General features: G+C 60.3%; 61 protein-coding genes and 2 pseudogenes (1 of these 63 only partly in view). 39 read left to right on the top strand and 24 right to left on the bottom strand.

Going from position 1 to position 56,473, the window contains the following annotated elements:
* Positions 1-142: the final stretch of a heavy metal translocating P-type ATPase gene (locus LZG00_20715; GenBank protein ID MCF3596413.1), read on the top strand. It extends 2,369 nt beyond the left edge of the window; only the last 142 of its 2,511 coding nucleotides appear in the window; its start codon lies beyond the left edge, outside the window; it ends in the stop codon at positions 140-142.
* Positions 143-154: 12 nt separating this feature from the next.
* Positions 155-553 carry a Cu(I)-responsive transcriptional regulator gene (cueR, locus tag LZG00_20710; GenBank protein MCF3596412.1) on the top strand — a complete coding sequence of 133 codons (399 nt, stop codon included), beginning with the start codon at positions 155-157 and terminating at the stop codon, positions 551-553.
* Between the two features lie 21 nt (positions 554-574).
* Here the strand turns inward: cueR and LZG00_20705 are convergent, their stop codons facing one another.
* Both LZG00_20705 and LZG00_20700 read right to left on the bottom strand, forming a co-directional pair.
* Complete coding sequence (locus LZG00_20705; protein MCF3596411.1) at positions 575-1,339, bottom strand: glutaredoxin; 765 nt, start codon at positions 1,337-1,339, stop codon at positions 575-577.
* 12 nt (positions 1,340-1,351) lie between these two features.
* A complete protein-coding gene (locus tag LZG00_20700; GenBank protein MCF3596410.1) occupies positions 1,352-2,188 on the bottom strand; it encodes a DUF305 domain-containing protein in 837 nt (278 codons plus the stop codon).
* Between the two features lie 380 nt (positions 2,189-2,568).
* On the opposite strand from LZG00_20700, the pseudogene LZG00_20695 reads away from it, so the two are divergent.
* The 4 genes and pseudogenes from LZG00_20695 to LZG00_20680 all read left to right on the top strand — a co-directional run bounded on the left by LZG00_20695 (position 2,569) and on the right by LZG00_20680 (position 5,671).
* A pseudogene (locus LZG00_20695) lies at positions 2,569-2,865 on the top strand (L,D-transpeptidase).
* A 209-nt stretch (positions 2,866-3,074) separates the two neighbouring features.
* Positions 3,075-4,337, top strand: a complete 1,263-nt coding sequence (locus tag LZG00_20690) for a multicopper oxidase family protein (protein ID MCF3596409.1) — start codon at positions 3,075-3,077, stop codon at positions 4,335-4,337.
* A 140-nt stretch (positions 4,338-4,477) separates the two neighbouring features.
* Complete coding sequence (locus tag LZG00_20685) at positions 4,478-4,963, top strand: disulfide bond formation protein B (GenBank protein ID MCF3596408.1); 486 nt, start codon at positions 4,478-4,480, stop codon at positions 4,961-4,963.
* Between the two features lie 42 nt (positions 4,964-5,005).
* Positions 5,006-5,671: a L,D-transpeptidase gene (locus LZG00_20680; protein ID MCF3596407.1), complete on the top strand. Its 666-nt coding sequence runs from the start codon at positions 5,006-5,008 to the stop codon at positions 5,669-5,671.
* Positions 5,672-5,747: 76 nt separating this feature from the next.
* Here LZG00_20680 and LZG00_20675 read toward each other — a convergent pair whose 3' ends face one another.
* A complete protein-coding gene (locus LZG00_20675) occupies positions 5,748-6,305 on the bottom strand; it encodes a hypothetical protein (GenBank protein MCF3596406.1) in 558 nt (185 codons plus the stop codon).
* A gap of 397 nt (positions 6,306-6,702) precedes the next feature.
* Here LZG00_20675 and LZG00_20670 point away from each other — a divergent pair, with 397 nt between their 5' ends.
* The 5 genes from LZG00_20670 (at position 6,703) to LZG00_20650 (ending at position 12,674) form a co-directional block, all read left to right on the top strand.
* Entirely contained in the window at positions 6,703-7,311 is a 609-nt protein-coding gene (locus LZG00_20670; protein ID MCF3596405.1) for a calcium-binding protein, read from the top strand.
* A gap of 140 nt (positions 7,312-7,451) precedes the next feature.
* A complete protein-coding gene (locus LZG00_20665; protein MCF3596404.1) occupies positions 7,452-7,838 on the top strand; it encodes a DUF302 domain-containing protein in 387 nt (128 codons plus the stop codon).
* A gap of 105 nt (positions 7,839-7,943) precedes the next feature.
* Positions 7,944-8,864 carry a prolipoprotein diacylglyceryl transferase gene (gene lgt, locus LZG00_20660; GenBank protein MCF3596403.1) on the top strand — a complete coding sequence of 307 codons (921 nt, stop codon included), beginning with the start codon at positions 7,944-7,946 and terminating at the stop codon, positions 8,862-8,864.
* Positions 8,865-9,239: 375 nt separating this feature from the next.
* A complete protein-coding gene (locus LZG00_20655; protein MCF3596402.1) occupies positions 9,240-11,288 on the top strand; it encodes a copper-translocating P-type ATPase in 2,049 nt (682 codons plus the stop codon).
* 48 nt (positions 11,289-11,336) lie between these two features.
* Positions 11,337-12,674 (top strand): APC family permease, encoded by a 1,338-nt coding sequence (locus LZG00_20650; protein MCF3596401.1) that lies wholly within the window; start codon positions 11,337-11,339, stop codon positions 12,672-12,674.
* A 7-nt stretch (positions 12,675-12,681) separates the two neighbouring features.
* Here the strand turns inward: LZG00_20650 and LZG00_20645 are convergent, their stop codons facing one another.
* The gene (locus LZG00_20645; GenBank protein MCF3596400.1) at positions 12,682-13,326 is read right to left on the bottom strand and encodes a hypothetical protein; all 645 of its coding nucleotides are present in this window, start codon (positions 13,324-13,326) and stop codon (positions 12,682-12,684) included.
* A 109-nt stretch (positions 13,327-13,435) separates the two neighbouring features.
* Between LZG00_20645 and LZG00_20640 the strand changes: the two are divergent.
* The 3 genes and pseudogenes from LZG00_20640 (at position 13,436) to LZG00_20630 (ending at position 15,124) form a co-directional block, all read left to right on the top strand.
* Positions 13,436-13,555: pseudogene (locus tag LZG00_20640) on the top strand (IS5/IS1182 family transposase).
* A complete protein-coding gene (locus LZG00_20635; GenBank protein MCF3596399.1) occupies positions 13,543-14,265 on the top strand; it encodes a cytochrome C biogenesis protein CcdA in 723 nt (240 codons plus the stop codon). Before LZG00_20640 ends, LZG00_20635 begins: the two are co-directional and overlap by 13 nt.
* Positions 14,266-14,458: 193 nt before the next feature.
* On the top strand, positions 14,459-15,124 hold the full coding sequence (locus LZG00_20630) for a L,D-transpeptidase (protein ID MCF3596398.1): 666 nt from the start codon (positions 14,459-14,461) through the stop codon (positions 15,122-15,124).
* A 47-nt stretch (positions 15,125-15,171) separates the two neighbouring features.
* On the opposite strand, the gene LZG00_20625 is transcribed toward LZG00_20630, so the two are convergent.
* Positions 15,172-15,444, bottom strand: coding sequence for a hypothetical protein (locus tag LZG00_20625; protein ID MCF3596397.1), 273 nt, complete (start codon positions 15,442-15,444; stop codon positions 15,172-15,174).
* A 192-nt stretch (positions 15,445-15,636) separates the two neighbouring features.
* Between LZG00_20625 and LZG00_20620 the strand changes: the two genes are divergently transcribed.
* Entirely contained in the window at positions 15,637-17,991 is a 2,355-nt protein-coding gene (locus LZG00_20620; protein ID MCF3596396.1) for a cation-translocating P-type ATPase, read from the top strand.
* Here LZG00_20620 and LZG00_20615 read toward each other — a convergent pair.
* Complete coding sequence (locus LZG00_20615) at positions 17,985-18,260, bottom strand: hypothetical protein (GenBank protein MCF3596395.1); 276 nt, start codon at positions 18,258-18,260, stop codon at positions 17,985-17,987. The genes LZG00_20620 and LZG00_20615 overlap by 7 nt on opposite strands.
* Before the next feature lie 97 nt (positions 18,261-18,357).
* Between LZG00_20615 and mntR the strand changes: the two genes are divergently transcribed.
* Positions 18,358-18,816: a manganese-binding transcriptional regulator MntR gene (gene mntR, locus LZG00_20610; protein ID MCF3596394.1), complete on the top strand. Its 459-nt coding sequence runs from the start codon at positions 18,358-18,360 to the stop codon at positions 18,814-18,816.
* A 261-nt stretch (positions 18,817-19,077) separates the two neighbouring features.
* On the opposite strand, the gene lnt is transcribed toward mntR, so the two are convergent.
* Genes lnt through LZG00_20560 form a run of 10 tightly spaced genes read right to left on the bottom strand, consistent with a single transcriptional unit; the run spans position 19,078 to position 26,530 of the window.
* Complete coding sequence (gene lnt / locus LZG00_20605) at positions 19,078-20,649, bottom strand: apolipoprotein N-acyltransferase (GenBank protein ID MCF3596393.1); 1,572 nt, start codon at positions 20,647-20,649, stop codon at positions 19,078-19,080.
* Positions 20,646-21,119, bottom strand: coding sequence for a signal peptidase II (gene lspA / locus LZG00_20600; protein ID MCF3596392.1), 474 nt, complete (start codon positions 21,117-21,119; stop codon positions 20,646-20,648). Before lspA ends, lnt begins: the two co-directional genes overlap by 4 nt.
* Before the next feature lie 4 nt (positions 21,120-21,123).
* Complete coding sequence (locus tag LZG00_20595; protein ID MCF3596391.1) at positions 21,124-21,906, bottom strand: ZIP family metal transporter; 783 nt, start codon at positions 21,904-21,906, stop codon at positions 21,124-21,126.
* A 22-nt stretch (positions 21,907-21,928) separates the two neighbouring features.
* Positions 21,929-22,387 (bottom strand): DUF411 domain-containing protein, encoded by a 459-nt coding sequence (locus LZG00_20590; GenBank protein MCF3596390.1) that lies wholly within the window; start codon positions 22,385-22,387, stop codon positions 21,929-21,931.
* Between the two features lie 3 nt (positions 22,388-22,390).
* Positions 22,391-23,764 carry a M23 family metallopeptidase gene (locus LZG00_20585; GenBank protein MCF3596389.1) on the bottom strand — a complete coding sequence of 458 codons (1,374 nt, stop codon included), beginning with the start codon at positions 23,762-23,764 and terminating at the stop codon, positions 22,391-22,393.
* A complete protein-coding gene (locus LZG00_20580; protein ID MCF3596388.1) occupies positions 23,761-24,387 on the bottom strand; it encodes an SCO family protein in 627 nt (208 codons plus the stop codon). Before LZG00_20580 ends, LZG00_20585 begins: the two co-directional genes overlap by 4 nt.
* A complete protein-coding gene (locus LZG00_20575; protein ID MCF3596387.1) occupies positions 24,387-24,854 on the bottom strand; it encodes a copper chaperone PCu(A)C in 468 nt (155 codons plus the stop codon). Before LZG00_20575 ends, LZG00_20580 begins: the two co-directional genes overlap by 1 nt.
* Positions 24,855-24,879: 25 nt before the next feature.
* Positions 24,880-25,539 (bottom strand): thioredoxin domain-containing protein, encoded by a 660-nt coding sequence (locus LZG00_20570; protein MCF3596386.1) that lies wholly within the window; start codon positions 25,537-25,539, stop codon positions 24,880-24,882.
* A complete protein-coding gene (locus LZG00_20565; GenBank protein MCF3596385.1) occupies positions 25,536-25,958 on the bottom strand; it encodes a disulfide bond formation protein B in 423 nt (140 codons plus the stop codon). The genes LZG00_20570 and LZG00_20565 overlap by 4 nt, the downstream gene beginning before the upstream one ends.
* A 5-nt stretch (positions 25,959-25,963) precedes the next feature.
* Positions 25,964-26,530: an SCO family protein gene (locus LZG00_20560; protein MCF3596384.1), complete on the bottom strand. Its 567-nt coding sequence runs from the start codon at positions 26,528-26,530 to the stop codon at positions 25,964-25,966.
* A gap of 213 nt (positions 26,531-26,743) precedes the next feature.
* Between LZG00_20560 and LZG00_20555 the strand changes: the two genes are divergently transcribed.
* The 6 genes from LZG00_20555 (at position 26,744) to LZG00_20530 (ending at position 30,795) form a co-directional block, all read left to right on the top strand.
* On the top strand, positions 26,744-27,172 hold the full coding sequence (locus LZG00_20555; GenBank protein ID MCF3596383.1) for a helix-turn-helix domain-containing protein: 429 nt from the start codon (positions 26,744-26,746) through the stop codon (positions 27,170-27,172).
* Between the two features lie 82 nt (positions 27,173-27,254).
* Positions 27,255-27,875, top strand: a complete 621-nt coding sequence (locus tag LZG00_20550) for a cation transporter (protein MCF3596382.1) — start codon at positions 27,255-27,257, stop codon at positions 27,873-27,875.
* Positions 27,876-27,944: 69 nt separating this feature from the next.
* Positions 27,945-28,508 carry a transglutaminase-like domain-containing protein gene (locus LZG00_20545; protein MCF3596381.1) on the top strand — a complete coding sequence of 188 codons (564 nt, stop codon included), beginning with the start codon at positions 27,945-27,947 and terminating at the stop codon, positions 28,506-28,508.
* Positions 28,498-29,463 (top strand): cation diffusion facilitator family transporter, encoded by a 966-nt coding sequence (locus LZG00_20540; protein MCF3596380.1) that lies wholly within the window; start codon positions 28,498-28,500, stop codon positions 29,461-29,463. The genes LZG00_20545 and LZG00_20540 overlap by 11 nt, the downstream gene beginning before the upstream one ends.
* Positions 29,435-29,746, top strand: coding sequence for an STAS/SEC14 domain-containing protein (locus LZG00_20535; protein ID MCF3596379.1), 312 nt, complete (start codon positions 29,435-29,437; stop codon positions 29,744-29,746). Before LZG00_20540 ends, LZG00_20535 begins: the two co-directional genes overlap by 29 nt.
* Positions 29,747-30,099: 353 nt before the next feature.
* Complete coding sequence (locus LZG00_20530) at positions 30,100-30,795, top strand: hypothetical protein (GenBank protein MCF3596378.1); 696 nt, start codon at positions 30,100-30,102, stop codon at positions 30,793-30,795.
* A 517-nt stretch (positions 30,796-31,312) separates the two neighbouring features.
* Here LZG00_20530 and LZG00_20525 read toward each other — a convergent pair.
* Positions 31,313-31,570 (bottom strand): helix-turn-helix transcriptional regulator, encoded by a 258-nt coding sequence (locus tag LZG00_20525; protein MCF3596377.1) that lies wholly within the window; start codon positions 31,568-31,570, stop codon positions 31,313-31,315.
* 124 nt (positions 31,571-31,694) lie between these two features.
* The gene (locus tag LZG00_20520) at positions 31,695-31,946 is read right to left on the bottom strand and encodes a hypothetical protein (protein MCF3596376.1); all 252 of its coding nucleotides are present in this window, start codon (positions 31,944-31,946) and stop codon (positions 31,695-31,697) included.
* A 211-nt stretch (positions 31,947-32,157) separates the two neighbouring features.
* Here LZG00_20520 and LZG00_20515 point away from each other — a divergent pair, with 211 nt between their 5' ends.
* From LZG00_20515 to LZG00_20435, 17 genes are all read left to right on the top strand, one after another.
* A complete protein-coding gene (locus LZG00_20515; protein ID MCF3596375.1) occupies positions 32,158-32,526 on the top strand; it encodes a hypothetical protein in 369 nt (122 codons plus the stop codon).
* 43 nt (positions 32,527-32,569) lie between these two features.
* Positions 32,570-33,184 carry a lytic transglycosylase domain-containing protein gene (locus LZG00_20510; protein ID MCF3596374.1) on the top strand — a complete coding sequence of 205 codons (615 nt, stop codon included), beginning with the start codon at positions 32,570-32,572 and terminating at the stop codon, positions 33,182-33,184.
* Positions 33,181-33,474 carry a TrbC/VirB2 family protein gene (locus tag LZG00_20505; protein MCF3596373.1) on the top strand — a complete coding sequence of 98 codons (294 nt, stop codon included), beginning with the start codon at positions 33,181-33,183 and terminating at the stop codon, positions 33,472-33,474. Before LZG00_20510 ends, LZG00_20505 begins: the two co-directional genes overlap by 4 nt.
* Positions 33,467-33,745 carry a VirB3 family type IV secretion system protein gene (locus tag LZG00_20500; protein MCF3596372.1) on the top strand — a complete coding sequence of 93 codons (279 nt, stop codon included), beginning with the start codon at positions 33,467-33,469 and terminating at the stop codon, positions 33,743-33,745. The genes LZG00_20505 and LZG00_20500 overlap by 8 nt, the downstream gene beginning before the upstream one ends.
* Positions 33,735-36,110 carry a type IV secretion system DNA-binding domain-containing protein gene (locus LZG00_20495; protein ID MCF3596371.1) on the top strand — a complete coding sequence of 792 codons (2,376 nt, stop codon included), beginning with the start codon at positions 33,735-33,737 and terminating at the stop codon, positions 36,108-36,110. The genes LZG00_20500 and LZG00_20495 overlap by 11 nt, the downstream gene beginning before the upstream one ends.
* A complete protein-coding gene (locus tag LZG00_20490; GenBank protein MCF3596370.1) occupies positions 36,107-36,274 on the top strand; it encodes a hypothetical protein in 168 nt (55 codons plus the stop codon). Before LZG00_20495 ends, LZG00_20490 begins: the two co-directional genes overlap by 4 nt.
* A complete protein-coding gene (locus tag LZG00_20485) occupies positions 36,264-37,418 on the top strand; it encodes a lytic transglycosylase domain-containing protein (protein ID MCF3596369.1) in 1,155 nt (384 codons plus the stop codon). Before LZG00_20490 ends, LZG00_20485 begins: the two co-directional genes overlap by 11 nt.
* Complete coding sequence (locus LZG00_20480; protein ID MCF3596368.1) at positions 37,418-38,227, top strand: type IV secretion system protein; 810 nt, start codon at positions 37,418-37,420, stop codon at positions 38,225-38,227. The genes LZG00_20485 and LZG00_20480 overlap by 1 nt, the downstream gene beginning before the upstream one ends.
* 15 nt (positions 38,228-38,242) lie before the next feature.
* A complete protein-coding gene (locus LZG00_20475) occupies positions 38,243-38,896 on the top strand; it encodes a type IV secretion system protein (protein MCF3596367.1) in 654 nt (217 codons plus the stop codon).
* A 28-nt stretch (positions 38,897-38,924) separates the two neighbouring features.
* A complete protein-coding gene (locus LZG00_20470) occupies positions 38,925-39,593 on the top strand; it encodes a TrbG/VirB9 family P-type conjugative transfer protein (protein MCF3596366.1) in 669 nt (222 codons plus the stop codon).
* Positions 39,590-40,969, top strand: a complete 1,380-nt coding sequence (locus LZG00_20465; protein MCF3596365.1) for a conjugal transfer protein — start codon at positions 39,590-39,592, stop codon at positions 40,967-40,969. Before LZG00_20470 ends, LZG00_20465 begins: the two co-directional genes overlap by 4 nt.
* A gap of 4 nt (positions 40,970-40,973) precedes the next feature.
* Positions 40,974-41,960, top strand: a complete 987-nt coding sequence (tadA, locus tag LZG00_20460) for a Flp pilus assembly complex ATPase component TadA (protein ID MCF3596364.1) — start codon at positions 40,974-40,976, stop codon at positions 41,958-41,960.
* A complete protein-coding gene (locus LZG00_20455) occupies positions 41,957-42,145 on the top strand; it encodes a hypothetical protein (protein ID MCF3596363.1) in 189 nt (62 codons plus the stop codon). The genes tadA and LZG00_20455 overlap by 4 nt, the downstream gene beginning before the upstream one ends.
* A 407-nt stretch (positions 42,146-42,552) precedes the next feature.
* Positions 42,553-43,632 (top strand): type IV secretion system protein, encoded by a 1,080-nt coding sequence (locus LZG00_20450; GenBank protein ID MCF3596362.1) that lies wholly within the window; start codon positions 42,553-42,555, stop codon positions 43,630-43,632.
* Positions 43,633-43,854: 222 nt separating this feature from the next.
* On the top strand, positions 43,855-45,027 hold the full coding sequence (locus LZG00_20445) for a metallohydrolase (GenBank protein MCF3596361.1): 1,173 nt from the start codon (positions 43,855-43,857) through the stop codon (positions 45,025-45,027).
* A gap of 9 nt (positions 45,028-45,036) precedes the next feature.
* Positions 45,037-47,355 (top strand): ThiF family adenylyltransferase, encoded by a 2,319-nt coding sequence (locus tag LZG00_20440; protein ID MCF3596360.1) that lies wholly within the window; start codon positions 45,037-45,039, stop codon positions 47,353-47,355.
* Positions 47,356-47,378: 23 nt separating this feature from the next.
* The gene (locus LZG00_20435) at positions 47,379-48,095 is read left to right on the top strand and encodes a hypothetical protein (protein MCF3596359.1); all 717 of its coding nucleotides are present in this window, start codon (positions 47,379-47,381) and stop codon (positions 48,093-48,095) included.
* 61 nt (positions 48,096-48,156) lie between these two features.
* Here LZG00_20435 and LZG00_20430 read toward each other — a convergent pair whose 3' ends face one another.
* From LZG00_20430 to LZG00_20405, 6 genes are all read right to left on the bottom strand, one after another.
* On the bottom strand, positions 48,157-50,160 hold the full coding sequence (locus LZG00_20430) for a type IV secretory system conjugative DNA transfer family protein (protein MCF3596358.1): 2,004 nt from the start codon (positions 50,158-50,160) through the stop codon (positions 48,157-48,159).
* 8 nt (positions 50,161-50,168) lie between these two features.
* A complete protein-coding gene (locus tag LZG00_20425; GenBank protein ID MCF3596357.1) occupies positions 50,169-52,502 on the bottom strand; it encodes a relaxase/mobilization nuclease domain-containing protein in 2,334 nt (777 codons plus the stop codon).
* Positions 52,489-53,082, bottom strand: a complete 594-nt coding sequence (locus LZG00_20420) for a transposase (GenBank protein MCF3596356.1) — start codon at positions 53,080-53,082, stop codon at positions 52,489-52,491. Before LZG00_20420 ends, LZG00_20425 begins: the two co-directional genes overlap by 14 nt.
* Before the next feature lie 519 nt (positions 53,083-53,601).
* A complete protein-coding gene (locus LZG00_20415; GenBank protein ID MCF3596355.1) occupies positions 53,602-53,808 on the bottom strand; it encodes a hypothetical protein in 207 nt (68 codons plus the stop codon).
* Positions 53,809-54,346: 538 nt separating this feature from the next.
* Positions 54,347-55,372, bottom strand: a complete 1,026-nt coding sequence (locus LZG00_20410) for a hypothetical protein (protein MCF3596354.1) — start codon at positions 55,370-55,372, stop codon at positions 54,347-54,349.
* 122 nt (positions 55,373-55,494) lie between these two features.
* The gene (locus LZG00_20405) at positions 55,495-56,424 is read right to left on the bottom strand and encodes a DUF2493 domain-containing protein (GenBank protein ID MCF3596353.1); all 930 of its coding nucleotides are present in this window, start codon (positions 56,422-56,424) and stop codon (positions 55,495-55,497) included.
* Between the last annotated feature and the right edge of the window lie 49 nt (positions 56,425-56,473).

Here is a 56,473-nt window from a genome sequence, read left to right as displayed (position 1 = left end):
CCTTGCGGCGGGTGCGATGGCGTTGTCCTCGGTGTTTGTCCTGACCAATGCCCTGCGGCTGCGGCGCATCGCGCCTGCGATGGACGAGCAGCGCGCAATCCCGGCAGAGATGGCAGCCGCCACTCCTGCTCCAGCAGAATAACGGAGGTCCGACATGAACATCGGAGACGTTGCCCGACAATCGGGTGTGCCCGCCAAGACGATCCGCTACTACGAGGACATCGGTCTGATCCGCCCGAACCGTAGCGAGAACGGCTATCGCGCGTTCACCGAGAACCACGTTCACAAGCTGGCGTTTCTCGGTCGCGCACGGGCCTTGGGGTTCACCATCGAAGATTGCAGGACGCTCCTGTCGCTCTACGAGGATGAAAACCGCGAAAGCATGCAAGTGAAGGCGGTTGCGGAAGACCATCTGCGCCAGATCGAGGAAAAGATCGCGAAACTGCAATCCATGCGCGCGACGCTCGCCGAACTGGTGGAAAAATGTGCCGGGGATCACCGGCCCGACTGCCCCATCATCGAGGATCTGTCGCCGGAGCGGTTGGCCAAGTGACAGGCAAGAAGGGGCTGTACCTCAGAACCAGATCGCGCGGACCGGCATCCAGATACCCATGAAGATCATCATCAGGTTTTCCGTCAGCGAAATGAACCCCAGCGGGACGGAACTGTCACCGCCGACGCAGGCGCATTTCAGCTCTCTCTTGTCGATATAAACAGCCTTGAACACGCTGACAGCGCCTACCGTGCCGATAAACAAGGCAACCGGAGCCGAGAGCCACAGCAGCGCGCCGGCAGTCATCAGGATACCTGCCAACGCTTCGCCGAACGGGTAGACCTTGCCGTATCGCACCCATTTGCGCGCCAGCAGATCGTAGTTGAGGAACATCGTCGAAAACCCTTCGACATCCTGCAATTTCTGGATCGCGAGAATGGTCATGGACAGCGAAATGAACCATTCGAACCCCCGCAAGGTAAGGACCGACCCGTACTGGTGCCAAGACAGGCCCAATGCCAACAGCGCGGCGACAGAAAAGATCGCGATGACCGGCTGGTAGGTCGTGTCGCTTTGCTCTTCCTCGGGTGGGTCAATGTCGAAAAACACCCTGAGATCATCGTAACCGCCGATCCGTTCGTCCCCGATGAAAGTCTGCGGCGTCGTCTCGACCCCGTGCTTCTCCATGAAAGCATCGGTGTCTTCACGGGTGTCAAGCGGATGGTCTTCCACCTCGAAGCCTTGCCGCTCCAGCAGGTCTTTCGATTTCAGACCGTAGGGGCAGACATGGCCCGGCATGACCATGCGATAAAGCTGCGCGGATTTGCTGTCTGTGTCGCGGGGCATGTCCTTTCCTCCTTATCCGCTGCACGTAAGTTGACCACGGAACCCGGCTTCGTAGTCGGTTCCCGCGCTGACGATCAGATCGGTCAGGTCACCGTTCGTCTCTGCGATCTCGGCCGACAGCGGGCCTTCAGAAAATGCATTTTCGCCCTGCGCATTCAGGCGCACCAGATCACCGCTGATCTTCATTGCGGCTGCAGACCCTTCGCCGGTTTCACCAGTCACCAGTACAGCCGGACTGTCCGAGGTGTAAGCAAAGCGGCAATTTCCGCCATTCGGGAACACCGCAGCGATTTCGTCTTCCGTCAGAAACTCAGGATCGACCTTCGACACGACCTCCGTTTGAAGCGCCTGTTGCGCATCCACAACCTGCGCCGGCGTTTCGCTTCGCGTGGCCGATGCTTCGCCGTTTGCTCCAATGTCAGCAATAAGGTAGCGCATTTCGGCGATTTCCTTGTCCTGCGCATAGATAATGTCGTCTGCGAGCCCCCGGACGCGCGGGTCGGTGATCTCGGCACGAGTCGACGTCATGATGGCGATCGAGTGGTGCGGGATCATGGCGCGCATGTAGGACCTGTCCTGCACCGTGAATTGCCCGCGAACCAGCCAGAGGCTCGCCGCGAAAAGGACTATTGCGCCAACGAAAATCGCGATGTTGGCTTTGGTGTTCTGATACATGGACAACATGTACGCCAACATGATCACGGCCATGGTCGCCCCCATCAGGATGGCCATGTAAAGGCGTGTCTCCGAAAAGAAGATATGGCCCCAAAGATAGGTGTTCAGGTACATCAGAACGAACATGACCACGGTCGATGTTCCGATCATCATAAAGAATCGTGAGTAGTGCATTTCCAGTCACCTCCTTGCAGTTCTCTGTAAAACAACAACATTCCAGCGCTGGAGAGTTCCAAAAGCACGAATTTTCGTAGTTTCAAGGCAACAAAGGCGCGTCGTTTGCCCCGGTTCACGGCTTCTTTTCTTTGCCCCTGACGCGCACTGAATTTTCATGGGTCCGAGGAGATCGCGCCATGCAGAATTTCACGAGACGAGAATTGATTTGTGCCGGAGCGATGGGTTGCTTTCTGCCCACAACTGCCTGGGCCCACAAAGTCAAATTGCCCGAACGGTTTGAACCACAATTGGTAAACACCCGTCGTGGTGACTGGGTTAAAGGCGATGTCCACGTCGTTCCCGACGATTTTTTCCTTTATTTCATGCTCGAGGACGGGATGGCGATCCGCTACGGGGTCGGGGTAGGGCGCAAAGGTTTGTACGAACCCGGAGAGTTCACGGTAGCGCGCAAGGCCAAATGGCCATGGTGGCGGCCAACGAACGCCATGATCCGGCGCGAGCCACGCAAATACGCAAAGTACAAGGATGGACTGAAAGGCGGGCCAAACAACCCGCTCGGGGCCCGCGCGCTCTATCTCTACGATGCCGAGGGACGCGATACCTATCTTCGCATTCATGGAACGAACGCCCCGGAGACAATTGGGTCTGCCGTGTCGAATGGATGCGCGCGGTTGACGAATGAACATGTGAAGGATCTGTACGAACGCGTTGAAATCGGCGCCCGCGTCTTCCTGTATCCCAAAGTGACAACGGCGTGAGGAGTGTTCTGTCGCCTTGAAGTTCCTCTTCCGGAAATGGCACAAGTGCGGCAGTTGGCGAAAGCCAGTCTATCATTCATGAGGTGACGGAATTGTCTTTGAGCCGGAGGTCTTTCCTTGGCGGGATGACCGTTGCGCTGGCTGGTACCCGCTTGCCAGCAGCGACACACGAGTTGATCCTCGCGCCCCAATCGATCAAGGCGCACCTTGCTGGGTACGACGTGTCGATGTTGGGCTTCAACGGTGGTCTGCCGGGCCCAGAAGTCAGAATGCGACAAGGACAAACCGCCCGCATCACCCTCGATAACCGATTGGAGGAGGGCGCTCTCGTTCACTGGCATGGGTTGCGGGTTCCAAATCGGATGGATGGTGTCAACGTCCTCACTCAGGATGTGGTCATTCCGGGCGACTCGTATCGTTATCAATTCGGCGTCCCGGATGCCGGCACGTATTGGTATCACTCGCATTACCTGTCTTACGATCAGGTCAGCCGCGGTCTTTTCGGCGCCTTCATCGTCGAGGAGCAAAATGCGCCGGCTGTCGACCATGACATCGTTGTTCAGTTCTTCGATGTCTTGTTGGATCAGTCCGGACAGTACGACGAAGGGTTCAACCCGGCTCATTTCGCGACCGAGGGCCGTATCGGCAATACGGTCACGGCGCTTGTTTCCAATGGAACCAGCAAGAATGTGAGACAAGGCGACCGCCTGCGCTTGCGCCTGATAAATCCCTCTATCGACAGGGTTTACCGTGTCGGGCTGGACGGTCTGGCAGGCAAGATCGTTGCACTGGATGGTATGCCCCTGGCGCAGCCACAGACACTCGAACCCATCCTCCTAGCTCCGGGGCAAAGATGCGATGTGATTGGTGATGCGACCGGGCCTATTAGATTTGACGACAGCTTTGGAGAGCGGACGTTGAGCCTTGGCGAAATCGCTGTTTCCGGCTCTCGTGAGCCTGCGAAAGCGCCCATCACCGCGTTGCCCGCCAACCGAATGCCCGCCCCGCAAGACCCCGGCCAAACCGCGGAGCTGGTGCTTCAGGGAGGTGCGGGAAGCGCGTCCCACAACGGCACAGGGACGTGGGCGCTCAATGACGTATCGGGCCTGCCTCGAACCCCTTTCCTATCTGTCGCGCAGGGGACGACCGCGCGCATTTCGATCCGCAACGAAACCGGATTTCCACACGTCATGCATCTGCATGGCCACCATTTCTGGGAACTCGATGCGGCGGGTGAAGCCGGTCCATACCGGGACTCGACCTATCTGGATACCGGCGAGACGCGGGATATTCTCGTCGTCCTGGACAATCCGGGATCCTGGATGCTTCATTGCCACATGTTGAGCCATCAAGCCGACGGTATGGCAACGTGGATCAGAGTCGGCTGAGGGTCGCGACGGATACATACCGTTACAAATCTCTGAATGATAACAGCCCTTCTGCCGTTTACGTAACCTGACAAGCGAGAAACAGGTCCATCGATTGCCAACGGGAGCGTTCATTGACCCTGACACCAAAATCTCTCGGCATGACTGCGGCGGCAGGATCAGCCGCCTTGCTGTTAGGGGCCTTCGTTTTCCAGGCTCTTGGCTACGCGCCGTGCGCAATGTGCATCTGGCAACGCTACCCACACGCAATCGCCATTGGAACGGGCGCTATGTTGCTCTTTGCTCTGCCGATTTTGCCAATCCTGATAATCGGTGCCCTGTCGGCACTCAGCACATCCGCGTTGGGAGTGTTTCATACCGGTGTCGAGCGCGGCTGGTGGGAGGGACCGACTTCTTGCACGGGATCCGGCCTCGATGTCTCCCAAATGTCGGTATCGGAATTGCTGCCCTCTGCCAGTTCAAATGCGTCCACTCTTGTTCTGTGCGATGAGGTTGTCTGGGAATTTCTGACGTTGTCCATGGCGAGTTGGAACGCGATCCTGAGCGGTGTCCTTGCTTGCCTCTGGTTGGTCGCGATCGCAAGACATCAAAAGGTTCGGTGGCATGGGGTCGCGGACGTTTCTTGAATCGTCCCGCATTCATCGTAAACAAACATAGGGCTTCGTTTCATGGTTACAAGACGACACTTTCTTGCACTCTCCGGTTCGCTGTTTTCAGCGTCTCTGAGTTCACCCGCGTTCGCAAAGACCTGGCCGACAACAGCCGAAAAAGCAGCTTGGGATGCGCAGGTCACGCCCGCCAACTATGACCCGGCAACAACCAACCCATGGGGGCTGCATCCCAGGCTGCTGCCGCAACGCGTGTTGGCGAATGAAGGTTTGCGCCCGGGTGACATTCACGTCGATGCGATCGCGCGCTATCTGTACCATATCGAGGAGGGTGGCACCGCGATGCGATACGGGGTGGCGATTGCCAAGGGCGATCTCTATGAACCCGGCACCTATACGATCCGCCGAAAGGTCGAATGGCCGCACTGGACGCCAACGCAGTCGATGATCGAACGCGATCCGGAGGCTTACGAGCGGTTTGCCGACGGTATGGAGCCCGGCTCCAACAATGCCTTGGGCAGCAGGGCTTTGTATCTATTCGTCGGAGATCGGGATACGTACCTTCGAATTCACGGAACGCCGAGCCCTCGCAGCATTGGCGGCCGGGCCAGTTCGGGATGCGTGCGCATGGTGATGGCCCACATCAATGATCTCTATCCGAATGTCGCTGTCGGATCGACGGCGTTTCTTTACTCGGCCGAAGACAGCGTTACCGCTCGAAGCTAACCTATTGCATCTTTGGCTCACACGCCGAGGACTGCGTCGTGCAGGGACATCTTCCAATGAATTGTTGGACGAACACTCACGGCTGTGTCGCAAGTGAACTTTCGAACTGTGCGATCGCTACGGATTTGTCGTCCTCATCGTTCTCGAACAGCTTTGTGGTTCGCACGCCCGGCAACTTGCCAAAATCCGCCATCAGGCGCTTTGGAAAAAATGTGCGTCCGATGGATTCAAATCCTGGTAATTGTCTGAGTACCGCGGAGGTACTGGCACTACAAAAACCGGAAGCGGCTGGGCCGCTGGCAATTGCAAGCCGCAAGGCCTGCTCCGCGACTTCGGGGGACACATCGATCTCTTGTATGACGACGTGGTAGGTCTCCCGTGCATGAGCCCGTGCGTAAAAATCGGCCACTTGTGGAGTAATGCCATAAAGCACATCTCCCCGTTCCGGTACCGCGCTCAGCCGGACCGTTCCTGCCGGATCGAAGATAACGCGCTGCGACCCATTGATCATGACGCTGCTATGCGCACCCGCCCCGGATCTGTTGCTGATCATGGTGTACAGCGTCAGCGCGGCCGGTCCGTCGTGACGGTAGGATGCACTACTGATGACTTCGGCTGAAGCATCAGGGCGCATGTCGTTTCCTGCACCGCACCCCGCCAAAATCACCACGGTTAGAACTGAGAAAATGCGATTGGAAAAGCGCACCTTGCAGCCTCCTGCCATGAGTTGAATGATTGAATTTTCGGGATATTCAGGGCCTCTAGCAATCTCGACATCAACTCTTCCGGATTTCACCTCTACCGAAACATGGGTTCGGTTTCGGTTGGTATACGGATCCTCGACACCTTTTTTTCTGGATATCGCATGTTTCAGATGAAGAGGAGCGTTCGCCCCGAATTGATTTGTCGCAATTTGTAACAGACCCCGCCTTTGTGACCTCGCGATACAAAACACCGGCTCGCGTGGCATTCCGCATCTGCAGGTGCCCCCCATATGCTGGGTATCGCAACACTGACACGAGGTGATCGAAATGAAACGCAACACTTTACTCGCTGCAATGACCCTGGCTGCAACCGCCCTTGGCGGTGCCGCATTCGCGGACGCCAACCACGGGCGTGGGGGACAATTTGGCGCCCAGAGCGGACCAGGCATGATGCAGAACGGTGGTCCCGGTATGATGGGGAACATGGGCGGAATGATGGACATGATGAAGCGCATGCACGGAAACATGATGGGCGCAGGCATGATGGGCGCAGGCATGGGCAGTGGTATGATGAGCCCAGGCATGGCTGGCGGCATGATGCAAATGTTCGACACTGATGGAGACGGCACAACGACGCCGGAAGAAATGCGCACGCAGCTGGAGGCCAAGCTTTCCGAGTTTGACAGCGACGGGGATGGAAACCTCTCGATTACTGAATTTGAAGCTCTCCACAGCGCGATGATCCGCGAAATGATGGTGGATCGCTTCCAACACCTCGATGCCGATGGCGACGGCGCGGTGACGCCGGAAGAGATGGCCGCTCCTGCCGATAGGATGGAGCGGATGCAGATGATGCGGTCGAATATGGCAGATGCGCCTGCGCGGCCTGGCAACGGTCAGGGCATGGGCAACGGCTCCATGATGCAGGACAACTGAGCCAATGGGTGCCGGTTTTTTTCCGGCACCCGTCCTCACAACCCCAAAACCATTCGCGGTCGGGACATTGAACCGAACCGCGACCTGAACCGTTTAGCCTCGGTATGCCAACAAATAGAGACACGGAAAGGAAAATTCCCATGGCCTATACCTATGATCGCGTCCTGAAAGACACCAAAATCGATGACGCAGAGATGCGTGTTCGGGATGCTTTGGCAGACAAGGGCTTCGGCGTTCTGACTGAGATTGACGTCAAAGCGACGATGAAAAAGAAACTTGATGCGGACATGCCGCCTTACCGCATCTTGGGGGCCTGTAATCCGGGCATGGCGCACAAAGCCATCGAGATCGAGCCTCGCATCGGTGCGATGCTTCCCTGCAATGTTATCCTGCGGCAACTGGACGGCGACACCGAGGTCAGCGCGGTCGATCCTGTCGCTTCGATGCAGGCGGTGCAGAACCAAGACCTGGACGCGGTCGCCGGCGAAGTCCGCGATCTCCTTCGGGACGCCCTCGACACCGCGTGATGGCGGGATGGGCGTTGGATGCCCTGTCGCAGATCGAGCGCCTTTAGCGGTGCTCGATCAATGCCATCTAATCCCCACGTAAATTCCTGATGAGGAACTCACCCAGTGCTGCCAGCGGGATTGCCATTTCCGGATATTGGAACCGACCTCTTCTCCTTCGACATCGGGGGGGTCACATTCGCACTCCGCTGGTACGCGCTAGCCTATATCTTCGGTATCCTGATTGGCTGGCGCATTTGTTCGAGTGCCATAAGCCGTCCCGCGCTCTGGACGTCAGCTGGACCGCCGCTTGACCGAACGCAGATCGAAGATCTTCTGACGTGGATCATCATCGGCGTGATTGCTGGTGGTCGCCTGGGCTTTGTACTGTTCTACCAGCCCGCATATTATCTCGCCAATCCCTTGGAAATTCTGATGGTCTGGCAAGGCGGCATGTCTTTCCACGGGGGGTTCGCGGGAGTTGTCATCGCGGCCTTGCTGTTCTGCCTTAGACAGAACGCGTCATTGCTCAGCACTGGCGACTTGCTGGCTTTGGCAACACCACCAGGCTTGTTTCTTGGAAGGCTGGCGAACTTCACCAACAATGAGTTGTGGGGGCGTCCAACGGACGTTCCCTGGGCGGTGATCTTTCCCGGCGAAGTCGCGCAGGCCTGCCCAGGGGTTAGCGGCCTCTGCGCCCGACACCCGTCCCAGCTGTACGAGGCGGTATTGGAGGGGCTCATTCTTGGAATACTGCTCATTTATCTCGCTTGGGGCCGGGGCTGGCTGAAAATGCCCGGTGCCTTGGCTGGCGTGTTTCTGACCGGCTATGGTCTTGCCCGAAGTTTCGTCGAGATGTTCCGGCAACCGGACCAACAATTTGTGACGGCGGACAACCCGATCGGCCATGCGCTTCATTTTGGTGAGTGGGGTTTGACCATGGGCCAGTTGCTCTCCATGCCAATGGCGCTGGTCGGGCTGGCGTTGATCGTGTTCGCCCGGCGGGAACGGGGCCGGACAGCGCCACCCCGCAGAGCCGCAATGTAATCGCCGTACTGATCTCTCTTGACCCTCCCGCGGATGGAAGCCCTAGGCAAGAGAAGCATTCTCGGAAAGGACCGCAAAATGAGCACTCCCGACAGTTCTGAAACCACAGCAGCTTCTTCGGTATTCGTTTGCCCCATGCACCCTGAGGTGCGGCAGGACGAGCCCGGCAATTGTCCGAAATGCGGGATGCACCTAGTGCCGGAATCGGAGCTCGAGGTCCATTCAGCACATGATCATCACGAACACCACGCGGGTGCCACGCCGGCCGATGGCCGATATGATCTGGTTCCTACAGGACATGATGGTCCCATTTTCACCTGCCCGATGCACCCTCAGGTGCGGCAGCCTGATCCGGGCGCGTGTCCGATCTGTGGTATGGGATTGGAACTGGAATCCGGTGTGCCGGGCGATGAAGGTCCAAATCCCGAACTGGTGGATTTCACACGGCGGTTCTGGGTCGGCACAGTCCTGACGATCCCGCTCCTTGTCCTCACGATGGGGCCATTCGTCGGTTTCCCCGCAGTCCGGACTTTTTTTGGCGAAAGCACCACACAATGGATCGAATTGATCCTGGCAACGCCAGTGGTCTTGTGGTGCGGCTGGCCGTTTCTGGAACGCGGATGGATTTCGTTCCGCACATTGAACCTCAACATGTTCTCCCTGATCGGCATGGGCGTTCTTGCCGCCTGGCTCTTCAGCGTCGTTGCCGTTCTCGCACCGGACATATTCCCTGATGGGTTCCGAGACTCCGAAGGCCATGTCGGCGTCTATTTCGAGGCGGCGGCGGTGATCGTGACGCTGGTGCTGCTCGGCCAGGTGATGGAACTACGCGCCCGCGAGGGGACCGGCAAGGCGATCCGCGCGCTTCTCGACATGGCGGCAAAGACCGCGCGGGTCATCCGGGACGACGGATCCGAGGAGGAAATCCCGCTGGAGGACGTGCAAGTCGGGGACCGGCTGCGCGTGCGGCCCGGTGACAAGGTGCCGGTCGATGGCGTGGTTCTGGACGGCCGGTCCTCGGTCGACGAAAGCATGATCTCCGGTGAACCCGTGCCGGTCGAGAAGACCGAGGGCGACCCGCTGACCGGCGCGACGATCAATGGCACCGGCAGTCTGGTGATGGAGGCGACGCGTGTCGGGTCCGACACGATGCTGGCTCAAATTGTCGAGATGGTGTCGAACGCGCAGCGCTCGCGCGCCCCGATCCAGAAATACGCCGACAAGGTGGCGGGATATTTCGTTCCGGCCGTCATCGGTATCGCGGTCCTGTCCTTCATCGCCTGGGCGATCTGGGGGCCCGCGCCTGCGCTTTCCTACGCATTGATTTCGGCGGTGGCGGTTCTGATCATCGCCTGTCCTTGTGCGCTTGGCCTGGCGACACCGATGTCGATCATGACAGCGACAGGACGGGGCGCTCAGGCAGGGGTGCTGATCAAGAACGCCGAGGCGCTGGAGCGGTTCGAGAAAGTCGATACCCTGATCGTCGACAAGACCGGCACGTTGACCGAAGGCAAGCCGCGGCTTGTCGACGTACTCCCGCAACCCGGCCACGACGAAGCCGAGGTCTTGCGTCTCGCCGCATCGCTTGAGCGCGGATCGGAGCACCCCTTGGCCGAAGCGATCGTCAGGGGTGCGGAGGAGCGAGATGTCAAAATGGACGAGGCACGGGACTTCGAGGCGGTCACTGGCAAGGGCGTCAAGGGGGTCGTTGACGGCAAAGCGGTCGCGCTCGGCAATTTGGCGATGATCCGCGAATTGGGGCTCGAGGCGGGCGCGTTGACCGCCAAGGCCAATGCCCGCCGCGACGAAGGCGAGACGGTCATGTTCGTTGTGCTGGATGGCGAGATCGCCGGTCTAGTTGCTGTCGCCGACCCAGTGAAGGAGACCACGCCAGAAGCCATCGAGGATCTGCATGAACTGGGGTTCCGCGTCATCATGGCGACCGGCGACAACGAACGCACGGCCAAGGCCATCGGCACGCGGCTCGGAATCGATGAGATCCGGGCCGACGTGCTGCCGGAGGACAAGGCGCGGATCATCCTTGAGTTGCAAGAGGCGGGCCACAAGGTCGCCATGGCCGGGGATGGCGTCAACGACGCCCCCGCGCTCGCGCAGGCCGATGTCGGCATCGCCATGGGCACCGGCGCCGATGTGGCCATCGAAAGCGCGGGCGTCACGCTGGTCAAGGGCAACCTTGATGGTATCGTGCGTGCGCGGCGGCTCGCCCGGGCCACGATGCGCAACATCCGCCAGAACCTGTTCTTCGCGCTGATCTACAACGCCTCCGGCGTGCCGGTCGCGGCGGGAGTTCTGTTTCCCTTCTTTGGCATCCTCATCAGTCCGATGTTTGCTGCCTTCGCCATGAGCGCGTCGTCAATCTCGGTGGTGCTCAATTCGCTGCGCCTTCGCGGCGTTCGTATCTAGAAGCGCGCAACAGCGTTCGGATGAACCAAAATTAAAAGGGGGCCATTTATGCAGAGCGAAAAAGAAACGTACCGCGAAAATTCCATCAGTCTGGGCGGAGCCGTTGCGATGGGGACAGGCGTGATGATCGGCGCTGGAATCTTTGCGTTGACGGGGCAAATCGCGCAGCTCGCCGGCCCGCTTTTCCCGCTTGCATTCATCGCCGGCGCGGTCGTCACAAGCTTCAGCGCCTACAGCTACATCAGGATGTCGAACAAATGGCCGTCCTCGGGTGGCATCGCCATGATCCTGCAGAAATGCTATGGCCCCGGAGCCATCGCGGGCGGGGCCGCACTGCTGATGGCGCTCAGCATGGTGATCGCGGAAAGCCTCGTCGCGCGAACCTTCGCCACCTATGTCCTGCGCCCTTTCGATATCGAAGGTGGCCCATTGGTCCCCGCTCTGGCTGTGGCCGTGATCGTTTTCGCCTTTTTGGTGAACATGGCCGGAAACCGCTCGGTCGGGCTGTTCTCGTTGATCATGGCCGCGATCAAGATCGGAGGCATAGCTCTGTTTGGCATCGCGGCCCTGTGGTCCAGTGGTTTTGCGTTCGCCGCGGCGTCCGAGACCTCACAATCCTACGGGCTCACGGGGTTCATCGCCTCTACGGCGCTGGCCATCCTTGCGTTCAAGGGATTCACCACGATCACCAACAGCGGAGCCGAGATCACTGAACCAAATCGCAATGTTGGCCGAGCGATCATGTTCTCTATCGGAATCTGCGTCGTCGTCTACCTGTTGGTCGCCTACGGGGTCGGTTCGAGTCTCACGATCGAGGAGATCATCTCAGCGCGTGACTATTCGCTGGCACAAGCGGCGCAGCCCGCCCTTGGACAAACCGGCTTCATACTCACGGTGATCCTGGCCGCTGTCGCAACGGCGTCCGGCGTTCTGGCCAGCGTCTTCGCGGTGTCGCGTATGCTGGCGATGCTGACCGACATGGAAATGATCCCGCACAGCCACTTCGGTATGCCAGGTCCCATCCAACGCCACACCCTGGTCTATACTGTCGTCATCGCCGCGACGTTGGCCGTGCTCTTTGATTTAGGCCGGATCGCATCCCTCGGTGCTTTCTTTTACCTCGTCATGGACATGATCATACATTGGGGCGTGTTCCGCTATCGTCGAGCAGACGTCGGCGCCTTCGGTATCGTGCTTTTGACTGCCCTGGCGCTCGATGCGATAGTACTGGCAGCTTTCACCGTGATGAAGCTTCAAAGCGACCCGATGATCGTTCTCTACGCCGCTGTCGGGATGATCGCTGTGTTCGCCTTCGAGCGCGTTTACTTGTCGCAATGGGTGGCACCGCAAGTCGCCCCCGCCCCCGCCCACGCCCACGGTGATTAGCCTGCCATCACCTGGCCTGAAGAGATGCGATGCCTTGTGCGCCGATCGTGATCAGCCCGACCGACAAGGCAAACGCAGCCAGGGCAAGCAGCATCACGCCCGTGTTCATGGGCAAGCGACGTACAACCGGTCCAAGAAATTCCGACCGCCCGAAAGCCGAGACGTAGAGCGGCAACGCGCTTATCATAGTCGCATAGAGGTAAACGCCGGAGATGTTCTCGAAAAACGCCGAACGCGCAAGAGTCGGGGATACAACCGCCAAAGCGGTTGAACGATTGCCGCCGAATGACCCGAACCAGTCGGCAGATAGAACGTATATCAGCACGTGGAGACCTGGAAAGAGAAGGGCTCTGAGCAAGACATCGACCAGCACGAAAAACGCCGTGTCTCTTGAGCCCGCCTTTGGTTGCTTTGTCATGGCGAAAAGGAAAAAACTGACGTAGTTGACGGCAAAAACCACGGGCAAACCGTTGGTCGCAACCTGCCTTAGAAAGCGCATGAGTGCTGGTCCGCCGGCAGCAAGAGCCGGAGCAAAGCCCGGAGCCAGTAAAACATAGAACAACAGGACCGGCAGTAATGCAGCGAAACTGAACAGCAGGACATTTCTAACAAACTGAGCCGCGGGCATACTGATAGAGAAAAATCTATCCATTGAAATAGCCTGCCATGTGGGCACCACTAGGTCGATGATACGGGGCGTTGTTGCACAAGTCTGACGCCTCAGGATTCCCTTCGCGAACCCATGCTGTTAGCCGCATTCCATGAGCAACCCATCTCCCGCCCGCTATCGTACGACCAACTGGTCCAGCTACAACGCATCGCTGCGCAAGCGGGGGTCCCTGCTGATCTGGGTCGACGAAGACATCACTTGGCGCGCGCCCTCACCGCCGCCCTCCTAGCCGGCACGATATCATTTCTGTCCCCCTGCGTGCTACCTCTTGTGCCAGGTTATGTCTCCTACGTAACCGGGCGCACAGCCGCTGAGGGCGGGGTGGTCGGCGCTTCGCCGTCGCGCGCGGTCTGGCTAAGCCTGTGTTTTGTCCTCGGCTTCTCCACCATCTTCATGGGACTTGGCGCATCCGCGACTGCAATGGGTCAGGCCCTGCTTCGGTGGCGGTATGAACTCAACCTCGTTGGGGGCGGCATCATCATTTTCTTCGGGCTCTTCATGATAGGAGCCGCGCGTGTTTCGGTCATGGAACGCGACTTCCGATTCAATCTCAACATCCCCGGGGGCCAACCCGCTGCGTCCTATGTCCTCGGTCTTGCCTTCGGTTTCGGCTGGACTCCGTGCATCGGCCCGATCCTCGGCGCGATCCTGACAGCCAGTGCGGCGAGTGCCACGATGGGCGAAGGTATCATGCTGCTTGCCGTCTATTCCGCCGGCCTTGGAATACCGTTTCTGATCGTGGCCGGATTCACCGACCAGATCGCGGGACGGTTGCGGGCCATCGGCCGGGTTGGCCGCCGCCTCCACCAGCTTGCGGGCATAGTGATGATCTTGATGGGGCTGGCGATGATGACAGGGCAGTTGAGCGCGCTGTCATACTGGATGCTCGACGTATTTCCGGTTCTGGGACGGATCGGATAGCTCCATTAGTAGCAGCGTCTATTGATAACAGAAAATTTTCTTGAACCTCTAGTAGCTTTAGGAGTTAAGCCACCGACAAAGAACGGCACCATGGAGCAAGTTGCCAATAACGCCTCACTCCTTCCCGGGCGAACAACACTGCGTTCGGGGTAAGGTTCGGTTTGCCGTCCAATGCGTGAACGGAGCAATCTATATGCTGACAAGACGACATTTCATCCAGACGACCACCGCGCTGTTTTCGGCATCGATATCCAGCCCGCTCCTTGCAGACACGTGGCCTACCGATGCGCAGAAGGCAGCTTGGGACGCACAGGTTACACCTCCCGGCTACGACCCGGCCACGTCCAACCCTTGGGGCCTTCACCCTCGCTTCCTGCCACAGCGGGTCCTCGCGAAGGACGGACTTGTACCCGGTGATATCCATGTCGATGCTGTTGCGCGCTATCTCTACCACATCGAAGAAGGCGGCACGGCGATGCGCTATGGCGTGGCGATCGCGCGCGGTAAACTTTACGAACCGGGCACCTATACGATCAAGCGCAAGGTCAGGTGGCCGCATTGGCAGCCGACACAAAACATGATCGACCGCGACCCAGAGCTCTACGCCGATATCGCTGACGGTATGGAACCCGGACCTGAAAACGCGCTCGGATCGCGAGCCCTCTATCTCTTCGTCGGCGACCGAGACACCTATCTAAGGATTCACGGGACACCGTATCCAAGAAGCATTGGCGGCCGTGCGAGTTCCGGCTGCGTCCGAATGGTCATGGCACACATCAATGATCTCTATCCCAACGTCGAGATTGGCTCGACGGCATTCCTGTACTCGGCGGAAGACAGCGTCACCCCGAGAAGTTGACTGGCGCATCATGTGTTACGCGTGGGCTTGACGCATCTATGGGCTGATCAGGACTGGCGCGAAGTGCAGATGGGGTTGCCACCTGCCGAGCGTAGCGGAACCAAGGTGTTTTCCACCGGACCGCTGTGTTCATACCAATAACAGCCATCCTCGGGACGAAGCCGCGCCGTGGTGAGATCCTGACCAGGCGCAGCAAGGGCAATGACGGCCTCGGGAACACTTCCCACTTCGTTGCGAGCGCCGCCGTCGTCCAGCGTTGGCACCGCGCAGCCAGCAAGCACCAATGTCGCTGCGATAATCGGCGCGTTTCGTTTCTGCATGTCTACCTCACTCATTCTGATCGCTTCGTACCGGCAAGCGTTGCTCCAACCGCGTCGTTTCAAGGGGGCGGCTAGCTTCAAGCCTCCGCAGGGCGCCTTTCTTGCTGGACGAATATCCACTTGTTGCCCTTGAAGCTCTAGTTACTGTAGGGGCTATGTCAATGTGGAATCAATGAATCCTGAGGTCAATCCATGTCTTCCGACGGCAACCGCAACGATCACGGCCATCCGGGTGATCAAGAGCATTCTGACCCAAGAGGCAACTCCTGTTGCGACGCCAGCAAGGACGTCGCGTCCACGGCGCCAGCGCCGTCTGGCGGAAGGAGCTTTCAGGTCTCCGGGCTCGATTGCGCCGAAGAGGTGGCGATCCTGAACCGGGTTGTCGGGCCGAAAGTGGGCGGAACCGAACACCTGGCATTCGACGTGATCAACGGGCGAATGACCATCCTCGATAGCGCCGAGAGGATACCAGACGACGAAGTCACGCAGTTGGTCGCAACGACCGGCATGAGCGCCAAGCCATGGGATGCCGACAACGCAGCAGAGGACCAGGCGGCGCATCTGGCACGTCAGAAGCGCTTTACCTCGTTGAGCGGCGGCTTCTGGGCGGCGGGATTCCTTTTTCACATTGTCGAGACCGGCATGGGCGGCGCGCTCGGGCTCTTTGCGGGCCATGGCGAGGTGCCTATGCCTATGGTGGAAGCAGGGATCTTCGCCGTCGCGATTCTTTTTGGCGTCTGGCTTGTCGCGCCCAAGGCCTGGTCTTCGGCGCGGAGGCTTAGCCCCGACATGAACCTGCTCATGGTGGTGGCCGTCGCGGGCGCCATCGGCCTCGGCGAGTTTTTTGAGGCCGCGACGGTCGCCTTCTTCTTCTCGCTTTCGCTTTATCTTGAGAGCTGGAGCGTGGGGCGGGCGCGTAATGCGGTTTCCGCGCTCCTCGATCTGGCGCCGCCAACGGCGCGGGTTCTTTACGACGACGGATCTGAATCCGACGTTCCGGCCGCGGCCGTGGCAGTCAATGCAAGGTTTATCGTGCGCGGCGGCGACCGGATCCCCCTCGACGGTGAGGTCGTGGACGGGGCAGGGGCCGTCGATCAGGCCCCAATTACTGGGGAAAGCGCGCTAGTGCCCAAGGAACCAGGCGACGAGGTCTATGCCGGCACGATCAACGGCGAGGGCACACTGACGGTGCGGGCGACGAAGGCCGCCTCGGACACGGTGCTCGCGAAAATCATTCGCATGGTGGGCGATGCCCATGCCCGCCGCGCGCCGGTCGAACAGTGGGTGGCCAAGTTCGCGCGCATCTACACACCCATCGTGATGGCTTTGGCGATCGCCATCGCGCTGGTGCCGCCACTGCTGCTCGGCGGCGCCTGGGACTACTGGTTCTACAATGCTCTGGTCCTTCTGGTCATCGCATGTCCTTGCGCGCTGGTCATTTCTACGCCGGTCTCCATCGTGGCAGCGCTGACCGCGTCGGCACGGGCGGGGGTGCTCATCAAGGGCGGCGCCTATGTCGAGGCGCCGGGGCGGACCACGGCACTGGCGATGGACAAGACCGGGACGATCACCATGGGCGAGCCTGAGGTGGCGGCGGTTCACCCACTGGTCGGCGTTTCCGCACGCGATCTCATGGCGCTGGCAGCAAGCCTGGAGGCGCGGTCTTCACACCCGCTGGCACGCGCCATCCTCTCGCGCGCCGAAGCCGATGGTGTTTCCGTGTCTGCCGCAGAGGACACCCGTACCGTGCCCGGGCGCGGTCTGGAAGGACGCGCCGACGGGCGCGCTATCTGGCTCGGCTCGGATCGCTTCGCCGAAGAGAAGGGGTTCGGCAATGCCATTCCGGCGGATCTGCGGGATCGGATCGAAGGGGCAGGGAGCACCCTCGTTGCCGTGGGTGACGAGACCGGCGTGACCGGCGTACTGGAGCTTCGCGACCGCATCCGCCCAGATGCAAAGGGGATCGTTGCGCGTCTGCATGCGCAGGGTGTGAAGACCATCGTGATGTTGACGGGCGACAACGAACGCACCGCGCGCGCGGTGGCAGCCGAAGTCGGCATCGACGAGGTGCGCGCCGAACTTTTGCCAGAAGACAAGGTGACGGCCATTGAGGAACTCGTCGAAAGCCACGACATGGTGGCGATGATCGGCGACGGTGTGAATGACGCACCGGCCATGGCGCGGGCGCATTATGCCATCGCCATGGGCGCTGTCGGATCGGATGCCGCGATCGAGACGGCCGACATCGCGCTGATGACCGACGACATCGGCAAGGTACCCTGGCTTATCGGCCATTCGCGCCGTGCCATGACGATCATCCACCAGAATATCGGCATATCGCTGGCGACCAAGGCGCTGTTCGTCGGGCTGACCGCGTTCGGTATGGCCTCAATGTGGGGCGCCATTGCTGCGGATGTAGGCGTGTCTCTGCTGGTGGTCGCCAACGCACTTCGGCTCCTGAACGGCCATCAGGTTGAGGCCGGGCCTTCAGGCGGAGAACCGGTGGGCGAGCAGATGGCGAAAGGAGCACTGGCGCACGGTCATTGATCCGGCGGTTTCGGTAGCTCGATATCGCTTTTGCGGTCCAGCCACGCCAGCGCCCCGACAGAGAATTCCGAACCCCGGTAGGGTTCCGTCCAGGCGGTCTCGATGTCGTCCCAGGGCAGAGGCTCGAGATTTCCAAGAAAGAGCGTCAGACGGTAGGCCGCTGCCTCGGGAAGCCAAGGCGCCTCCTTGGCCGGCGTCGCGGCGACAGGTCCGGACAGGAGGAGCGCACTTGCGAGTGTGGCGAGCAGCACTCTCATAATATTTCGCATCACCACGGCCTCCAAAGTAAAAAGTTAGACATGGCTAACTTATCTACCCGAAGCAAACAAGTTGTCAATCCCGCTGTTTCGCTGCAAAGTCCCGAGTATGACAAAGCTACAATCACAAGGGCGTGAGCCATTCGAAGCGGTCGACCGGGCTCCCGAGGCGCAGGCCGATGGCTTTGCGACCGTGCGTCAGGCACATGAAAGCGAGATGGCGGAGGATTACGTCGAACTGATCGCGGAACTGATCGAGACGCGCGGGGAGGCCAGACCGGTCGAGATCGCCGAGCGGCTTGGCGTGAAGCCGCCGACCGTGACCAAGAACATCTCGCGGCTCAAGGCTGCTGGTCTGGTCCGGCGGGAGCCATACCGCGCGATATTCCTCACCGATGCCGGGCAGGACCTCGCGGAGATCTGTCGACGCCGCCACAGGGTCGTCGTCGCCTTTCTTCTGAGCCTGGGAATCGACGAAGAGACCGCGGAACGCGATGCGGAAGGGATCGAGCATCACGTCAGCGGGACGACATTGGAGGCGTTCGAGCGACGGCTCAATCAGAAATGAGCTCGCCTAGATGCACATTCGCGCGATTCTCTATCGGGACCTCGAGCTATCAGGTCTTCAAGCCGCTGACACGTTTGCGCAATTTCGAAGCTCGCTAGCCGAGAACCCGCGACAGCACGATGGTTGCAAACAGGGCGACAAGTCCGAAGGCGATCGCAGACGCTACCGCATATTGGAGGATATCCAGGTGATTCCCCCTCCTCCGTCGTGCCAGATAGCCACCCCAGATCGCGCCTCCGATAGCGCTCACGATCACAAGCATCAGGATACCTCCGTTCCAAAATGCCGCGCATCGGGATCTCGTCCGAGCAAACTGGCCAGCCAGCCGAAGACCCAGCACCCAAAAACAAGAACCAACAAGGTCCAGTCGCCGAACCGCGCATAGGGCGTTGGAGTACGCGCGCCCGGCAGGCCGGCATCAATGGTGCCTGTTTCCCCGGTATCAAGACGCGCGACGACATTTCCATTGGCGTCGATGATCGCGGATATCCCAGTGTTGGCCGCCCGGACCACGGGAAGTCCCTCCTCGACCGCGCGCATCCGCGCGGAGGCGAGGTGCTGCTCGGGTCCGATGCTGGTTCCGAACCAGGCATCATTTGTGGCGTTGAATATCCAGTCGGGGCGGAAAAGGTCATCGACCACGTGGCCCGGAAAGATGATCTCGTAACAGATCGCCACCGCGACCAGAGGCGCGCCAGGGATCGCCAGCGTGCGCGGCCCTGGTCCCGGCGTGAAATCGCCCAACCCTTCGGTCAGCCGCTCGATGGGCAGCCAGCCTTTCAGGGGCACATATTCCCCGAACGGAACAAGATGATGTTTTGCATACCCCGTCAGAACCTCGCCGCTGCCGTCATAGGCCTGAACCGTGTTGAAATATCTGGTTCCCCCATCGCCCTCCACTCGGTCAGGCGCACCTGTCAGTAGGATCCTGCCGTCTGGCAAAGCTGCAGATATCCGCGCGCGTGCCGCAGCATCTTCGTCCAGAAAGCCGGGGAAGGCCGTTTCCGGCCAAAGCAGCAAATCGAAACGTCCGGGTTGCGCGGACAAGCCCAGGTATTTTTCCAAGGTTCGCTGGCGGCTGCCCGGTACCCACTTCTCGACTTGTGGCACATTGCCTTGGACGATGCGCAAAGCAACGTCTGTCGGCGGCACGTCCTGCCCTGACCGAAGCGCACCGCCAACCCAGAAACCCGCCACAGCAACGGCGAAGAGCACGAGAACAGGCGCGCGTCTCTTTGGCGCCGCCACAGTCAACACACCTGGCAATATGCCGATGAAGACCGTGAGAAAGCCCAAACCGTAGCTTCCGACCCAGGCGGCGGGTTGGCGCAGGGCGGCATAGTCGACAAGGGCATAAGCGGCAAGGTTCCAGGGAAACCCTGTCAGGACATGACCCCGCAGCCATTCCGTGGCCACCCAGCAGGTTGCAAACAGCAGGCCCGCCGCAATGCCGCCGACAGCTCGGCGCTGCATGATGGCGGCAAAAAGCATCGCCGCCATGCCCGGGAAGATGGCAAGTCCGGCGGACAGACCCGCGACCGCCGGAATCGCCAGTGCGCCGAAACGTTCGGCATCGACGTAAAAGCTCTCGGCGATCCAGGAAATTCCAATCCCGAATTGGCCCAGTCCGAAAGCCCAACCGACAAGGAAAGCGCGCGAGGTTGAGATGTTCCGGAGAACGATAAAGAGCACGGAGAAGGCGACAGGGACCGCGATGAGCCAAGAAAACGGCGGAAGAGTCAAAACCGTCAATCCGCCGGCAGCAAGGGCAAGACCCATGCGCTGGAACAGGTTCAGGTCCTCACTAACGAACTGCGGCAATCCCGGCTTCATGAATCGGTCTGAAGTCGAGCGCCAACCCACGGCGCAATGAGCAGCAGCATCACGCCGCCAACCACAAAAACATCGGCCATGTTGAAGGCAGGCCAGTGCGCCGTCCCGATGTAGAAATCGAGGAAATCCGTCACCGCACGATAGCGCAGGCGGTCCAGAATATTGCCGAGTGCACCGCCGATGATCGCACCATAGGCAATGGCCTCGACCCGGCTGCTGGTACGGACCAGCATGAACGCCAGCCAGACGCAGATGCCAAGCGCCAGTAAGACAAGGCTCCACCACGGCGCGCCGCCGAGAAGCCCGAAGGTCACTCCGTCATTGCGCAGGTAGATGAGATTGAAGCCGGGAAAGACCGATACGCCGGAACTAAGAACAGTCGCATTGGACACAACGATTGCCTTCGTTGCCTGATCGACAAGAAAGGCGATCAGCGCAGCAAGCAGACCGACGAAGAGGCAAGTTCTCATCAGCTTATCCCAGCCAGACGTCGAGGAACAACATGATCACAAGACCAACGGCGAGGCCGAGCGTCGCCCTGTTCTGATGGCCGGATCGGTGGGTTTCCGGAATGATCTCGTGGCTGATGACGTAGAGCATCGCACCTGCTGCGAAGGCGAGACCCCAGGGCAGCAGCGGTTGCGAAAGACTGATAATCCCTGCGCCGAGAAGTCCACCGACGGGCTCGACGAGACCGGTCAGAGCGGCGATGCCCCAGGCGCGAAGCCTGGAATAGCCCTCGCCGAGCAACGAAACCGCCACCGCCAGACCTTCGGGGGCATTCTGTAATCCAATACCGATCGCAAGTGGCAACCCGCCCGACAAACCGTCAACCCCGAACCCGACGCCGACGGCAAGCCCTTCGGGAAAATTGTGGATAGTGATCGCGATGATGAAAAGCCAGACGCGCCGCAGCGATGCGGCGTCGGGACCTTCCCGCCCCGTCTTGAAATGTTCATGCGGTAGCCGTTCGTTCATCAGAGCGACCGCGCCCATGCCAAGCAGGATCGCAACACATACGATGGCCGCCGGGAGAGCACCGTTGTCGAACTGTCCTTCAGCTGCGTCGAGAGCCGGGATGATCAGCGAGAAGAACGAAGCCGCGAGCATGACACCCGCCGCGAAGCCAAGCAGCAGATCGCGCGTGGCCCGGGACGGGATGCGCCCAAAAAGAACGGGGACCGCCCCGACCGCGGTCAGCGATCCGGCGGCCAGGCTTCCAAGAAAGCCAAGCGCTATGGGGGAGAGGGGTTCCAATTGTTAAGGTTCTGCCGCGAGTTCAGTCAGGAGCCGAGTAGCTGGTGTAGACCTCGGTCGATCCGTCTTCGTGGATCAGGAAGACATCGTAAGCCTCCCGGTCGTCCTCCGGTCCCATGCCGGGCGACCCGTAGGGCATTCCCGGCACCGCCAGGCCTACCGCGTCTGGCCGGTCCTCCAGCAGGCGTTGGATGTCAGCCGCCGGCACGTGGCCCTCGATCACATAGCCGTCGACCAAAGCCGTATGGCAGGAGACCATGCGCTGCGGCACGCCATTGTCGAGTTTGAAGCGCACAAGAGATCCTCCGAACATGTCCTCGCCCATCGGCGCGAAGCCATTCTCCTCGAGGTGCTTCATCCAGGACAGGCAACAGCCGCAGCCGTTTGTCTTCCGGACGTCGATCTGAATCGCCTCTGCGACGGCCTGCGCCGCAGGAAGCAAGGCAAATGCGATGGCAAGGGCGGGAGTAAATCGTTTCATGGATCAAAGCCTTTCGGTTGTCGTCTGTGCAAATTCGCTGGCGAGCCTCTCAGCAAGAAGTGAACGCGCCTCACGCAGTCGCTCAAGCGCGGCCGTGTCGTCCGCTTCACGCTCGGCCGCCTCTGCCAATCGGTCGTCAGAGAGAGGGTCGGTTGGGCGACCGTCCACCAGCACTTCGTAATGTAGGTTGGGGCCTGTCGCGGTACCCGTCGCACCGACCCGCCCGATCATATCTCCGGCCATCACGCGTTGCCCTTGTGTGAGCCCGTCCGGTACGGCGCTCAGATGCGCATAGCGCGTCAGGGTGTCGGAGCCATGAGCGATCTCGACGACCCGGCCATACCCACCGCGTCGGCCGATGAAGCTAACGCGGCCCGGCGCCGTCGCCTGTACCGGCGTGCCGCGCGCCGCCGCGAAGTCGACTCCTGTGTGCATCCGTACATTGCCGTAGACCGGATGGGTGCGGCGCCCGAACACAGAACTCAGCCGTGCACCTTCGACCGGTTGCGCAAACACGCGCAGGACTTCTCCGTCGACATAGATCGTCGCTTGGCCGCTGCCGTCGTTCGGCCAGACGATTTCATAGACCGAGCCATCGATATCCAGTGCGGCAAAGGCAAGCTCGGGCTGACCAATCCTCTTGTTCCCGTCTCGGGCCTCGCGCCAAAGGAGGCGCATCGTCTCGCCACCCGCAAGATCACGACGGAAATCCACGGTGCCGCCCAGCATCTGCGCCAGGTCCACCGCAAAACGGGCGGGGATGTCTGCCGTGTTCAGGGCGGCGAAAATCGAGCTCTCGATCACCGCCTCGCCGGCGAAAGTCACCAATTCGGGATCCGGGTCCAACACGCGGGCGGCAAGCTGTTCGCCGAAGACCGCCTCTATCCGGACACCGTCTTCGACGGCGAGCTCTACACGACGCGGGTTGTCGTCCGTTGTGGAAACCACCGTAATGATGTGACCCGGACGCAGACGGCGCAGATCGTATTCCGTGCCAATCGCCAAGGCGATTTCGGCGCGATCCGAAGCATCCAGCCCCGCATCGGAAAGGACCGCATCAAGCGTCTCGCCGGACGCAATCTCCCGCGACCAGGTGACCAGCGGGGGCTCGATAGATGGCAAGGAGGTATCAGCGGGGGAAACGGTCAGGAGCGGCCGGGGTCTGAACTCGAATGCGATATCCGCCTGGGCGAGTGTAGGGCGGACCGAATTGGTTTCGGTAATCCGAGGCGGCGCAAGCGGATTGGGAGTCCAGAGGGTCGCTTCAGCAATCGCAGGGGGCACCGGTTCTTTGGACAGAACGCCAGAGATGGCGATGGCGGTCACCGAAAATGCGCCTGCGACCGCAACGGCCGCCAAGACAGTTCTTATCTTCATGTTGCCCCCTCTACGTCTTCTGTCAGTGCGCGCTGGATCTTCGGCACCGCGAATTCTCTTTGCTCGTGATAGTCGATCATGGTGACGAGCTCACCCTCGGCATCGAACAGGAATACGCTTGCCGTATGGTTCATCGTATAGCCGCCGCCCTCAGTCGGGACGCGCTCAAATGAGGCACGAAACCCTTCTGCAGCGCGGGCAATTTGGTCTTCCGGCCCCGTCCAGCCACGAATGACCGGATGAAAATAGCCGACATATTCGGCCATGGCCTCGACCGTGTCCCGCTCCGGGTCGACCGTGATGAAGACCACGTTCATCTCTGATGCTTCGTCGCCCAGTTCCTCAAGCCAGCCGGAAATATCCGATAGGGTCGTCGGGCAGACGTCCGGGCAGTAGGTGAACCCGAAAAACACCATTGTGGGACGACCGATCAGGTTGCCAGGCCCTACCTCATTTTCCTCGTGGTCGGTCAGCCGGAACTCCATCGCCGATAGGGGCAGGGGCCGCTGCCCTTTTGGTTCAGGCGCACCGGGCCCGTCCACCCGCCACCAGCCCACGAAGAGCGTCAGGCCAAGAACGCCGGCACCGGCTGCGCCGTATAGAAGGAGCTGCCGACGTTGCATCAGCCCTCCGGTCCACGCGCGGCGATTCCGAGGATTGGGACCTCGACCGTCACCTTGCCGCCATCCGAGAAGGTCAGTGTCAGCGGGAAATTCTCGCCTTCGGTCATCGGCTCTTGCAGCTTCATGAGCATGGCGTGCAACCCGCCCGGCTCCAATGCCACGCTTTGGCCGGGCTCAATCGTGATCTCGCCTGCAGGCGCCATGGAACTGACGCCATCGGAGTTGGTTTTCGACTCATGGATCTCGGGCATCATTGCCAGCGGTGTCGCAAGTCCGGTCAGCGTAACGGCGTCTTCACCCGTGTTGCGCACGGTCATATAGGCGGCACCTGGCCTGTTGACGCCGATCGAGGCGCGGGACCACGCATTCTCGACCACGACATCCTCCGAACCGGCCAGTGCGGGGGCCGACAGCCCTGCAACCGTCAAAAGCACGGCCAATGCATTGGTATATCTCAACTTCTTCACCACTCGTTTCTCCTGCCTCCGCAAATCAGCTTTGGCTTGCCGCAACTTCCACTGCCACCAGCCTCCGCAATTCGGCCTCACCGAACGGATCGAGAGGCTTGCCGTTCACGAAGAACGTGGGCGTTTGGCGGACCCCGACTGTCTCGACATCGGCGCGGTCCTGGTTGAGCACCGCCACAACACCGGGGGCCAGCATCTGTGTCCGGGCAGCTTCGACATCCAGACCTCCGCTTGCTGCAATCTCAAGGATCAATCCGGGTGCCGGGGTCCCGTGAGACGCCCATCTGGGCTGCTCTCGCAAGACTGCCTCGAGCACAGGTTCAAACACGTCCTGCATGCGCGCCGCCTCGAGCACACGGATCGCTTCTACCGACGCCTCGCCGTGAAAAGGCGTATAGCGGATTACAACGCGCACCGCGTCTCCGTGCTCCGCCATGATATCCTCGACGACCGGATAGAAAGCGCGGCATGCCTCGCAGGCCGGGTCGAAGAATTCAACGATGGTTACGGGCGCATCCTCGGGCCCGAGGATCGGGGAATAGGGTCGGATCAGCGCGTCGGCCATTTCAGGGTCGATGGGATCGGACGCGGCAATCGGGTCGGGGCGGGTGGCATACCAGGCGGCACCGCCGAAACCGGCGACCCCGAGCGCGAGAACGGACAGGATGAGGCCGCGTCGTTTCATTTTTGTGTTTCCTTCAGTGAGAGAGCCGACAGCAGACCGATCATCGCGAAGGCGACGAGCGCCATCAAAGGAATCGGAATGCCGAAGACCAGTTGATTGTCGTCGGTACAGGATGGGCCGGTCGCCGTGCAGGGCTGGATACGCTCGGGGATAACGCCGACATAGAGGCCCAAGTGCCAAAGCGCGACGGCGGCACCGCCCAAAGCCAGCGCGATCCCGTAGCGACCCACGCGCCGATCCTGCCACCACAGCCCAAGCCCGAGGATGATGGCCAAGGGGAACATGAAGGCACGCTGGAACCAGCAGAGCACGCAAGGTGTCTGCCCCAGAACCTCGCCGATGAAGAGCACGGCAAGCGACGCGGTGAGCGCGATGATCCAGGCCAGGCCAAGGGCCGTCTCTCCGGAAAGTCGGGTCATGACGATCAGATCCTCTGTCTCAGATCGGCGAGGATCTCTTCGGCGGGCGTGCCGTAGGGCCAGGAGTCCGCGAAGCCTGCTTGCGTGTCGAAAAGGAAAAGATGCGACGTGTGACCCATCGTGTATCCGCCCGGCGCAGTCGCCTGCTCGATCCGCTCAAAGAATATCGGAAAGGTTTCGGATGTCGCGGCGATCTGCTCCGGTGTACCGGTCAGCCCGATGATCCCTGCGTCGAACAGGGGCACATACTCGGCAAGTGCAGTCGGCGTATCCCGCTCCGGATCAATCGTTATGAAAATCGGCTGAACCATTGCTGCCTCATCGCCCAGGCCCTCCATCACGGCCGCGACTTCGGACAGTGTTGTCGGACAGACGTCGGGGCAATTGGTGAAGCCAAAGAAGACCAGCATCCAGCGCCCTGCGAAATCTTCGTCCGTTTGGACCATGCCGCGATGATCGGTCAGTTCGAAATCAGCAAGAAACGGTGGTTCACTCTCGGTGCGGGCAAGATCGGCACGGTAGTCGGACCATAGCAACAGCCAGATGAAAACGAACGCCGCCGCGCCCGCCAACACCCACAATACCTTCTGAAGACCTGAAAGCCTCACGCCGCTCCGCCCGAACCTGATTCTATATTTTGTGTGCGTTTACATCCTCTAGCTACTGTAGGTTCAAGCGTGATTGTCATCGATCGGCCAACAATCACCGATCTGTGAAACTCGGGTGGAGCTTGTGATGCGCACCGCATAAAGCTACACCCACTGTAGGTAATGTGGGGAGCGGAAATGCTGACGATTGGGACGCTGGCGAAGAAGACCGGAACAAAGGTGCAGACCATCCGGTATTACGAGCAGATCGGACTTATGCCTGAGCCCGGCAGGACCGAGGGGGGCCAACGACGCTATGGCGACGCCGAACTCGACCGCTTGTCATTCGTCCGGCACGCACGGCAACTGGGGTTCTCGTTGGACGCGATCCGTGAGCTCCTCGATCTCAGCGATCATCCGGGAAAGTCCTGCGCTGAGGCGGATGCAATAGCCCGTCGGCAACTCAAACAGGTCGAGCAACGATTGGCGCGGCTCGAGGCGCTGCGGACGGAATTGAAGCGGATGGTGCATGAGTGCAGCGGCGGACAGACTTCTGATTGCCGTGTGCTCGAGGTACTGCGCGACCATTCCGAATGCCTGACCGACCATGAAGAGATCGGCGCCTGAGCAATTTCGACGACCTTTGATCGGAACGCAAAAAGCCCGGTGTTAGTTACTCATTGGCAATTCACTAATTTGGATACCCGGCATGGCGGAGCAGAGAAACGCAACGGAAAGACGCACACTCTGGATCGTGCTGGGTCTCAACATCGGGCTGGCAGTCGCTTTCTTCGCCTCGGGCGCATTCGGCGAGTCAAGCGCGCTTATCGCCAATGGCCTCGACAATCTGTCGGACAGTTTCGTCTACGCGATCAGCCTCTTCGCGCTGTCCCGCTCCGCCAAGTGGAAGCGCGGAGCGGCGAACGTTTCGGGCGGCCTGCTGATCCTCTTCGCCCTTGGAATCCTGTATGACGCGTGGCGCCGCTACGTCGGCGGATCGGATCCTCTTGGCACGATCATGATTGTCATGGCGCTGGTAGCGGCGGCCATCAACGCACTTTGCGTCTGGCTGCTGGCACGGCTTCGCGATCCAGACGTAAACATCCGAGCGGCGAATACGTTCAGCTGGAACGACTTCGCGGCCAATCTCGGAATCGTCGTCGCAGGCGGGCTCGTAGCCTGGCTCGGAACGAATTGGCCGGACCTTGTCGTGGGCGTGATTGTCGCCGGCATCGCGGCCTGGGGTGGCGTCGGAATCCTGAGAGACGCGCATGGTGAACACCACAAGGCGGTGCACAATGACGATCAGGTAACCAAGGACTCGGCCTGAAATCGGGGCTTGAAGCTACAGTGACTGTAGCAACTACATATTCTCGTGAACGATTCGAGGAGGTATCCCGTGAACCCCGCCGACCCTCATTTGGCCAAAACCCGGCTGCTGGATTTTGACGCGACCTCAATTGCAAAACTGATCGAGGAGCGCGGCTGGGCAGACCTTCCCAGCGACGACCGAATTGGGGCCATCTACGATTTCGTCAGGAACGAGATTACCTTCGGCTACAACCGCGCCGACGACATTCCGGCGTCCGAGGTCCTCGCAGATGGCCACGGGCAGTGCAACACCAAGGGCACGCTCCTCATGGCCCTGCTGCGTGGCGTGGGAGTTCGCTGCCGACTGCACGGGTTCACAATCCACAAGGCGCTTCAGAGAGGCGTCGTTCCGGAACTCGTCTATCCCCTCGCGCCGTCCGAAATCCTCCACTCCTGGGTAGAGGTGGACTTGGGCGACGGATGGGTCAATCACCGCCAGAACTTCGGATTTGTGCGCGACTTGCTCTATCGCCACGTCATCCGTCACTGGATGAATGCCAGGGTTCGCCGCATCCGCCGCGGAATCTTGCCGCCGGTCCCCGGATTCGATCGGCCGAACCACCGCCATGAGGAGACGAACCGTGCCGCATGATCACGGCCACGCCCACATCGATCCTCAATCCGGTGATCGTCGCGTCTCCATCGCCATCTGGGCCAACGGCCTCCTGACGGTCGCGCAGATCGTCGGCGGGATCCTTTCCGGCAGCCTCGCGCTGATCGCGGATGCCCTCCACAATTTCTCGGACATGGCGTCGCTGGTGATCGCCTTCTTCGCGCGTAAGATCGCTCGCCGCCCGGCGGACAAGCGCATGACCTTCGGCTATGGGCGGGTAGAAATCGTCGCAGCGCTCATCAACTACACGACACTTATCCTGATCGGCTTCTACCTGATCTACGAGGGTGGCATGCGCATGATCGACCCACCAGAGGTACAGGGCTGGACGGTGGTGATCCTGGGCGGTGTGGCACTGGTCGTCGACACGTTGACGGCGCTGCTCACCTATTCGATGCAGAAAGGCAGCGTGAACATCCGTGCGCTCTTCCTGCACAACCTATCGGACGCTTTTGCCTCCGTGGCGGTCATCATCGGCGGCTCGCTCATCCTCCTCTACAACATGCGGTGGGTCGACCCGGCGATCACCATCGGCATCGCTCTCTACATCCTCTACCTCGCATTTACCGAGATCGGCGGTCCGATTCGGACGCTGATGCTCGGCAGTCCACCGGACATCGATAATGAAACCGTCGTTCAGGCGATGCGGGGTGTGGATGGTGTCGCGGACGTTCATCACGTGCATCTGTGGCAGATGCAGGAGCACGAGGCGGCTCTGGACTGCCACGTCGTGCTGACAGCGGACGGCTGGGGTCAAATCGAAAAGATCAAGGCCGCGATCAAGGACCGGCTGAAGGACGATTTCAGCATCGGTCATTCGAGTCTGGAATTTGAGCACGAAGACCGCGCACACGAAAACGCTGACCTTTACGGTCACGGCAAACCGGAAAAAGAGGAGGAAAACCATGTTCACCGAGACACTGACAGCTCATGACGACACGATTGGCCTCGCCTGCGAGGGCAAGCTCAGCGAAAGCGACCTGAAACGGATGCACGCCCTGCTTCATGAGCGCCTGCAAGAGACAAGTAAGCCCGGCCTGGTTCTCGATCTCACGAGGTTCGAAGGCTACGATGGGCCGTCCGCTCTGCTCGAAGATCTGAAAATCGACACAGCCCATAGGAATGACTTCCGCCGCGTCGCTGTGGTGGGCGAAGGGGCTTTGTTGGAGTGGGGAACCAGGTTCGCCGACGTGCTGACCACGGCAGAACTCCGTTAGTTCGACCCGGCGGAAATGAAGGCGGCAATCGCCTGGGCAAGTGAAAGGTAGAGTAGCTTTCAATCAGATGCCTTCGCAGAAGACAGCATCTGTTCGAAACCATAAACAAAAGAACTACAGCAGTTGCGAGACCCAAGAGCAATCCGAAAGTTCTGAACATGGTCGCTCCTTTCGCAAAGGAGTAACTTTGGTACGGTGGCACTGCCCTTGCCGGGGCATTATCAAATCGTAATGTTTTAGCGGCTCAGGGCGCCAGTTGGTTAACATAAACTTCATTATGCGAATTTATACTTAGCGTTGCGATAGTATATTATTGTATGTATGCTGAACTCCTATCACGGAGGCTCCACAGCATGCGCCATTTACTCAAGAAGCTCCTCCCCTCGGTCGCAGTCGCTTTGACCGTGACAGGTTCTTCGCTGCCAATACCCGCCCGCGCGCAGACATACCCGATCGATTGCGCGATCCTCTTGTGCCTGTCTGGCGGCTGGCCTGCTTCCGTCCCTTGCGCCCGAGCCCGCGCCGAATTTATCCGGCGGATTACACCTTGGCCGGTCGAACCACCGCTGCAAATCTGGCGCTGTCCCATGGGCGCCTCCTACGAGAACGATCGGTTACAAAACAACGCTGGCGGCATCTTTGAAGCCTTGTACCGAACCGACAGCCGTCGACCGCTTCAATCCTTGCCAGTAGATAATCTCGTTCCCACCGACCTCGCCCTGCGGCTCGTTCAGGACCGCGCGGACATCGATATCAGCGGGCCAGAGTTCAATTTCGTGCGGTCCATCCGCGTCTTCGATGTACGGTATGCACGACAGCACGAGTCCGGGCGCGATGGGGATTGTAACCGAAGCGCGACCGTGGTCCTCGGCACCTACGGGACCCAAGGCGATTTCTCATGGCAGCGATCTTCGATAACTGCCCTGCCCGAGGCCCATGTGGGACTTGAACGTTGGGGCGAGCATTGCCCTGGCATTTATCACCGATCCGTCTTCGTCGATTGGCGTGACTATGACGGCAACTACGGGTTCGAGCAGGTGAACTACTGACCTGCCGCTACGTAGATTTGTCATGGAAGACGGCTTCTTTGGCTTGCACGACCGCACCGCATACGCTTCGCGGTCCACATGCTGTTTGGCGTTTAGGCAAACACCGCGGGTTCGCTCTGTTCACCCGTCGTCGCTTCTTCCGATCCTCGTCAGCGCATCGAAGTCGATTTCTTGCTTCTGTTCGTCACTTATATCCGGCCGGGTTTCCGATACCGGCTGGGGCCCTTGGACGTCCCACATCACCGCATGTGAGCCTGTCCTCCAGCGATAAACCCAACCAACAACACTGCACCCATCGGTCCCGATCAGATTGGCGATCGCGACGCCCTCACCCTTATCTTCGTTCACTGTTTACTGGCTTCCTGCACTGCGGCGCTGCGAATTGCGGCGTGGGGTTGCAGAGCGTTCACTACGACCGCGCGCCGGGCTTCTTTGATGTTGGCTAACTGGTCCTCGATGAGGAAATGATCATCAGACCGGGAAAGTGGGTTCCCGTGTTCTCAACAATTCATTGGCTTCAAATCCTGTGGTCGGGCTCCGTGGCGGCTTCAACGATCGCCAGAACCTCGAACGGGTCAAAGCCGATGGCGCGCGCCAAGACGACCAGCTCGACAACGTCGACCCGGCGCTGGCCGCTCTCAAGGCGGGCAATAAGGGACTGGTGGCATCTGAGCCTGTCTGCCAGGTCTTTCTGACCAAGGCCCGCTTTGACACGGGCGTCGACCAACGCCTGACAGAGTGCCACTTGTCCCTTGCTTCTGATTGTCTTTGCCACGCGTCACATACCTTTTGTGACGTCGCTAGCGGATGAAATCTGTTATCTAAAAAGTAGATATATGAGGGTGTTATCGGCGTCTGGTTTCCATGGGCTGCAAGTCTGATGCTCCCGAGGTTGCCCATCAATCCCCTACCAATTGCAGGAACCGGCCATATTCCTCGCTGACTTCGCGCGCTTCCTCGAAGGCGCGGGCCCGTTCACCGTCGAGGCAACGGAAGTAGCTCTGGATATCCTGAATGTAATCTTCGAAGTCGCCGCGGATGATATCCGCATAGTCCCGCGCGGCCTGCGAATCGCTTGGCAGGAAAGGACGGGATGGCGCAAAGCAGGATTCCGCCAAAACCGGCCCAGGAACGCAGATCAGAAGGGCCATAGCTTGCAATGGGAGCAGGCATGTCAACCTTGGGTTTCTCAAACCTGTTATCTCCTTGATCGCGGACACTGGCCGTGACTAGTGTTTTGCGTAACCAAACTACAGCCAAAGCACGATATTACATCTTGCGGTTGATAATATACTATCGTAACTCTGGGCTTCAAGTAGGAATGCCTGGGGTCGCGCCATTGGAGAAAGCGTGAGCCGGGCCATGAACTGGGACATCGAAGCACCAAATGTGGTTACGGAAGCCAGGTTCCGCGAACTCGTGGAAAGCGGCTATAGCGCAGAAATCCTGTGCCAAGAGTCGGCACACAAGAAAGGCCCCAGCTATTACGGGGTCTGGATCATGCGTGTTGTCTCTGATGACGGGGTGGAAAAGCTCCTCGTCACCGCCCGCACGCGGACGACCTACAACGATATCAAGATCCGCGAGTTCAAGACGATCTCCGGCGTGGTGTCTTTCTTCATTGGCCTTGGTTTTGCGCATGTCGACCTGCCGCTTGAGGCGGGGACAAGCCGTACGCACAAATTTGCGCCGCCAGACAAAGCCCCATCAGACAAGGGCGCTGGCAGCTAACCTCGTCTGTCTCTGGCTGGTCGCAGCACCTGCCTCAGCGCAAATGGTCCTGGTCATGGAGAGCGACGGCTCCCTGACCCCGTCCCGCTCTCAGAGCAGCTTTGCTCGAAACTACAATGAAGGGATTGGTCAGAGTTCGGCCTCCGATGGGATCGCGATCTTCGGCGAGGTAGAGGCCGAGCAAGAGGGCGTCCAAGTCGCGGCCCTTGCCCGCCCGACTCCCCTGCCCCGCGCCGATGTCCTCTCCGGGATTCAGACCACGGCCTTGCGCTATGCCGGCCATCCCGGCCTGCGTCGCGCGGGGCTTTCCGTGACGGATTGGCTAGCTCTCTATCGAGCCAATATCGAGGTTGAGAGCGCCTACCGGCAGGATGCGATTTCAAGTGCAGGTGCCATTGGCCTTGGTCAATTGATGCCAGCGACGGCGCGTGATCTGGGCGTCGACCCGCGTGATCCGCTGCAGAACCTCGACGGCTCTGCCCGCTACCTCGCGATGATGCTGGAGCGCTTCGGCGATCCGCATCTGGCGCTGGCGGCCTACAACGCCGGTCCCGACGCCGTGCGCCAACACGGTGGCATTCCCCCTTACCGAGAAACCCAGAACCACGTGGCCCGTGTCATGGCCGTCGTGGCCCGATTGGAAGGATCAAATTCGTGAAACAGATTTCAAACCTCTTTGTCGCCTCGCTGGCGCTATTCCTGTTCATTGCCGAGCCCGCCCTTGCACAGAGCATCGATCTCTCCCCGATCCAGAGCTTGTTGCAGGGCATTGTCGATGCGCTGACCGGCCCTCTTGGTGTGGTCATCGCCACACTCGCGGTCCTCGGCGTTTTCTTGAGCTGGTTCTTCAACATCATCGACCTGCGCCAAGCGCTTTGGGTCCTCGTGGGCATCGCTGGTGTTGCCGCCGCTCCCACCATTGTTGCCGCGGTCTTCGCCGGTGGCTGAACGCTCGCCCCTCTTTCTGGGCCTCGTGCGCCCGCCGAAGCTTCTGGGCCTGCCCATCATGTACGCGATGGTTTGGCTCTTCGGCTCTGTGCTCTTGTTCGTCTGGGTCCAGCACATCGCGGTGCTGGGTTTCGCCGCCCTGCTCTATCCGGTGCTGTGGAAGGCCGCAGATTGGGACCCGCGTTTCATCGACGTGATGATGACGGCCCTGCAGGAGACACCGCCCACGCGCAACAGGTCCATCCATGGCGGGGACAGCTATGCCCCGTGATGACGCCCGTGGTGCTGCGCTCGATGCCCGCACAATGACGCCAGACTGGTATGCGCGCGAGACCCGCCTCGCGCATATGCTGCCCTATGTAAGCCTCGTCGACGACCAGACCGTGCGGACCCGGGTGAACGAACTCTTCCGCTGCATTCGGCTCGAGGGGATCAACAGCTACACGACCGACGATGCCTATCTCGACAAGGTGACGGCGCTTTTTGCCCGCATCGTCGCGCAGCTCGGGCCGGAATTCAGCTATTACGTCCACAAGGTCTCCAAGGCCATCAAACCTGATCTCGACCCGATCCGTGAGGACAGCTTCGCAGGCGAGGTGGACCGGCGCTGGCGCGCAAAACTCGAGACCAGCGGGCTGCGCGACAAGACGCTGACGCTCACCGTCATTCACCGTCCGCCCCCGAAAAGCCTCCTGCCGTTCCTGAGCCGCAGCGCGCCGGACCGACTGAAGGAGGAGACCCGCAAACGCCTGCAGCGCCTCGGTGAGGCCGTGAACGTCTTCCTCTCGGGGCTTACCGAGCTCAAGCCGCGCCTGCTGTCAGCAGGATCGGGAGAGTTGGTGGGATTTTTGGGCGCGCTGAACACGGGCACCGAGCTGCCGCTCTACCCGGCCAACACCTACGGCTTTCTGTCCTTCAACGTCGCCAATACCCGCGTGACGTTTCACGGCGACCATTTCGAGCTCTCCGAGGGCGTCGTGGGCCACCGCTACGGCAAGAGCTTCACCATCGGAGAATACTCGGAAGGCACCTCCTGCACCATGTTCGACATGCTGAACCTGCCAGTCGACATGATCGTGACGCACTCCTTCACGCCGATCAATTCGAACCTCATGGCGGGCCGCATCAAGCGGCAAAAGCGCCAGATGCAGGCGAGCCAGGACGCCGCCCTATCGCTTATGGAAGCGCTCGACATCGCCGCCGATGATCTGGAGGCCAAACGCCAGAGCTTCGGTGAGCACCACATGGTCGTGACGATCTTCTGCGAAACGCTCGAAGAGCTGCAGACGCTCAGCGCCGAGATCGTGAATGCCGCCGCGACCGAGGGCGTGAAAATGATCGGCGAGCGGGTCGCCGCAAAGGCCCATTACCTCAGCCAGCACCCCGGCAACCAGCCCAAGCGTGTCCGCGCGAGCGCCGTCACCAATCGCAACTTCGCGGATTTTGCGGCCTTCCACCGGACGCAGCTCGGCAAACCCGCAGCACTTACCCCTTGGGGCCGGGTCGTCACTTATTTGCCCACGCCGGAGCAGAGCGCCTACCGGTTTTCCTACCACGAGCAGGGCAGCCCGGACAAAGAACCGACCAGCGGGCATACCCTGATCATGGGTCGGCCCGGGTCGGGCAAATCGGTGCTGTCCGCCTTTCTGATGACGCAAGCCCGTCGCGCAGGCGCGCGGATCTTCGTCTTCGATTACCGTCTTGGTATGGAGATGGCGGTCCGCGCCAATGGCGGGCGCTACGCGTCCCTGAACGCCGGTCAGCCCACGGGCCTCAACCCGCTCTGGACCGAGACCGATGCGCGCGGCACCGCCTGGCTCTCGGACTGGCTTGCCACCCTGCTCTACCGCGCCGACAAGCCGCTCACTCCTGCCCAGACCAATCGCATCCAGGAAGTCGTGCGCCAGAACGCGCAGGCCACAAACCCGGCCCTGCGGAACTGGCGGGATTTCGCATCGCTTTTTGTGTCCACCGACGATGGCGGCGATCTGCACCAGCGCCTGCTCGAATGGACCGAGGACGGCCGCTATGGCTGGATCTTCGGGCAGAGCCTCGAGGACACGTTCTCGCTCAAGGGCGATGTGGTGGGCTTCGATCTGACCGGCATTCTCGACAGCGAGGCCGACAAGGAACGGATGGCGGTCCTGTCCTATCTCTTCCGCCGGGTCGAGCGCGAAATCGAGGACCGCCGCCCCACCATCATCGTGATCGACGAGGCCTGGAAGGCCCTCGATAACGCGTATTTCGCCGAGCGGCTGTCGAACTGGCTGGTGACAGCGCGCAAACAGAACACGGTCGCGGTGATGATGACGCAATACGCAAGCCAGCTCGAGCGCACCCGGACCGGCAAGACCATCATCGAGGCGGTGCCGACGCAGATCCTGCTCCCCAATATCCGCGCGCAGCCAGCGGACTACGCCATGCTGAACCTCACGGAGAAGGAGCTCGATGTCCTTCTCAACACGGGCAGCAACAGCCGCTTGGCGCTGATCCGCGACGATCAGGGCTCGATCGTCGTCGATGCCGATCTGAGCGCGCTTGGACCCAATCTCACCATCCTTGGCGGCATGGAAAAGGGCGAAGCGCTTGTCGGCGCCGATTACCGCGACCGCCCTGATTTCTGGAGGCTTTCATGACCCGTATTTTGATGTTCGTTGCCGCGCTCGGTGCGTTGGCCTCCTGTGCCCAGTACCAGGAACCGCAGGCCAATTGCTTCACCTTCCTCGCCTCCACGACAGCCATCTCGCCTGATTGCACCTTCACGCCCCTTGGCGCACCGGAGGGCGACATTGAAGTCTAGCCTGCCTCATATCCTGGCCCTTTGCCTGCTGCCCGGTCTCGCTTTGTCTCAAGGCGTGCCGACCAATGACAGTGGGCTGACCGCGCGTGACATCGTCGAGACTGGCGATCGCGAGGCTGACTTGGCCGTTCAGGCCGACAAGCTTGCCGTGCGCGAACTCATTGCCGAGATCGAACGGGAGCAGCTGGAAACCCTGCAACGCATCCTCGATGCCCAGACCAGCTTCGGCGGTCAGGGCTTGCCGGCTATGGTCTCGGGGCTGGAAAGCGGCAGCGGGGATCCGGCCCGGTCAGTCGAGGCGGTCTATGGCAATGCCGACATCGACCCCAATCCCGGCGGTGCGCAGATGTTCGGGGATGCGGCGGAAAACATCGAGCAGCTCATTATCCGCGTGGCTCAGGAGACCAGCGGCTTTGCCGGCGTTGGCCGCGCGGGCCTCTCCCCGGTCCAATGGCGCGCACTCCTACAGGCGCTGATCTGGCAGGAAAGCCGTTTCACCATCGGTGCACGCTCTCCCGTCGGCGCCTTTGGCCTCACCCAGATCATGCCCGGTACCGCCAGCGATCTGGGCATCAATCCGGAATACTATGACAGCCCCTACCTGCAGGTGCATGGCGGTGCACGCTATCTCGCGACACAGCTCAACACCTTCGACGGCAATATCATCAATGCGCTCGCGGCCTATAACGCGGGACCCGGCCGGGTTTTCGAGTATGGCGGCGTGCCACCCTTTCGCGAGACCCAGCACTACGTCCAGGTGATCCCCGAACGCTATAACCTCTATTTGACCCGTATCGGCGGGATCGAAGCGCTTGGCACGATCGACCCCGCGCTTCTGGCCAATGCCAACCTCTCGCTCACTGGGCACGGCGCGGCCTTCTATGGCAACAACTCACCCGCCGCGATCAGGCAAGCCGCCCTACGTATTGCGGATATCGTCGAACGGATTTCCGAGACCGAGGATGTGCAGGAGAGCGTTGCGCTCAACACTTATGCCCGCGCCGAACTCGTGCGTCTCGTGGCCGCCCGCATCCGGCTTCAGGCCGCCCGCACCCGCGTGCTCTCCGCCGAAGAGCTGGCCCAGGCCAGCGCCCGCATGGCCGAAGGCGCGTTCATGGATTTTACGATCAGGGAGATTGAATGATGGGACATCTGCTCTTGAGGACAGCTTTGGCCACGACACTTGGGGTTGGTCTGCATCTTGGCGCCCTATCCCCCGTCCTCGCGCAAGGCGTGCCCGTCGTCGATACCCAGAACATCGCGCAAAACATCCAGCAGCTGCGGCAGATGATCGAGGACGAGATCTTGCAAAACGAGCAGCTGACGCAGCTCCGCGAACAGCTCGGCCTTCTCACGGACCAACTCGCGGAGCTGCAAAGAACCTACGAGGCCCTCACCCGCCTCGCCGAACTGCCGGAGATCATCCGGACGGAAATGGAAGACGAGTTGAATGGTCTGCTCGACCAGGAGTTCGGCGACATCCTCGCCACGATTGAGGCGATCAAGACTGGGGATTTCTCCGGCCTGTCCGGTTCTGGCGCAGGCGAGATCGAAACACAGATGGACCGGGTGCTGGCCGATCTCGGATTTGACGATGACACCCTCTCGGAAATGGCCACCAGCGGCAATCCCGGGGCCAACCGCGTGGCGACGCAGGCCACCACCGGTGCCCTTGTCTCGGCCGCCGCCCAGAACAGCTATGAGGATGCCGGCCAATCGCTCGAGCGGGTGGACCGCCTTGTCGGGCTCATCGACGACATGGATGAGCTGAAGGAAAGCGTCGATCTCAACACCCGCGTCACGGCGGAACTGGCCATCGCGCTGGTCGCCATGTGGCAGCTCGAAGCGGTGCAGACCGTGGGCGATGGCACAGGCGGCGTGATCGATGCCGCCACCATCGCCGAAGAGCAGCGCTTCATGGACTTTACGCTGCCGGACCTGCGCGCAGACTGATTTGAGGCATGACGCGTGGCGAGTGAACAGGAAATCATCGAAGAAGAGCTGGTCTATGGTGCTCTGCGCCGTGAACGCCTCTGGCAGCGCCTTGGGCTCATCGGGCTCATCTTCGGCATTCTCGGATGCCTGAGCGCGGCGGCTGTCGCGATCCTCGATGTCGATCCGCCGCCTGTGGTCGTGCCCTATGATCCCGCCACCGGCTTTGCCCTGCCCGAGGCTTCGGTGGGCGCGACGTCTGTCACAGCCAACCAGGCGATCATCGAGGCGGAGGTCTTCCGCTATGTGACCGACCGGGAGATCTACAATCAGCTCGATAACGATCTGCGCATCCGCAGCGTCCTGCGCCGCTCGGACGGGGCCGCCGAGAGCAGGCTGCGCCAGATCTGGAACAGCGCCAACGAGAACTACCCGCCGACCGTCTATGGCCCCAACGCCAGGCTCGACGTGGAAATCCTCAGCATCAACCGGATCGGATCCAACCGCGCCACTGTGCGCTTGCGCAAGCGGCTGACCTCCATCAACGGCACCCAGACCGGGCTCTTCACCGCCACGCTTCTCTTCGAGTTCCGCCCCGAAACCCGTCGCTCCATCGATGAGGTCTGGACCAATCCCTTCGGCTTCACCGTCCTCGAATATTCCATCCGCTCCGACAGATTGGAGAATTAGTTTGATCAATAGGGTCTTTGTTGCTGCCATGTTTGTCTTGCTGCCCAGCCTTGCCTTTGCCGAAGCCATCCCGCGCGGTGGCCCAAATGACAGCCGCGTGCGCTTGGCCACCTACCAGGAGGGTCAGGTCTACCGTCTCAGCGTGTCGCTCACCCATGTGACCACCATCGAGTTCGGCGAGGGCGAAAGCATCCGCTCAATCATCGCGGGCGACACCGAGGGCTTCGAGATCGACGGCGTCCCGGGCGGTCAGGCCTTCGCGATCAAGCCTGTGGCGCGCGGGGTGCATACCAATGTGACAGTCTATACGAACCGCCGGAGCTACTACTTCAACGTCCAGGAGGTCCGCAGCCCAACCTTCTACGTGGTGCAGTTCCGCTATCCGGACGACGCTGCGCGCCCGACCCGGGCCATCGCGGCCCAAGCGCCGAACTACAACTACGGTGCCAGCGCGCGGACCGAGTTCACGCCAACGCGCATCTGGGATGACGGGACGTTCACGTATTTCGCGTTTCCGCGGAACGCACCTGTGCCAGCGATCTTCCGCTACGCGGGCGGCCGCGAGCGCACGGTCAACACGCAAACCCCTGAAGACGGCGTGATCCGCGTCAGCGGCGTAAACCGCCAATGGGTTCTGCGACTTGGCGAAGAGGTGGTCTGCATCGAGGCGATCCCGCCCGCGGAGGCCGCCTCATGAGCGATACCGGGAACACCGAGCTGGAAAAACGCCTCGCCGCCCTGGAGAAAGGCAGTGCCCGCGCCCCCATAGCGGCGCAGCGCCGGTCGCCCCTTCTCGCGCTGGTCGTGGTCCTCGTCATCGGCGCAGGTGGTGCCCTGCTTTATCTCCTCTCACAGCCCGACGAAGAGGAAGCCTTGCCGACGGCCACCCCAGACGTCTTCCAAAACGAGGGGGACGGCTTTGGCGCCATCGAGACCTTGCCCCCGCCCGAGCCCGAGGTTGTGTTCGTCGGACCAGACCCCGTTGAGCCCAATGCCGAGCTTCTGGCGCAGATCACCGCCCTGCAGGCCCAGATCGAGGAGTTGCGCAACGCCCCTGAACCGGTCGTCGAGGAAGACACCGCCGCCGCAGAGGCGATCGACGCGCTGACCGCTAAGATCGCGGCACTACAAGCCGCGTCGGAAACCGCGCAACAGCAGTTTCGCGATGAGCTCACGGCGCGCGACCGCGAACTGGAGCAACTCCGCATGGACCTTGAGCTCGCGCAGCTTGAGGCCAACCGGCCCCTTCCGGCACCCATCGGGCCCACCGAGGACGAGTTACGCGCGCGGGAAGAAGAGCGGCTCCGGCGCGAGGAAGAAGCAAGACGGCTCGCGGAACTTGAACGCCGCGCCGCGGAGGAACGCGCCTTCCAGGAGCGGCGCATCGCCTCGCCGACCATCGCTTTTGGCGGTGCCTCCGGAGCGAATGAAACGGCTCTGACCGAACGCACTTTTGGCGAGGTGACGGATTTCGTGCTGAACGGGGCGCTGCCCTCTACCGTGACGCAGGCCGAGGTGATCGCCAATCCCTCCAACACGATTCTACAGGGCACCATGATCCAGGCCGTCATGGAAACTGCCCTTGACAGCTCCCTGCCCGGCCAGACCCGTGCCGTGGTGTCCGAGGATGTCTACAGCGTCGATGGCGCGCGCCTCTTGATCCCCCGCGGATCCCGTCTCATCGGGCGCTACCGCGCTGGCGTCGATATCGCGCAGCGCCGGGTCACCATCGCCTGGGACCGGATCATCCTGCCCGCGGGCCAGACCGTCCAGATCAGCTCCTTCGGAGGTGATGAACTGGGCCGTTCTGGCGTCACCGGTTTCGTGGACACACGCTTCGCCGAGCGTTTCGGGTCGGCCGCCCTGATCTCGCTGATCTCAGCAGCACCCAGTGCTGCCGCCTCCGAAGTCCAGGATGAGACTGCCGCCGACGCTCTCGAAGACGTTGGCGATGATCTGGCAGATGCCACGGACAGCGTCATAGGCGATTACCTCTCCATCGGCCCCGTCATCTATGTCGACCAGGGCGCCCGCGTCACGGTCATGGTCGACCGCGATCTGGAGATATTCTGAGCCCATGTCGCTGAGCTATCTCGAAACCTCGCTCGACCGGATCGACGCCGCCGCTCGCGACGATGTCATCGAGATCTGCATCAACCCTGATGGCACCTGCTGGGGCGAATTCCAGGGCGATCACTTCATGCGGAGGCTGGACCAGGCGTTGACCGCAACAGAAGTGAAGGACCTCGGCAACCAGATCGCCTCTTCCGCCAACACAACGATGAGCAAGGACCGCCCGATCGTCTCGGTCTCGATCACCTACAAGGGGCGCCCGATCCGCGCACAGGTCATCACCCCGCCTGCCGTGCTCTCGGCCATGTCGATCAGCCTTCGGTTCTTCTCAAGCCTGCCGCTTGACGGGATTGCGCTTGATTTCCTTTTTGGCAAGGAACGCAAGCTTGAAGAACTCCGCCTCGAGAAAACCCACGAACTGCGCGAAGTGGTGGCCGCGGGCGTGATCGACGATGCGCTGGCCTTTTGCGTCGACAACAAGCTTAACATGATCGTCTCTGGCGGCACCTCCACCGGCAAGACCGTGGCTGCACGCAAGATCCTCTCGCACGTGCCATCCGAGGAACGCATCGTCACCATCGAGGAAGCCGCCGAGCTTCTGCCGACCCAGCCCAATGCCGTGACCCTCATCGCCAATCGCGATGCGGAGTTCCAGACCGCCGATGTGCTGCTCACCGCAACGTTGCGCATGCGCCCCGACCGGATCATCCTGGGCGAGGTGCGCGGCAAGGAAGCCATGACCTTCCTCGAGGCGATCAACACTGGCCATGGCGGCTCAATGACCACGCTGCACGCAGAAACCCCGCAACTTGCCGTGCAGCGTCTGGCCATCGCCGCACTCAAGACCGAGATCCCGATGACCTATGCCGACATGATCCAGTACATCGAGAACTCCATCGACGTAATCATCCAGGCCGGTCGCCATGATGGCAAACGCGGCATCACCGAATTCTACCTCCCCGGCACCAATGAGATCGGAGCTTCCCAATGAAAACCTTTGAATACGATATCCTGTCCTTTCCGGTGAAGAAGCAAAAGGACTACGACGAGGTGCGACGTGCTTTGAATGAGCGCGGCGCGGAAGGGTGGGAGGTTATCACCGCCGAAGCCGGCGACTACGGCTACACCACTTTCTTGAAGCGTGAGACTGGTACAATGAAGGCGGCATCGGAATGACACGGGCTATCGCAGTCGCTGGCCTGCTCTTGATCTTTGGCACAACTGCTGGCGTAGCCGAGCGGAACCTGATCCCGACGCTCGACAACCACCCAAATGTTTGCCCAGACCAGCCACCTGAGCCGAAGTGGATGCAGAACATCAATGTGCGCGAATCCTATAAGCGCCTTTTAATCCAACAGATATATCGGGCTCAAAGCATGGAGCGCGTCGTAGAATCGCAAAACTGCGACTGTCCCACGCGGTATCCATCTTGGGCAGCAGCCGAACGCGTATACATCGAGCATTTCGCCGCATCTGAATACTGGGACATCGTGGAAGCGACTTCCGCATACCGACGCCAAGCAAATGAGCTTCGACGCGAAGCCATGCCTATCTGCGAAGCCACCGGAAACTGGTAGGTCTCCATGAGTGTCGTCACCTATTTCGTGGAAACCGCTGAAGGCTATCTCAATACCGCTGCCGAGACGCAATTCGGCGCGGTCGCCGCAACGGTCGGCACGTTGCTGGTTCTGGGAACAACACTAGTTGTCATTCTGGTCTTCATCAACATGATCTACCAGTATCGCGCCATGGACGGCCGAACTGCCTTTTGGCTGGCCGTGAAGGTCGGACTTATAGGGGTCTTCGCGGCCAACTGGGTCCAGTTCAATGCGCTTGCCTCAGCAATACTGAACGGAATTGACAGCATTGCCGGCGCCCTTGTGGCTTCTGTCGGCGGCGGATCACCTGGTCCGTCCGGTACCTTTGCAGAGGAATTTGACGAACTGATTGCAGCGCTAGGGGATTATCTGAATGCTGCGGGATCTGAGCTGAACTGGATGGCGGGTGCCTTGCTTGACACACTTGGGGTTCTGCTGCTCTCGATTCTTGGCGGGTTGGCGGCATTTATTGTTGTGGCGTCCCGGCTCATGATCGCTCTGCTAATTGGCATTGCGCCAGTGATGATCTTCTTGACCCTGTTCGAGGTGACCAAGGATTATTTCGCACGCTGGCTTTCGGCACTGATTTCCTTCGCGATATACCCGATCGTCGTTGCCGGCGTGTTCGCGACCATCACGGGTGTCTCGCGTGCGCTTCTTGCTAAGCTGGGCGACCCGGAAGGCGCCTCCAACATCGGTGCGCTCATTCCGTTCTTCATGATGGTGCTGATGGCAAAGGGATTCATCATAGCAACGCCATTCCTGGTTCGGGCGATTTCTGGAAACATCATGATGCCAGCACTCTCGGCCGGATTCGGGGGAAGCTATGCCTTTGCCCGAGGACTCGCAGGCAGCCAACAAGTCTACAACCGGTACGCCATCGGAGGTGCGACTGGCGCGGAATACGCAGCTCTGCGGGCGCGACAATTCTTTGGTGTGCAAGCGTTGCCAAGCCGACCCAATACTGCGGGAGGGCCAACCGCTGCTGCTCCCGGCGACGGGACCGGCGCAGGAGCCCGGATGCTGGCACAGCTTTCAAGGTTGGGACGCCTTGGCAAGCGGTGATGGCGCGAAACGAAGTGGACATCTGCGCATCCCATCAACGCAGCGGCGCAGGTTTTTAAAGCAGACCATAGTCATTAATGGAATTTTGGCGATGCCTATTGCGGGACACAACATGTTGTTGAAAGGCTATCCTCGATCAACTATGTTAAGAACAAAGCGTAAACTTGTTCGATTCGGTGGGAGGCGCGTCACTCAGGTTTTCCAAGCTAAGGAGCAGTACTGATGAGCGTCGAAACTTCGCATTTCAAAGTCGCCAATGGTGACATGAGCCTAATCAAAACACAGAGTGGCCGTTATATTCTCGTAGACATAAATATTAGTGCCTCTGCTGATGACAAAGATGAGGATGTGCCTGATGTTGGAGCACAGCTTCGCAAAGCGCTTGACCGTGACAGCGACGGACGTCTGTTTATCGATGCATTCTTGCTGACGCATCCGGACATGGATCACTGCTCTGGACTGCAGAACCATTTTCATCTCGGCAAAATTGAGGATTGGTCGCCCGAAGACGACAAGATCGTAATTCGCGAGATGTGGTCTTCCCCAATTGTTTTTAGACGTGCCAGCAGTACCAACAAGCTTTGCGCTGACGCAAAGGCTTGGGCGACAGAAGCGCGCCGGCGCGTTGAAATGTTCCGCCAGGACAAAGATATCGAAGACGGAAGCAGAATTTTGATCCTGAGCGAGGATGCGGACGGCAAGACGGATGATTTGGCCGACATTCTGATCAAAACGGGCGAGACATTTTCCGAGATTTGCGGCGTAGCAGATGACAGTTTCAAGGCGGTCTTGTTGGCTCCGCTGCCGGTCACGGACGATGAAGACGAAGAAGAGTTGCTCAGCAAGAACAACTCTAGTGTCATCACTCAGTTTACGCTTGCGAAAGATGATACCGAAAACGCCGCCCAGTACCTGTTTGGTGGTGACGCCGAAGTGGCGATTTGGGAGAAAATTTGGGCAGAGTATTCTGAAACTCCCGAGGTTCTTGCATATGATGTCTTGATCGCGCCCCATCATTGTTCCTGGCGGTCACTGTCGCACGACAGCTGGTCCAAAAAGGGAAAAGATGCGGTAGTTTCTGAAGATGCCCGATCAGCTCTTTCGCAAGCAAACGGCGGTGCAATAATCCTGGCGAGCAGTAAGAGTGTTATAGACGACGACAACGATCCGCCCTGTATCCGCGCAAAGGAAGAATATGAAGCCATTCTGAGCGAAGCGGAAATCAATGGGGAGTTCCGGTGTTTAGAGGACGAAAAAGGTGACAAGCCGCTAAAGATGGAAATCACCGAACATGGTCCAAAAGTCGCCTCCCTGAAAATGGCAGCCGCGATCTCTTCATCGTCCGCTCTTGGAGTCGAGGCACATGCTCATGGTTGTGGGTCAGACTTGGCATGAGTCAGCTGCATGGTAACCGTCGATAATCTTCTAGCCGTTCCCGTAGCCATTGCCCGTGCGATTCGCACACTGGACAAGCACCCTCAAGTAATCGGCATAGCTATTGCGTCGCGGGCTGATGACGATTGTCCGGTGGATGTGACTCTACAAATCAAAACGGAACTTCCATCTCGGTTTCGAGGCGAAAGCCCGTCGGGAGTACGACGTGTCGAGCCCGTCAAACTATCGTTTCCTGTCTCCTTCCCTCTGTTTGCACCGCGCCCGAGTTTACGGGACGACTTTGACCGGTCCCATCCTCACTTACAGCCAAGTGCGGCCGGTGCAGCGCCCGAACCGTGCCTCGTTTTCGGATCTCCACGTGAGCTAATTCAGTCCGGGGGCGGTATTCTTGCGCTTCTCCAGCAACTTCTGGACTGGCTCGATCGAGCAGCGATGCTGAAACTGAATGATCCAAAACATGGTTGGGAATTTGTTCGGCGTGACCACTTGAACGACCTTATTGTTGGAGATGCCTCGCAGATCCGGAGTGTAGTTAAACGTAGGTCCGGCGGGACTTGGCACCGTACGTGGGTTTTTGCGCAGATGGGTCAGTCCGACCCCTACTATCGAATCTGTCTAAAGGGCGATGAGCAGGTCAAAATTGATGAAAAGACACTGAAATCCCTTGGACAGGTCCCGAAAGGTGACAACGAATGGACGGGGTTTAGCCTCGGACTGATTGTCTGGCCCGGCAAGCATCCAAACGGAAAGCCAATCATCTGTGACCGCTATCTTCCAGAGACAGTAGGCAACGTTGCAGAGTTATACGAACGCGCTGAACTCTACGGCTGCGGCAAGATGCTGGCAGAGAGGATGAAGTGGCTGCGTTCGAAGCTCGACGGCTATACCATCAAAAAGGCGTTGCCAGTCACAGTGATATTGATCGCCCGCCGACCGTTCAATCTCATTGGCCAAGCCTCACCTCTTGAAATCTGCCCATATGTGATCGAATTCCAATCTGTGGATGATCTCAAGCCGACATCAAGTGCGATTGTCCGTTTGGCGGGCCACAGAGATTCGATCTCGATCGATGTCTTGAGAAGAACCTCGCATGGTGATCCCAGCTCGCAATGGCTTTCATGGTCCATGCTAGGTTGTGGAAGCTTAGGTTCGAAAATTGCGATGCATCTCGCGCGGTCCGGCCGTGCCCCGATATCGGTCATAGACAACGACACCATGGAACCGCACAACTACGCGCGACATTCCTGCTTGCCGTATTCTGCTGATTTGGATTCGATGTTCTACTCTTCCAAGGCTGGGGAATTTGCGCATGACGTCAGCAAACTTGCGCAGGAGACGGATGGGTATCGGATTGATGCCAACACTGTGCTGCGTACCAAAGAGCTTCGCAGAAAGCTGAAGCTCGAAAAATCCAAAGCACTATTGAACACTACCGCCTCTGCGGTTTTGCGGGAAACCCTGAGCTATACAGATTGGGCGAAGGGCAAGACACCACGGGTGATGGAAGCAAGCCTAATGGGTGATAGTGACATTGGTTTCTTCTCGGTGTCAGGCCAGAGCGCCAACCCCAGTAGCAGCGACCTGATGACCGAGTTTTATCACCATTTACGGAGCGACGACGCACTCCGATCTAAAGTGATGGGCCAAAGCGCTGACGAGATCATCATTGGTCAAGGTTGCTCGAGCTTCTCGATGATTGCCTCAGACACTCGGCTTTCTATGATGGCGGCTCCGCTCGCGAAGCTGACAAGCGACGTGCTTTCCGGCAGGTATGTGGATGAAAGTGGGCAATTCAACATTGGGCACCTGCAGGCCGATGGTCTTTCCCAGAATTGGGAAAGCCATAACGTTGAACCCTATACCATCGTAAAAGGACCCAAGATGGGCGCGCTTGAAACGCGGCTTGCCCGCCGGGTTACGATAGAAATTGACGCTGAAATTGCGCGCAAGCCGGGATCTGAAACCGGCGGTGTTTTGGTCGGGCGCTTCTCGGCCATCGGTAACGTCTTTCAAGTCGTAGATACGATTCCAGCTCCGCCCGATAGCAGATTTTCTAAAACGGAGTTTGTTCTGGGTACCGAAGGTTTGAGTGATCAGCTCGCACAATTATCCAAGTCTTCGGGAAACACTCTCTACGCGCTAGGAACGTGGCACAATCACCTTGCGTCCACTGGTCCCTCTACAACTGATTTCAGTACAGCGGCCAAGCTTGCAATTGGACAGCTGTTTCCCGTTCTGATGATTATCAGAACCCCAACTGGGTACCGTCAGCTTATCGCAGAGGCGGTGGACTTGTCCTCCGAACTCGGAGGAGACGAAAATGCCTAATTTTCATCGAAGAGTTCATGCAGATGGATAAGATGTTCGGTATGGACCGCTACGATAGGACTGCCCGTCTCAATCCGGCGCTTTTGACGCTGTTGCCCGCGCTCCTTTTTGTCTTTGTTTGGTTTCCAGCTGTTTGGACCCAATTGGGTACCATAGCTGCATTTGTCGTCACTTGCGGGGTCCTGTTCGCGTTGACGCGGTTGGCGCGTAAGTTTGGTCAAAATGTTGAGCGCAAAATGGGCAGCCGAGTTGGACGTCTGCATACTGCGTCTTTGCTTTCCCTTTCCGATGATCGTTTACCCAAGACCATGAAGACGAGGTGTCGCTCATACATTGAGAAACATAGCAAGATTATCTTGCCGAGTTTAGTTGATGAGACCCAGGACCCAAAGAACGCTCAGGATGACCGCTTGCTAGCAGTACGTTGGTTGCTTGAGCACACCCGCCCGCAATCAGAAGCAAGCCTTCTGTTGAATGAGAACATTGCGTATGGGTTCGCGCGCAATTTGCTCGGATTGAAACCATTGGGCATTGCAATCACCACCACGGTGGCTCTTGGAAGTGCATATTTCTTATATGATCTCGAGAGCGGGTCGACTGCGTTCGTTCTCGGGGCACTGCTTTGCGGAGCCGCAATTATTGGGCTTTTGATGTGGGTATTTTTGGTGACGAAGAGCTCTGTAGAACACGCGTCTCAGGTCTATGCCGAAAAAATTCTGTCGCTGTGCTTAGAACACTGAGCGAATGCGACACGACAGACCTAAATATGCGGCTGCAAACTTCCTGAACGCGCCCGCCACCCTATCGAGCAACCAGCTTTGCGCCGCCATCCCCCTCTTGCAGCATCGCTTCCATGTCGTCCAAGCCATCGACTGCAGAGCGCATCTGCGCCTCATCAGCTACGCTCGCTGCTTCAGAATCCGCGACGCCGCTGCCAAAATCCATCTCCATCTGGCGCTGTTCCTCGGCGATGACGGCTTGAACGACAGGCGCGGTCTTCTTTGGAGCGGCGTCGGCTTGGCCTGACGGTTGACCATCGCCAGCCTGGCTCGCCCTCTCCACATCGGCTTCTGTTCCCCCTGGCCCATCCGACGGCGGCGTCATCGGCATGGCGCGCACACTCAGCGGCAGCGTGCCCTGCGATCCCCCTCCCCCCGGCTTCGGAAACGGCAGCTCCCCCGTCTGTGCCGCATGGATCGCCTTGAACAGCCGGTCGTCAAAATATTGGATCCGCTTTGCACGGACCGGCATCTGGGCATCGATCACCATGACGATTTCATCGAGCGGTAGGCGGCGCGCCTCATCCTCGGGCAGGAGAGAGCTTTCTTCGGTCCGGGTGGACTGGCTACGGCCCTCGAAGGGGTTTTTGCCAATGGACTGCGAGCGCGTGATGACGGTCTTCGTGGTCTTGCCGACAGCCTTGCTGAGCTCTTCGACGGTCTTCTCATCCGAGGGCGTGAGATAAAGTTTCACGCCCGCGTTGCCCTGCAGCGCACGGCGGGTGTTTTCGCCATAGATTTCATCGAGGGCGGGGATCGTTTGCGTGACCACGGCCAGATGTCCACGATAGGTCCGCAAGGTCTCGATGCTCTCGACCACGATGGGCATCTTGCCGAGGCGATTGAACTCGTCGAGCATGATCATCACCGGCCAGGGCTCATCCGGCCCGGGATCCTTTTCCTGCATGGCGGAGAGGAGATCGGAAAAGAAGAGCCGGATCAGTGGTGCCAATGGTTTCACCATCAGCGGCTGGACCACGAGGTAGACCGAAAAGGGTTTCTTGCGGATCGTTCGGAAATCAAAGTCCGACACGGACGTCGCTTCGTCGATGGCCGGGTTCTGCCATTGATCGAGCCCCGAGGTCATCAGGAGCGAGACGTAGGAGGTCAGCGTATCATTGTTGGTCGAGGCGAGCCGGGTGAAGATCAGCTTGGCGGCCCTGTTATCCACCTCATGGCCGCGCGCGAAGTACTCCTTCTGCTTGTTCCCGCCCGAGGCGGCGATGCGGTAGATTTCGCCGAGAGTCGGGCGCTTGCGCTGGAAGGCCAGCAGGCCTGCCGCCACGAAGAGATCGATCCCACCTTTCAGAAGTCCCTGCACCCTGTCGTTATCGCTCTGCAGAAAGAGCGTCGCCAGGAGCTGCAATTCCATCTGCTGCCGCGCAGGGTCCTTCAACTCGAAGATTCGCAGGAGCGGGTTGTAGCGGTGCGTGCGCTTGCCCTCCCAATCGGTGGGGGAAAAGCGATAGACCTTGTCGCCTTGGGCTGCGCGATGCCGGGCCGTGGCCTCAAAGCACTCGCCCTTCACATCGAGCGTCACGGCAGAGCCTTGCCAGGTCAGCAGGTTCGGAATGACGAAGCCCGTGGTCTTGCCGCGGCCTGTGGGCGCCACGATCAGCGCATGCGGGAAAACCTTCGAACAAATGTAGTTGGCGCGGGAGCTCGGCGTCCCCAGCTTGCCGAGGATGAACCCGGTCCCTGGCGCCCCGAAAAACCCATTGGCCTTCATCTCGCGCGCAGTCTGCCAATGGGTCTGGCCAAAGCGTGTCAGAGCGGACCCCGAGAGGGCGAGGCTCAGCATCATGCCGGCGGCGGCGAAGCTGCCGATGATCAGGTGGATCAGCTGGGCATCCTCGGGGCGGCGATCGAGGATCGCCAGATAGTTCTGCGCGATATAGGCAAAGTCGATCTCGGCCCCGAAGCCTAGATCCTGGTAGGTCAGTACCGCCGAGGCGATGGTATAGCCCATGGCCCCGGTCACCAGCGTCACCAACAGGACGCCCGTGGCGATCCGCGCCTTTCCCATGGCGGCGCTCAATGGACCTGACCCCGCTCGGTTTCGCCATCCACGTCTGTCGCGCGGTGTTTTTCATATTCGGTGTCGGCAAGATCATCGACCACCTGGCGCAAGGCCTCCGTGTTGGCCGTCGCTGCATCCGATTGCAGGTAGACCTTGGCGACATAGAGCCGGTCGAGGCGGTCCTCGAGAACCTTGTCCAGCGCATCGGCATCGCCGGATGTGAGCCGGTCGAGTTGGCGAACGTCCAGCACCCGCGCGATCTCGCCACGGAAGGCGTCCCGCTCCGCCTCGGTCTCGAAGGGCGCGGATAACTCCCCCGCCCGCTCATGGTCCAGGACACGCGCAATCTCGTCTGCGAAGCGGTCGGACCGGTCAAACTGCGGTGCAGTTTCACCGCGGGCTGCGAGGAGTGCGTCGCGCGTGCCAAACCCAAGCCCGTCGCGCAACTCGGTTTCGCGGCGGACCTGATTGATGGCCTCCGTGTCGCGTATCTCCACAACGGCCGCATAGGTCGCGCCAAGCCCGCGGGCGAGGTGGGACGGCATGTCCGGATAGCGCTCCGAGACGTCATCCGCGACCGCATCTGCAACAGGCGTGCGGAGGTCGCGTGCCTCCATGATCCGGTCGACCTCGCGGGTGATTTCGCTGGCGCGGGCCGCATCGGTGATGGTCTCCCTGTAGGGCTCAGACCGGTCGATCACATCGCCAGGACGTGCGAGCAGCTCCGGATGTGCCTCGAGATAGGCACGCTGCTCCGTCTCGATCCGGCGCTCCGCCCGCGAGACAACCTCTGGGTCCCGGTCCTCGATCTGCTGCGCGGTCAGGCCCTCTGCGCGCATCTCCTGACGGATTGTCCCTTCCATCGCCCGGACCGCGCCCTCATGATAATGGAACCGCTCGCTGTCCGTTTCCGTTTCCATGACGCCATCCCGGCGCAGCACGTTTTCCCGTTCCAAGAGCGTGCCGAGCGCGACATGCACATCGTTGAGACTGTCTCGCGCCTGTTCCAGATCAGCGCGGCGTTCAAGGTTCAGATCGCGCGCCTCGGCCACCTTGGAGAGATCATTGGCGATCCATTGATGCTCGAGCGCGGCGCTCGAGGCCCCGGTCTCGATCCGGGCCACCACTTCCGATGTGCTGATCCCGGTGCCCCGTAGTGCGGTGTCTATGCGCGACCGCAAGTCCGGCTCGGCCAGACGGTCCAGCCGGCTGGTGTCGATGTTCGCCTCGGAATAGATCCCGCCCTCCGAGGGGGCCTCTGACAGCGTGGATGATCGCAAACCAAGTGGCTGCATGTGCTGGACCTGCGTCTGGATCTCGATGAGGCGTTTTTCCAGCACGGGACGTTCCGCGTCAGACTTCTCAGCGATCATGCCCTGCACCCGCGCGAGCTTCTCGGCATAGAGGCTTCTCAGATCCTCGAAACTTTGATCCTCGGCCATATACACATCTCCTGTTCGGTCCACCTGCCCGCCGCGCGCCAGCACTTCGCCCGCGCGGAAGAGGGCTGCGGCAATATCCTCGCGGGCTTCACGCGAAGCCTCCGCGGCAAGCGAGTGATAGACAGTTCTGGTGTTGGCGATCTCCGCCAGCGTCCGCGTCAGGTCCTGCCCCACACGCTCCCGCTCAACAGGCGCGCGGCCCTCTTCTTTCGCAGCGTAGACCTCGCTTGTGCGGGCCGGGTAATGCACAACCCCGCGATCCACCCGCCGCGTGGCTTCCAGGCGCACACCGTACTTCTCGGCCTCCTCGACCATGGCGAGGCGGAAGTCGTCATAGTTGAAGCGATGGTTGCGCCCCAGAAAAAAGAACTCGCCTTCCTGCGAGCGGCGGTTCAGCACCAGATGCGCATGCGGGTGATCGCGGTCCTCATGCACCGCGATGATGTAGTCGAAATGCCCCTCATCGGTCTGGAAGAACCGCTCGGCCACGTCCGTCGCGATGTCGCGCACATCCTCCCCGCGCGTGCCGATGGGGAAGGACATGAGCATGTGTGTGGTCTGGCCCAGCTTGGGCTTGAAGCCCGCATCCCACCGTTTGGCAAAGCGCTCGGTCAGGTCCTTGATGTCACCCGCCTCGAGCTTCGTCTTGCCATCCAGAAACCCACTGCTGTCCACGATATGGGTCGACTTCGTGGTGAGGTAATCGAGCTGGTTTGAGAGCTGCGATTTGGTATGCGTACCCCCGCCCCGGATCGCCTTGAAGACCGCCGGACGGTGCCCGGCCGCCGCGCGCACAAGCTGGCTCTGCTTGGCCACGTGCAGCCCTTGCATCGAGCCCCGGACGCGGCTCCAGCCGTCCCGGAAGACCTCGCCCGTGACGGCGTGGACGGCATCATTCAGCCGCATGGGCAAACTCCCTCAGCGCGGCCGTGGCCTGCAGTTGTATCGCGTCCCGACGGCGGCGCAGAAGCAGATCGATCTCGTCCGCAGAATCCAGGATGAACCGCGCCAACCCGCGCATCTGGGCAAGGCGCAATTCGGTGAACTCGGCACGCGTGCCCCCCGCGGCCCCCTTCCCCATCCGGTTGGCCCGCGTCATCTGCTTGGCGATCTGCGCGACCCCATTGCCGACCTCGTGCAGTGAAGCGCGGTAGCGCGCCATCTCTGCCGCCATCTGCGCGTCCGGAACGAACACCCCGCCTGCCGCCTGAATGAGCCGCCGCAGCCCCTCGGCCCGGCTCTCGATCCCCACCTTCGCCAACACCGCGTCGAGGGCTTCAAGCTCCGCGGCCGTCACCTTCACACTGACGGCGGAAACCGGGATCGCAGCATCGGTCTGGCGCTCGGCATCGGCTTTCAAGACGTAGCGCACGGCCCGCGATGTGACCTCGAAACGCTCGGCCAGCTCGGCCGTCGACACACCCTCCGCGGCCTCGCGGACGATCTGCATCTTCTCGATCTCTGTCAGGCGTTTTGTTCGGGACATGCGGAAGAAAGACCCCCTATTTCCTGCCACCTTCCACCAAGGCTGCCCCTACCTTACGATAATATACCTAGCTGTCAATTATATACTTACGTCGCCTTCAGTCTCAGGCAGCCTTGGTGTCCGCTTCACGCCGCGGCCCGCAGGGCCGCGGCTCTGCCGCCTTCACCACCGGGCGACCCACCTGTCCTAGGGGTCCCGTCCGCCAGCCCCGCCCGAGGGTCTGGCCGAACACGCATGTGTTCGGACGGAACCGCGTGCGGGCGCAAACCCCACCGACAGGGCGGACAGGCAGGGTCAAGGAGGGCCAGATTTGGCTTGCCAAATCTCTGCCGCAAAAACCGAGAGGCCCTGGCCTGCCGGTTTTTGTGGATGGCCCCCTTGAGGCTGACTGGCCGGTCTGTCGCGGCCTGATCATTTCGGGCGGAGTGCGTCCGTTGAACGCGCAGGGACCGGCATCCCTGGAACAGGGATCGGGCCGCCCCAAGATCGTCCTGGGGCGGCCCATCCTCGTCAGAGGATTTAGTCCTGGGGATCTTTCGCGCTCGGCGGGAACATCACCAGCTCCGAGACCGCGACCGGGAAGTCGAGCTTGAGGCTGAAGAACTCCGATCCGTCCCCGTTGCGGGTGTTGCGGAACATCGCACCCACGCGCTGAAAACGGGTGCGCTCCTGGCCATCGGTATCGGTGAAATTGACGGGGACGGTGGCGACGTAGTGATTGGTCATTTGGGTTACTCCTTGTTGCGATGGGGATCACCCGGCACGGGGGCAAGAGGCCCGGTCGCAAGCGCAAATGCGGAGGGTCCGCGGCAAAGGCGTGGAAGCCGTATTTGTGCTTGCCGAAGCGCAAGCTGAGGGCACGATTGGGCCGACCCCGTGCGATCCACATCTATGAGCAAAAAGGAGAGACCCGGATGACCCTTGCCATCACGCAACCGCCACCATCCGCGTCCGCGTCCCGTCGAGCCTGGCCGGGGTGCTGACGGAGCCCGCCCGCGTGGGAGCTATGTTCCGCAACACCACCCGAGGGTTGTGCAGGTCTGCAGCCTCAAGTGCGACGTCTCGACCCCTCGGTCTTGCGCTGCTGACGATGTGCGATGTGCGCACCATCCCCAGCCCGTACCGATGCGGATGGGCCGAACTCTGACGGACCGGGTAGAGGGATGACGGTGCTGGACGCCGTGAGATGCAGATAAGTGTGACCGATCGCACGCGCCATGAGATATGACGAAAGGACCGCCCGAAGGCGACCCCGTTATGGCCATCACGCGCCCAAGCTGTCGAGCATCCCCCTGGTATCAGGCATTCGCTTCAGCGAGTTGCCGATGTGTTCCCGCCAGCGCGGCCCAACCTCCATTGCGGTGGCATAGGCCCGAGCCAGATCATCGGGCCGGTCCTCGGCCATCGCTTCGATAAGGAAAGCCGCCTGCTCGCGGTCCTTCGCGGATTTCAGGCTTCCTGCCCCATCGCGGCGCCGGTCGGCAATGATCAGTTTGTGGACTGCATAACGCTCCGGGCGGGGCACCTGCACCAGAACGCCGGATCTATAGATCGCCGCCGCGTGGATCGGCTCAGCGATCAGGAAGTTGAGATAGTTCAGTCCTTGGGCGTTCACGCCCAAGGCTGGCAGATCACGGAGGGTCTCATCTCCGAACGCCGGTGTGAGAAACTCGACCAACTGGCCGCTGCCACCCTGGGCCCATCGCCATGTCCGACCTTGGTCAAGAGATGGCAGAGGATCGAATTTGAGCGCCGAGAACGTCTCGGCAAGACCCGGGTCGACCTGATCCTGCAACGCAACGCTGAGCTTCTCGAACTGCGCGATGTCGATGTCGCCAGTATTGGCCATACCGCCAATTGGCAGACGGATACCAAGCTCGCCTTCATAGAGGCGAAATGCATTGGTTCCGACGATGGTGCCACCCAACCGGAATGTCCCTACTGCGGCCATGGCCGACAGGATGGACCCGGTTGCCCGGTCGGTGGGGGTCATGCCTTCGGCGCGCAAGAGGCGGACAAGCCGAGACCGTTCCGCCTGCCGATCCTTGGCGGTCGAGCGCAGCTCCTCAATCCGGTTGATACGTGCACGCGTCTCGTCACTGTCCTCGCCGATATAGATGAAGCGCATCTCGGTGCCGACACGCCGGGCTGCGTACCAATAGGCCTTGTCGCCGCGCTCCTTGAGAGTCGGCTTGCCTTCGACACCGGACAAAGCGTCGTCCTTCAAAAGACGTACCAGATCGGTATAGGCGCTCATCGCGATGCTGCTGAGTGGAGTCATGCCAATCATTTCCAAGTTTTGCTTGGCACACATATACCTATCAAAACAGGAAAATGCTAGGCAAAGCAATTTGGGCCCCGCCACGCGCATGAGAAACAACGAAAGGGCCGCCCGAAGGCGACCCTCGCAACTCACGTCTCCGCAGTTTTCTTCGCCGGGTCCGCAACCCGCATGACCGTCAGACCTTTCGCTTCCGCCTTCTGCCCGAGGTTCAGCGCGACCCCGTTGCCGCCGAAGAGGACAACCCCCGTCGCCGCGAACTTGTCGTCGAGCATTTCGTCGTTGCACTTGAACGGTGCCGCCCGCCCATGCGCGGACCAGCGAGGATCAAAGCGCGCCTGTGCGACGCCGCGTGCCCGGGCCCACCGAGCCGCAATCATCTCCGCCCCGTACTTGCCACCCTTGTGGCAGAGGAAGATCTCCTGGTTGCGGTTCTGCTTAATCCGTTCGCAAACCTTGTCGAGCGTGTTGAAGATCACATCGACATCGGTCCAGTCGGTGGCGCCTGAGACGATCAGGGGCACCCCCTCGACTTTCGACTTCTCGGCAGTCTCGCGGTCGTGCTGCTCCAGGAGCTGCCGTGCCTCGAAGACCGCCCCGGTCTCTTTCGCCCGGACGCTTGCGCGCGAGCCGGCTGCCGGGATGTAGGCGTGGCCCGTCTCGATCTCGTAGCATTCCGCCGCTGCCTCGCTCATCACCTCGATGGCGCTGACAATCTCGCGCAGCTGCACAAAGCGCGCCTGCGCCTCTTCGAGCGCGGTCTCGGCGATCTCCGATCCGTCGTGGGATTTTGCCAGCGCGCCGATCTTGTCGGCGGTGCGGTCGACCTCCTTGCCAAGCGCCACCTTGCGGCGCTGCAGGATCGTGGCGAGCCCATGGGCCAGCGGTTCGATTTCCGCCTCGAGCCCGGTTGCGCGCAGCGGCCCGAGCAAAGCCTCGAAGCTCTCGCGGATGATGCGGTCGGTCAGGATGTGATCTTCCGGGATCGGCAGCTGCGCGTCCTTCTCGGTCAGTCCGAAAAGCTCGATGGTCTCGTAGGTGTTTGCTGTGTCGTAAGCCATGTCTGGTCTCCAGTATTCAGTTCCAAGGCCACCACGTGAGTGTGGGGCA

The sequence above is a fragment of the Rhodobacteraceae bacterium LMO-JJ12 genome, assembly GCA_021555075.1.
In the GTDB taxonomy this organism is placed as follows: domain Bacteria; phylum Pseudomonadota; class Alphaproteobacteria; order Rhodobacterales; family Rhodobacteraceae; genus JAKGBX01.
Note: the sequence above shows the minus strand (reverse complement) of the source record. Positions and strands in the feature narration are given on the sequence as shown.

Coding starts and splice junctions, on each gene's coding strand:
- LZG00_20480 (MCF3596368.1), top strand. CDS start 37,418: ATGGGACATCTGCTCTTGAGGACAGCTTTGGCCACGACACTTGGGGTT.
- LZG00_20675 (MCF3596406.1), bottom strand. CDS start 6,305: ATGCGCCCTGATGCTTCAGCCGAAGTCATCAGTAGTGCATCCTACCGT.
- LZG00_20550 (MCF3596382.1), top strand. CDS start 27,255: ATGGCGGAGCAGAGAAACGCAACGGAAAGACGCACACTCTGGATCGTG.
- LZG00_20405 (MCF3596353.1), bottom strand. CDS start 56,424: ATGGCTTACGACACAGCAAACACCTACGAGACCATCGAGCTTTTCGGA.
- LZG00_20445 (MCF3596361.1), top strand. CDS start 43,855: ATGAGCGTCGAAACTTCGCATTTCAAAGTCGCCAATGGTGACATGAGC.
- LZG00_20450 (MCF3596362.1), top strand. CDS start 42,553: ATGAGTGTCGTCACCTATTTCGTGGAAACCGCTGAAGGCTATCTCAAT.
- LZG00_20620 (MCF3596396.1), top strand. CDS start 15,637: ATGTCTTCCGACGGCAACCGCAACGATCACGGCCATCCGGGTGATCAA.
- LZG00_20680 (MCF3596407.1), top strand. CDS start 5,006: ATGGTTACAAGACGACACTTTCTTGCACTCTCCGGTTCGCTGTTTTCA.
- LZG00_20580 (MCF3596388.1), bottom strand. CDS start 24,387: ATGCAACGTCGGCAGCTCCTTCTATACGGCGCAGCCGGTGCCGGCGTT.
- LZG00_20705 (MCF3596411.1), bottom strand. CDS start 1,339: ATGCCCCGCGACACAGACAGCAAATCCGCGCAGCTTTATCGCATGGTC.
- cueR (MCF3596412.1), top strand. CDS start 155: ATGAACATCGGAGACGTTGCCCGACAATCGGGTGTGCCCGCCAAGACG.
- LZG00_20645 (MCF3596400.1), bottom strand. CDS start 13,326: ATGGATAGATTTTTCTCTATCAGTATGCCCGCGGCTCAGTTTGTTAGA.
- LZG00_20685 (MCF3596408.1), top strand. CDS start 4,478: ATGACTGCGGCGGCAGGATCAGCCGCCTTGCTGTTAGGGGCCTTCGTT.
- LZG00_20510 (MCF3596374.1), top strand. CDS start 32,570: ATGGTCCTGGTCATGGAGAGCGACGGCTCCCTGACCCCGTCCCGCTCT.
- LZG00_20585 (MCF3596389.1), bottom strand. CDS start 23,764: ATGAAGATAAGAACTGTCTTGGCGGCCGTTGCGGTCGCAGGCGCATTT.
- LZG00_20590 (MCF3596390.1), bottom strand. CDS start 22,387: ATGAAACGATTTACTCCCGCCCTTGCCATCGCATTTGCCTTGCTTCCT.
- LZG00_20615 (MCF3596395.1), bottom strand. CDS start 18,260: ATGCGAAATATTATGAGAGTGCTGCTCGCCACACTCGCAAGTGCGCTC.
- LZG00_20440 (MCF3596360.1), top strand. CDS start 45,037: ATGGTAACCGTCGATAATCTTCTAGCCGTTCCCGTAGCCATTGCCCGT.
- LZG00_20415 (MCF3596355.1), bottom strand. CDS start 53,808: ATGACCAATCACTACGTCGCCACCGTCCCCGTCAATTTCACCGATACC.
- LZG00_20535 (MCF3596379.1), top strand. CDS start 29,435: ATGTTCACCGAGACACTGACAGCTCATGACGACACGATTGGCCTCGCC.
- LZG00_20410 (MCF3596354.1), bottom strand. CDS start 55,372: ATGATTGGCATGACTCCACTCAGCAGCATCGCGATGAGCGCCTATACC.
- LZG00_20420 (MCF3596356.1), bottom strand. CDS start 53,082: ATGTCCCGAACAAAACGCCTGACAGAGATCGAGAAGATGCAGATCGTC.
- LZG00_20665 (MCF3596404.1), top strand. CDS start 7,452: ATGGCCTATACCTATGATCGCGTCCTGAAAGACACCAAAATCGATGAC.
- LZG00_20435 (MCF3596359.1), top strand. CDS start 47,379: ATGGATAAGATGTTCGGTATGGACCGCTACGATAGGACTGCCCGTCTC.
- LZG00_20625 (MCF3596397.1), bottom strand. CDS start 15,444: ATGCAGAAACGAAACGCGCCGATTATCGCAGCGACATTGGTGCTTGCT.
- LZG00_20650 (MCF3596401.1), top strand. CDS start 11,337: ATGCAGAGCGAAAAAGAAACGTACCGCGAAAATTCCATCAGTCTGGGC.
- LZG00_20670 (MCF3596405.1), top strand. CDS start 6,703: ATGAAACGCAACACTTTACTCGCTGCAATGACCCTGGCTGCAACCGCC.
- LZG00_20690 (MCF3596409.1), top strand. CDS start 3,075: ATGACCGTTGCGCTGGCTGGTACCCGCTTGCCAGCAGCGACACACGAG.
- LZG00_20495 (MCF3596371.1), top strand. CDS start 33,735: ATGCCCCGTGATGACGCCCGTGGTGCTGCGCTCGATGCCCGCACAATG.
- LZG00_20700 (MCF3596410.1), bottom strand. CDS start 2,188: ATGCACTACTCACGATTCTTTATGATGATCGGAACATCGACCGTGGTC.
- LZG00_20530 (MCF3596378.1), top strand. CDS start 30,100: ATGCGCCATTTACTCAAGAAGCTCCTCCCCTCGGTCGCAGTCGCTTTG.
- LZG00_20630 (MCF3596398.1), top strand. CDS start 14,459: ATGCTGACAAGACGACATTTCATCCAGACGACCACCGCGCTGTTTTCG.
- LZG00_20430 (MCF3596358.1), bottom strand. CDS start 50,160: ATGGGAAAGGCGCGGATCGCCACGGGCGTCCTGTTGGTGACGCTGGTG.
- LZG00_20655 (MCF3596402.1), top strand. CDS start 9,240: ATGGGATTGGAACTGGAATCCGGTGTGCCGGGCGATGAAGGTCCAAAT.
- LZG00_20555 (MCF3596383.1), top strand. CDS start 26,744: ATGCTGACGATTGGGACGCTGGCGAAGAAGACCGGAACAAAGGTGCAG.
- LZG00_20465 (MCF3596365.1), top strand. CDS start 39,590: ATGAGCGATACCGGGAACACCGAGCTGGAAAAACGCCTCGCCGCCCTG.
- LZG00_20425 (MCF3596357.1), bottom strand. CDS start 52,502: ATGCGGCTGAATGATGCCGTCCACGCCGTCACGGGCGAGGTCTTCCGG.
- mntR (MCF3596394.1), top strand. CDS start 18,358: ATGACAAAGCTACAATCACAAGGGCGTGAGCCATTCGAAGCGGTCGAC.
- tadA (MCF3596364.1), top strand. CDS start 40,974: ATGTCGCTGAGCTATCTCGAAACCTCGCTCGACCGGATCGACGCCGCC.
- LZG00_20570 (MCF3596386.1), bottom strand. CDS start 25,539: ATGAAACGACGCGGCCTCATCCTGTCCGTTCTCGCGCTCGGGGTCGCC.
- LZG00_20515 (MCF3596375.1), top strand. CDS start 32,158: ATGAACTGGGACATCGAAGCACCAAATGTGGTTACGGAAGCCAGGTTC.
- LZG00_20520 (MCF3596376.1), bottom strand. CDS start 31,946: ATGGCCCTTCTGATCTGCGTTCCTGGGCCGGTTTTGGCGGAATCCTGC.
- LZG00_20470 (MCF3596366.1), top strand. CDS start 38,925: ATGTTTGTCTTGCTGCCCAGCCTTGCCTTTGCCGAAGCCATCCCGCGC.
- lnt (MCF3596393.1), bottom strand. CDS start 20,649: ATGAAGCCGGGATTGCCGCAGTTCGTTAGTGAGGACCTGAACCTGTTC.
- LZG00_20490 (MCF3596370.1), top strand. CDS start 36,107: ATGACCCGTATTTTGATGTTCGTTGCCGCGCTCGGTGCGTTGGCCTCC.
- LZG00_20565 (MCF3596385.1), bottom strand. CDS start 25,958: ATGACCCGACTTTCCGGAGAGACGGCCCTTGGCCTGGCCTGGATCATC.
- LZG00_20455 (MCF3596363.1), top strand. CDS start 41,957: ATGAAAACCTTTGAATACGATATCCTGTCCTTTCCGGTGAAGAAGCAA.
- lspA (MCF3596392.1), bottom strand. CDS start 21,119: ATGAGAACTTGCCTCTTCGTCGGTCTGCTTGCTGCGCTGATCGCCTTT.